Source organism: Vibrio sp. 1069 (assembly GCF_033340555.1).
The window spans coordinates 1-57,671 of the sequence record NZ_JAWOWP010000005.1 but is presented as its reverse complement, the minus strand read 5'-3'; the positions used below and the strand labels follow the sequence as shown (position 1 = coordinate 57,671).

Sequence of the window (57,671 nt, the reverse complement as noted above, 5' to 3'; positions counted from 1 at the left end):
ACCCTTGAACATCAACCCGCCAAAGTCGCCGCGATGGAAGGGCACTATGAGTCTCACCAAGGCGCGCCATTGATCCTCTTCGGTATCCCTAACGATGAAGAAAAACGTATGGAATACGCACTGGAAATCCCCAAACTCGGTAGTTTGATTTTAACTCATGACCTCAACGGTGAAGTGAAGGGGTTAGATGCTTTTCCAGAGGAGGAACACCCTCCTGTATCTATCGTTTTCTGGTCTTTCCGAGTAATGGTCGCGCTTGGTTTTGGCATGCTTGTTATTGGTTTGTGGAGCCTTTGGCTAAGAAAACGTCGCAAACTTTTTGATTCAAGGGCACTTCAACGTATTTGTGTCCTGTTTGCCCCAGCGGGGTTTATTGCAGTTTTAGCAGGCTGGATAACTACCGAAGTCGGTCGACAGCCTTACACCGTATACGGTCTTTTAACCACAGCCAATTCGGCATCGCCTATTGATGCCGCCGCGGTGAGCGTCTCCCTGACGGCGTTCATCGTGGTTTACTTTGTGGTTTTTGGAGCTGGCTTCTTCTATCTCCTACGTTTGATGCGCAAGTCTCCAACTCGATATGAAGAAGGTCTAGATAGCCGACTTCCTGATGGCACGAAAACTGATGCCATCACACATTCTAACCATCTAACCTAGGAGCTAACTCATGGATTACGCATTAATTTGGTACGCTTTGATTGGGCTCGCCGTTCTGATTTATGTCGTGTTAGATGGCTTTGATCTCGGTATTGGTATCCTATTCCTCAGCGCTAATGACGATGAAGAGCGCGACATGATGATGAATAGCATCGCTCCTGTTTGGGATGGGAATGAAACTTGGCTAGTTCTTGGCGGTGGTGGGCTTTTTGCCGTGTTCCCCCTCGCCTACGCGGTCATTATGCCAGCACTCTATGCTCCTCTGATTTTAATGCTGCTCGGGTTAATTCTGCGCGGGGTTTCTTTTGAGTATCGCTTCCGAACACAACGCGGAAAGTTTTTATGGGATAGCGCTTTTTTCATTGGTTCACTCACCGCGGCATTGATGCAAGGCATTATGCTCGGAACCCTGCTCCAAGGTATAGAGGTTAGTGAACGAGCATACGCAGGTGGATGGTTTGATTGGCTTTCGCCATTTAGCGTATTTTGTGGCCTGGCGCTTGTTTGTGCTTATATTCTGCTCGGTTCATGCTGGTTATTAATCAAGCTTCCAGAAGAGCTGATGGGGCGCTATTACGTGGTCGCGCGACGATGGGGACTAGCGATGGTAGCCTGTATATTCATCGCCAGTTTGTGGCTGCCATTGAGCCAAAATATCGTATTTGAACGTTGGTTCTCATTACCAAACTCGCTACTGTTTTTCATTTTACCAATTATTGCAGCGGCACTTATTTGGCAGCTATTCAAAGCATTGCTCGACCACAAAGCCGTCCGAGCCTACGTTCTTGCGATCGGCCTGTTTCTTGTGTCCGCGATGGGTTTCGGTGTCAGTACATTCCCTTACTTGGTCCCATTCGCACTCACTTATCAAGACGTCGCCGCGCCAGATAAGAGTTTGGCATTTTTACTTGCCGGTGCGGTGGTATTACTTCCTCTGATCGTAGCCTACACGGCTTATTCGTACTGGGTTTTCCGCGGCAAGATGAAACGTGGAGAAGGATATCACTGATGAAACTAAAACCCATTTTGTGGTTCATTGGCATTTGGCTGGCAAGCGTGGTCGCCTTGTTTATCATCAGTTCGTTGATACGAACTGCGATATTGTAGGCCCAGAGTCTACTGCACCACATCTGAAGCCATTGAGGTCTATACTCAAGCAAGAGTAAAACAACGGAGTGTTTTTATGACCTTAAAGCGGTTTCTGGTAACTTTGATTCTTTTGACGGTTCCACTGTTTTCACCAAATGCATTGGCCGTAGACAAGCAGATGTCATCCGCCATGAAAAGTAAAATGCGGTCTATTTGCTCCGCAACAGACGAGCAGGGCCATTGGCAACTTGCTGAAGCAACTCCTGACGCCAGACGCTCACTCAACATGGTGCTTTATCAAATGAATGCCGATGATAAATTGAAAGCAATTCATGAGGTGAGAACGAAAATGGTCGGCGGCACCCATTATGCGTTTGAGTTCGAGTTGCAAGATGGTCAAGTCTGGAATGCAATTGTATTGCACAGTGCCCGAGGCGATTACATGATAGAAAGACACGCAAAGAAAGGGGAACTCTGCCCTAAATAGCAATAGACACTACAACTTTACAGCCGACACAATAAAGTCGACTGATTCAGTCGCCTTTATTGTTGGTATGTTTAGGTATCGCTTCAAAAGCTTGGGAAAAGTAATAGCTTTCAACCTGAGGCCTAACTAAATCACAAGCTAACCCAAGGTCATCATTTTTTGTGAAAGGTAAATGTTCTGACACTAATTCCTGGGAATCTTTGTCCACGGTCTGGAAAGATTCAACAATTCTAAGTGGCCAGTAAGCTTTATTCTCAGTAACAAGAAAAAAGTAATATTGGAGCTGCTCTCCATGAGTCACGGCATTGTTAATTTCACTTCTAATTTTAACCACTTCGATTTTGCTACCAACACAAGTGAAGTCATATGCATCAGTAATTTCCGCTTCCTTCGCGCCCGGAGTATATACCATATAATCCGATTCAAACTTATTATCAGTCAGAAAATAACCATCGTCGACACTAGTTAACTGAAAGGAAAATGCAGGGTAATGTACTATCAAACAAGCTCCAAAAGCCCTACTTAAAAATTTCTTTGAAAATACCTTTTTTATACAGTTCGGTAAATATCTCATGTCGTTGTCCATATGAATCTGTATTTTTATTAATAACCCTAGTAATACTATCAGTAACCGTTCTAGATGCTCCCTTATCGGCTTTTAAATATAGTTTATTCTTCAGCCAAAAAATCATAGCAGTCCTGATGGCATATTTAGGTTGAGCAACTAACTGGGGCGAAGAAGAGAAACTCGTATTTTCGTTCCAAATATTTGCGTGTATGCTTTCTGTCGCTAAATAGTTTCCTTTCCCTGTTAACTGTATCATTCCTCTACCGCGATATTTCCATCCATCTCCGGTACTTGCATCACCATTGCCTATTTTCATGGCATAGGCATTATTTGCTATCGCTTCTTGGTTTGCTTTTTGATTGATGGCATTTTTTCTCCCGTGCTTTTCAGCTAACGCCGGCCTATTCCGATAGACTCTGAAAGTGCTTTTCAATCCTTGAACTGAATAATTCAGGTTTTCCTCCATTCTCATTCCAGGACCAACCTCTTTTGCTAATTGAGCGACAAAGTGTGACAGTCTCAGTTCACTATCTAACTTACATTCAGAGATCTTCATAGAAAGTTCTTTGCTTATAATCACTAAATAGTCTTCTGAAACTTTAGTTTCATTCTTCCATACTTTTCTAAGGTGCTGTTTTGTAATCATAGTCCCTCCATCTGATGAAGATTAAAACTGAAAGAACAAAAAATCACCTATAAAATTTGAAGTTGACATTGTATTACGACACTTTAAAACCATTTCTTACATACTAATTACATTATTGTGCGGCAAATAACATACCAGTCAATATTCTAGAAAAGCATTCTTTTCGCTCATATATTTTAACATGGCTTTTTACTGTTAAACCGTCTCGGTTTTCGCCTCTATCTTCTCATTCACTTTATCGCAAATGTACTCTCCAATAGGCATTGCAGATGTCGCTGCTGGAGAGGGGGCGTTGCAAACGTGCAGGCTTCTGGCGCTTTCGGCAAACAAGAAGTCATGAACCAAGGTTCCGTCGGATAACACCGCTTGCGCACGAATACCCGCAGGATATGGTTTGAGATCGTCTACCTTGATGCTTGGGCAGTATTTATTGACCAGCTTGAGATAGCCCGGCTTCCACCACGAGTTCTTAAACTCATCCAATCCGGTTTTTAGATGCTTTTGTGTCACCTTCCAGAAACCGGAGAAGCTCAGCATTTGCATGGTATCTTGCAAGCTGAAGTTAACCTTGTCGTACCCTTCTCGCTTCCAGCCTTGCACCGCATTTGGACCTACGGTCACACTGCCATCAATCATGCGAGTCAGGTGGACGCCCAAGAATGGCAAATCAGGGTCGGGAATTGGATAAATAAGATGATTCACCACTTGGTCGTGTTTGCTATCTAAGCGGTAGTATTCACCACGATAAGGGATGATTTGGAAATCGGTCGGAATAGACATCATCTCCGTCATGCGATCCGCCATCAAGCCGCTGCAAGTAACCAAGAACTTAGCATTGAGCTGCATGGTTTGACCGTCTGAAATACAGGTCAGTTGAACTTCTTCGTCCTTCTCTTCGGCAGCCACCACTTTGGTTCTCAAGCTGATTTGACCGCCGAGCTTTTTGAACTCTTCCGCCATCTGCTCAGTGACCAAACGATAGTCCACAATACTGGTGGTTTTGACATAAATCGCGCCCAATCCCGTGATGTTTGGTTCAGCCAGTTTAAGTTGAACTTCATCGAGTAGCTTTACGTCGATGCCGTTGACATGGCAGCGCTCATAGAGGGCATTCATGCGTTCGACTTCTTGCTCATTGGTCGCAACCAGTAACTTGCCACAGTTCTCCACCGGAATATCGTGCTCAACGCAGAACGAAATGGTTCGCTCTACCCCACGCTTACAAAAATCCGCTTTTAAGCTGCCCGGTGCGTAGTACACCCCGGCATGAATCACGCCGCTATTGTGTCCGGTTTGGTGCTGGGCAAAACCGGACTCTTTCTCAACCAATAAAATGGATTTGTCTGGATGACGTTGCTGTAGTTGCCATGCTGTCGACACACCAACGATACCGCCACCAACAATGATGTAGTCATAGACTGATTTCATACGACCTCTTATAAAACCGATAGTTGAGATTGTTGCAATTTGAACTTGCGACCACTGTAAATGAACACCGCGACAAATACCGCGCAGCTTGCCACACGAACCAACATTGGGATATCGTGCCAAACTAGCAATGTACCCACCACTACCAACAAGAGACGCGTCAGAATGTTTAGAGGACCTTCCAAGTAGCCTTCAATCGCACCAATCAATGCATAGGTACCGATGATGGCAAAGAAGCCTACGGTAATTACCGACGTCACATCCCAACTGACCAAGCCTGTATAGGCAATAAGTAGCGGTACAAGATACAAACCTTTAGCGATTTTCCACGCCATCAGGCCGGTACGCATTGGAGGTGTTTTCGCGATGGTTGCCGCTGCAAATGCGGTCAAACACACTGGAGGCGTTACGTTACTGTCTTGCGATAACCAGAAGATGATGAGGTGAGCAGCCAGCAATGCCAAGCCTACCGCTTCCATACCCAAACTTTGCTCTAGTAGGGTTTCCATAAAGTCCGCAGGTACTAGCGCCACCATTTCTTTCGCGGTTTCCAACGCCATTGGTGCATTAAGCAGTTCCAACTTTTCTGGCGCCGCCAACATGAAGATAGCTTTTGCTTGTTCAGGCAATTGACCCGACACCATCAATTCAAGCAATTGGTTTTCGGCAATTAACTTGTAAAGCGCAGGGGCAGACAGAGTACCCAATACAATATACGCCGCTGTCACAGGTAAACCCATACCTAAAACAAGAGAAGCGAGCGCAATCAGAACGATCATGATGAACAAGTCGCCATTCGCCCAACCGTCGATCATCAGTGAGAAGGTGTTGCCGATGCCAGTTGTACTGATCACGTTGATCACCAAACCGATACCCACCAGCAATACGGCGGTTGTCGCCATGTTCTTTGCACCTTGCGATAGCGCTTCGATGATCGCTTTTGGTCCCATCTTATGATCTTTCGAGAACCAAGAAGCCACCACCACAGAAATGATTGACAAACCTGCAGCGTAAGTCGGTGTAAAACCTTGAACCAACAAAGTGACCAATACCGCCAGTGGGATAAGGTTGTGCCAACCGCTGATCAGCACTTTTAATAGAGATTCATCACTTGTCGTGATTTTTTGAACGCCGCTGCGTTTGGCTTCAATACGCACAAAGAACGCCACGGACAAGAAATAGATAAGAGCAGGAATGAAAGAAACCGCGATGATATCGACATAAGGAATTTGCGTGTAAGACGCCATGATGAAAGCGCCCGCGCCCATCACTGGTGGCATCAGCTGACCACCTGTCGACGCCGCAGCTTCAACGCCCGCCGCGAAGCGCGAAGGGAAACCTGCTTTTTGCATTAAAGGAATACTGATAACACCAGTTGAAACCGTATTTGCCACACTAGATCCAGATACTGAGCCCATCAATCCCGAGCCAATCACTGCGATAAAACCGGGACCACCAATGATTTTGCCAGCCGCAGCACGTGCCACATTGATGATGTAATCACCGACACCAGAGCGAACAAGAAACGCACCGAACAGAATGAACATGAATACGAAAGTCCAACTGATGCGTGAGATAGAGCCAAACATGCCCTCAGAAGAATAGAAGCTGCGGTAGAGCAAGGTTTCCATGCTCAAACCCGGGAAGTGGAAAATACCTGTCGCCCACTTACCCCAAAGCACAACGTAGCTTAAACACACCACAATCAACACTGGAATAAACCAGCCCATGGTGCGTCGAATCAGTTCGATAACAATCAAAATTGCCATGATGGCGAAGACCCAATCGCTGGTCACGAACTTCACACCGCGTTCATATAGCGCATCTTCGGCATAGGGAATGTAGAGCAAACACGCGACCGCGCCCATGGCAATCAACACATCGATGCCGAGTGCAATCTTACTCTGCTTGAGAGAGATATGAGCCGGATACCAAAGCGCACAAATCACCGCAAAGCCAGCAAAGTGGGTCGCGGAAATCCATAACTCTGGTAACGTCGATAAGGTATTAAACCAAATGTGCAAAGCAGACAACACCACGCCAAACACTGTGATTGTGGTGGTTACCCACGGAAAATCAGTGCGCGTGGGCAGCTCAAACTTCTGCAATTCCTTTTCTATTGAGTCGCTCATCTCATACTCCAAGCTCTGGCGGCTTTTTCCATCTTAGAAATCGGTAGGGATAAAATGCCCCGAGCCGAAACTCGGGGCGAAGTTGGCGTTATTTCACCATTAGGTCTGATGGGATTTCGATGCCCATTTCTTTGTAGTAACGCACCGCACCTGGGTGAAGAGGCACTGGCAAGCCAGCGATCGCTTTCTCAATCGCCATTGCTTTTGTTGCTTTGTGGATGCCTTGTAGGAAAGGCAGGTTCTCGTAGATCGCTTTGGTTAGCTGGTAAACGTCTTCTTCCGAGATATCTTCACGAACTGCCAAGAAGTTAGGCTGTGCAATGGTGGTGATCGGCTTATCTAGACCCGGGTACGTGTTCGCTGGGATCTCGTACTTCGTCCATAGGTTGTAATTGCCGTTCGCCTCTTTGATTTGTTCGTCAGTAAACGAAAGAATCGAAATGTCTTTACCCAACGCAGCAAAAGCTTGAGTGACCGCACCAACAGGTACACCCGCAGGCGTGTTCATGCCGTCAATGGTGCCGTTTTGAAGTGCGCTCGCACTGCCGCCGTAACCCATGTAAGCAAGATTGAATTTATCAGGGTCGACCTTCAGACCTTTCATGATTTGGCGACCAGAGTTCTCAGTTCCTGAGTTCTTCTTACCGATAGAGAACTTCTTGCCATCTAGGTTGTTCAGATCAGTCACTGTGCCCGTTTTTGCTAGGTCAGAGCGAACAATAAAGTGCTCAACGTTTTGCCAAAGCATAGAGACTGAGCGCAGTTGTTCTTGGCGACCGCTCTTCTCATAAGGACCTTCACCAGACCAAGCCCACGCACCGTAAAGACCTTGTAGAATCGCGAACTGTGCTTCGTTTTCATTCAGCAGTTTAACGTTTTCACCAGAGCCCGCAGAGCTGATTGCAGAAAGGGAGAAGTGGTGCTTTGGTGCCAACTTCACTTTGCTTAACGTCGCCAACGCTACGCCCACAGGGTAGTAAGTACCACCTGTCGATGCCGTTGCAAGAATATAGCTACGATCTTCTGCCGCAGCGTTAGCAGCAATACCAAAAGAAGTCACAGCGACAGCCAAAGCTTTTACCAGCTTATTCATTTTCATTATTACTCTCCGTGTAGTCGTTTCACGATTGGGGATTTACATCATGTTAAACCTTTATTAACAACACATTCCCTAGAGCAATTGAAATGCCAACTTTTAACCCTTTGTATTTATTGAACTAAGAGCTGAAAGACATCAAAAATGAGCAAAATCATGCTGATTTGATAGCAAAGTAATGAGCAAGATCTTGCTCATTGAAGAGGAGAAGGTTGCACGCCTAGATCGCAAAAGGTTAATAAAATGTGATCAAGACAAAATAAATGCACGATTCACTAATAAGCAATATTTTGCCGATGCAATTTTGGATTGAATTGCAACTAATGAGCGTCTTAACAATAAGAAGAAAAAGCGCATCATTCTAAACTGCTCAATTTATCAGCTGAGGTTTATAGCCTAAACGACTACAAATAGCACAAAAATACAGCAAAGAAAGCCATGTTACAAAAATGAAAAGTCATTTATTCTAATTTTTAATTTAAAAAGCAGCTCGATCCACCAGTTCAGAAATAAACATTGACCGTATCAACTTATTTTCTACTTCGGGGTTGTGCCAATGGCCCTATGTTCGTTAGTGTAACAACACGCCAAGGCAAACGTATTCCTTGGTATTTTTTCGTCTTTAAGGATCACCCATGTCAGCAACTGCGCAATTACAATTCGCTTTAAAACGCCCATCTGGCGTTGCTGCTGCGATCCTCCTGCTCTCTCTGAAACTGATTCAGAGCTGACAGGCTATATCTAAACTTTCTGTCAGCTTGAGAAGAAGCTGACGGGAACACCACATACTCCTCCCATTCCTTTCAGTTTCTTCCAAGCGAAACATAAGAGGAATAACAATGTTAAGCGCACGCAATATCGCCGCTTTGGGCTTCATGACTTTCGCCATGTACTTAGGCGCGGGTAACCTGATCTTCCCTCCATTTTTGGGTTACCAAGCAGGTGAAAACTTTCTGAGCGGGATGTCTGGCTTCCTCTTGACGGGTGTAGGTCTGCCTGCGATGGCACTGGTGATGGTGGCTATCGTAAACGGTTCAGACAAATTAACCGCTGCCCTACCTAAACCTTTGGCGACCAGTTTTTGGGTGATGGTGTTTATCGTGATTGGCCCTGCGTTCGTGATCCCACGTGCGATTACCGTCGCTTACCAATTTAGCTTTGCACCAATGTTTGGTGATGCCGCTTTGGTGCCTTTCACTATTGCCCTCTGTGCTATCACCATTCTATTTGCCCTATATCCGGGTAAGTTGGTCGACAACCTAGGCAAGATCTTAACGCCTGCCTTGATGGGTATCTTGATCATCATGTCTGTGACGGCTTTGATTTCTCCTGCAGGTGAGCTAACTACCGCAACAGGACCATACGTATCTGGCGCATTTGCTGAAGGCTTGACCCAAGGCTACATGACCATGGATGCGCTAGGTTCTATCGGTTTTGGTTGGATTATCTTCCGCGCGATTCGCAGCATGGGTGTGGATAGCCCGAAAGCCACTGCAAAATACACACTAATTGCTGCTTTAATGTACGCGGTTGCCATGGCATTTGTTTACATCTCATTGGCTTACATTGGCTCAACAAGCTCATACTTAGGCTCTGAATTCAGTAACGGTGGCGACATCTTAACGGCATTCACCTTTAGCCACTTCGGCGCATTTGGCTCACTATTACTAGGGGCCGTGATGGTATTGGCGTGTTTGACTACTGCTATCGGCGTAACCACCGCAGGCAGTGAGTTCTACGACAACACTTTCAGCAAAGTGAACTACAAAGGCTGCGTTATCACGACCATGGTATTGGCAGGTTTGATCGCTAACGTAGGTCTAGAGCAACTATTGGCTATCACATTGCCAGCGGTTGTGGCGCTTCACCCAGTCGCGATTGCGTTGATGGTCATGGCACCAGTGCGCAACAAGATGTCACAAATCATGGTGGTAGCGACGGCGTTCACTGCTTTAACGTTTGGTTGTGTTGATGCGCTGCACATCCTAGGTTACATGCCAGATTCCACCGATGAGTGGATGGGTAATTACATGCCTCTGTACAATGACTTTGCTAGCTGGATTATGCCTAGCGTATTTATGATGATTGTTGGTCTGCTGTTTACGACGAAAACCAACCAAACCGAACAATTCGAGCTGGTGAATGAATAGCCGTTTAACATAAGACATCGCTCAATAAGTGAGTTACTATGTAGCTCGCTTATTGATATCAGGCAAAGGAGTTGCCTGAATGAAAGATTGATATGGGTCGCCTATGGATAATCAGTATCTAGACATCAGAACACTGAACTTTATCGTTATTCTGTTCTCTTGCATTTACTCTATTAGTCTGCTTTGTTATCAATACACTCAGGGTAGAGTCAAAGGCCTAAAAACCTTCTCGATATCACTACTGTTTATTGGTTTAGGTCCTTTTTTACTTGGCTTTAGAGGCTCTGCGCCAGACTGGCTGACCATCGTCATAGCCAACACTCTCATATTAGTCGGCTTCTTGCTTACGCTATATAGCGTAAGCATTTTTCGTCAATACCCTTTAAAATTGGCTCACTGTCTCACCTTGTTAACACCTGTTTTTAGTGGTTCATTTTACTATTTCACCTTCCATGACCCTTCTATCAAAAGCCGTATTATTTATCTGAGCACGTATATTTGTATCGTCACCTTCTTTAGTGGTGTCGCCATGCTTAAAGGTACCCAAAAGGACTTAAAGCTCCCTGTTAAAGCAATGGCTTACTCTTTCTTTGGATTTAGTTTTTTTATGGGATTTAGGGCGCTTTGGAGTACTTTTTCAGGTGAGTTACCAAGTTTTATGGTCGCAGGCCTTATCCATCAGCTGACTTTCTTATTTAGCATCTGCCTGATCGTTGCTTTGAGCTTTAGTATGCTGTGGTTAATTAACGGACGCTTGGTGCAATCCATTAATGCTCTCTCTCATTTAGATGCACTCACAGGGCTATATAATCGTCGAGCCATGGAAGAAATCGTTCCAAACTTGGTTAGTAAAGCACATAAAAAAAACCAAGCAATCAGCATTATTATGACTGATGTCGACAAGTTCAAAGCGATTAATGATCACTATGGTCACACGGTTGGCGACTCCGTCATGGCAACGATCTCCACTATTTTTAAAAAGCATCTTCCTGAGTCAGCCTGCATTGTGCGATTTGGTGGTGACGAGTTCATGATTGTTTTGCTCGAAAAAGCACAGCAAGCCAAAATTTTCGCAGAGCAAATTCGCCTTGCGGTCGAAACTGAAACCGCTTTGCAATCATTTAAAACTGAAGTGACCATGAGCTTTGGTATCAGTCAGTTATCTGAGGGGCAATCACTTCAAGAGGCGCTTGCTGAAGCAGACGAAGCGCTATATAGCTCTAAACATACAGGAAGGAACCTCGTTACCTTGTTTGGAGAAGGTAAAGACCTAAATTATAAGTTTGTCCCAGCTCCTGCCAAAAGCGCATAACATGTTTGTTATGCCAGTGATTTCGAATTAGCTAGAAATCGCACTAAGTATAGTCGGAGCGATTCAAGCCAAACTTCTGCATCTTTTGGTTAAGGGTTCGACGTGGTAAATCCAACTCCTGCATCACCTCATTGATGCGTCCATGATGCCTGACTAAAGAATCATGCAGCACTTTACGCTCAAAATTATGTAGCTGAATCGCCAACGGAACGCCTGCTTGTGTCTCTTCGGTTGTAGAAGATGGTCGACTGGAGAGAATTTCCATCACGGAGACGGTTTCATCCAGAGCAAAACGCATTGCTACATTTCTAAGCTCACGCACGTTACCGGGCCAAGCGTAAGCAAGAATGGCTTTTCTATCGGCTTCACTCAGCGGACGACTCTCAGGGTTACTTTTCAGGGCAAAGTGTTCGAACAAGATCAACGCGTCTTCTTCTCGCTCACGTAGCGGAGGCAAATAGATCTGCGCCACATTAAGACGATAGTACAAATCCTGACGAAACTCGTCATGCTCATTGAGATCTTCTTTCGCGGCGGCGATCACTCTTAAATCAACCGAGATCTGTTGGTTACCCCCAACGCGCTCAACCGTATGTTCCTGTAATGAACGCAACACTTTCACCTGCATAGACAGTGGCATACTCTCGATTTCATCAAAGAATAAAGTGCCTTTATCCGCGTATTCCAACTTACCAATGCGCTTTTTACCCGCTCCGGTAAATGCCCCTGCTTCATGTCCAAACAGCTCACTTTCAAACAGGTTCTCAGGAATAGCGCCACAGTTGATTGGCACAAAATGATAGGATCTGCGTTGGCTTTCATTATGCAAACTGGTCGCCACCAGCTCTTTACCACAACCTGTTTCGCCGTAAATGATCACGTTAGTATCAATGCGTGCTAACTTGGCAACTTGTTCTCTAAGCTGTTGCATCACACGGCTTCGGCCAATCAGCACTTCTTCTAAGCCGCTAACGCTAGATAGATACTCTTGGCGATCTTGAGTAGACGTTTGTGCGCGATAACTCTCGACCGCATCGGTCACTCGCTGGGATAGGCGCTCAGGTTGGAAAGGTTTCTCGATAAAATCGAACGCACCGTTTTGCAACGCCCCAACTGCCATATCGACATCACCATGTCCGGTGATCAAAATAACTGGCGTTGGGATGTGATTAGCAATCAGGCTTTCTAGTATCGACAAGCCGTCGGTGTCCGGCAGGCGAACATCACTGACAATCGCATCAAATTCTTGGCTAAGAATGGCCGCTTTCCCCTCTTCTCCTAAACTGAATGCGGTCACGTCGAACCCCGCCAGTTGCAGCCACTGACTGGTAGCCTGACGAACAATGTCATCGTCTTCGATAAGTGCAATTTTAGGGGTGTCGTCAAAAGCCATGAGTTACTACCGTAGGTGGAATAGAAATCGCTCTTTGCTAACGGTAGCAAAAACCACTGAGGAGAAAAGGAGCTAGATCTCACTTCTTGCTTACAAGTCTTTAACATCCAACCAGTTAGGCGCACTCTTTAATGACTCTCGGTGAGAACGCACTAGCTGAACGGAGTCAGTATGCAGCGCAAAAGGAATGGCAAAACGTGGCTTGTGGTCGTAATTGCAACAGTGCTGATGTTGTCTTGTTATAGCGCCAGCAGAGAGGTTGCTCGTCAATGGTTGAGCGTACAAACTCAAACCGAAGCTCAACAAAAACTGCTCGACTATATCGGTGAAGTTCGCCGTGCACTCAAACGCTTCTATCACTTGCCTTACCTTGTCACCAATAATCCGGAAACCATCGCGTTTGTAAAAGGAAACCGGACTTATTACGAGCCATTGCAAACCCAACTGACTCAGCTAGATAAAGCCGCCAATACGGAAGGTTGGCTAATCCTGTCTAACTCTGGCGAAGTATTGGTCTCGAGTTTAATCGAAGAGCGCTTTAGCCTATCTGACCGAAAAGCCATTGTGGAACAAATTCACAATCAAGGCGGCGGTGTTTCCTTGGTGAACAAAACCAAAGGTTCGAGTCCGTTGTATTATCTTGCAGCCCCTATCTACGACGGTCTGGATATAGCAGGCATTGTGGTGGTGCAAATCAACCTCAGCTTATTGACCGAACAGACTATTACTAGCCAAGACATCATTACGTTGCAGAACCGTCAGCAACGCTTTTTCCTATCGAGCAGCTCGCTCTATAACGCAGACTGGTTTAACGAACCAAGCAACGCCGTTCAGTTAGAAACGCAGCGCTTATACGACAACACTAATATCAGTGTGTGGACGCTCAATCAGCAACGCTATTTTGCGCACACCGTTAAATTGGATGATTTGAATTGGTACGTCAGCTACCTCACCCCTTCTAAGCCGATTCAACAAACCATCAACGTGATTGGTTGGAGCGTAGCGGCGCTGCTCTTGTTGGTTGTATTACTCGTCATCATTGGTCTACAACGTCGACAAAAGCACATCAATCAACAACGAATTCAAGCCCTGTTGGAAGAGTCCCAACGCCGCTTGAAACAGATGATCAATAAAACCCACGTTGGTTTGCTATTGATTGATGAACAAGGGCAACTGTTCGATCTCAACCCAATGGCGAAGCGTTTGTTCTGTTTACCAGAGAGCGTCAATCGACACGCTTTTGCTTGGGAATTATTCGACGCAGGCAACCCCAATTCCACCACACTTAAGTTGCTCAAGGACTTGCCTAAGCATAAAGAGCTCGCAGAGATCAGCACGGTCGAAACCATTGCCAGACGCAGCGATGGAAGCGTCTTCCCTGTCCTGTTCTCGCTAACCAGTTTCCCTTGGCATGGCGAGCAGTATTTCCTTGCAACGATCATAGACATCAGTAAGCGGAAAAAAGCCGAGCAATCGCTGCAACAGGTCAACCAAGAACTGGCGCAACGGGTAGAAGAGCGAACTCAAGCGCTAAAAGAAGCGCAAAACCAATTAATTGAATCGAGCAAAATGGCCGCCTTGGGTCGCATGTCGAGCGCGATTACTCATGAGCTCAATCAGCCACTGACAGGCTTGCGTACCCTGCTCACCACGAACGAACTGCTGGCGGAACGCGGCGAAACCGAGATGATGAAAGCCAACAATGTTTTGGTGCAAAAGCTGATTGATCGTATGGCAAGCATGACCAGTCAGCTGAAGACGTTCGCCTACAACAAACCAGAAAGCCTACAAGCAATTTCTCTTACTTCCGCACTCGAAGAGACCCTACGCGTTTATCAAACCCAACTAGACAAAGTGGATGTGCGTGTTCGAGTTGCTCATGACTTACCTAACATCTTGGGTGAAGAACAACGACTGCTTCAGGTACTCGGTAATCTTGTCTCGAATGCGCTAGACGCAATGAACCATACCACCAACCCGCAGCTCAGCTTGATCGTCAATCCAACCGACAATCAGGTCGAACTGATCGTCAGTGATAATGGCTGCGGCGTGTCGAATGAGATGCTTGAATCCATGTTTGAACCCTTCCAAACCTCAAAGAAAATTGGTGAAGGGTTGGGGCTGGGTTTAGCGATTACGGCCAACAATATGCGTGATATGAACGGACAAATTACCGTGCATAAGAATGAACAAAATGGGCTGACTTTCACTCTATTGTTCAAATCAGCCTAGGTTGATATTGATTACAAAATCATCATTAGAACTAAGCATCCCCGCTGTTTGAGAAAAATACGATCTCGATACAAGTATCGAGGTGTCTCCTACACTATTCTCAAGCAATAAATCCACAAACATTTCCTAAATATAAAGAGTGAGAAACATGATTAAGTTTCCTGAACATTTTCTTTGGGGTGGTGCCATTGCTGCAAACCAAGTAGAAGGGGCGTACAACCTTGGGGGTAAAGGGTTATCGACATCAGACATGCTGCCAAACGGTATTTTGAGTCCGCATCAAACCCGTGAAGAGCGTACACCGGGTATCAAAGACGTGGCGATCGACTTCTACAATCGCTACCCAGAAGACATCGCGCTGTTCAAAGAGATGGGCTTTAACTGTCTGCGTCTCTCTTTGGCATGGAGCCGCATCTTCCCGAACGGGGACGAACTAGAACCTAACGAAGAAGGTTTGGCGTTCTACGATAAAATTTTTGACGAACTTGCCGAGCACAACATCCAACCTTTCGTGACATTATCTCACTACGAAATGCCTTACGCACTGGTCGAGAACTACGGTGGTTGGGGCGATCGTCGCGTCATCGAATTCTTCGAACGTTATGCTCGCACCGTGCTGGAACGCTACAAAGACAAAGTGAAGCTGTGGTTAACGTTCAACGAAATCAACATGTCTCTACACGCACCATTTACTGGTGTTGGTTTGCAAGAAGACGCCAGTGAACAAGAGATTTACCAAGCGATTCACCACCAACTAGTCGCCAACGCAAAAGCGGTAAAACTGTGTCAGCAAATCGTACCAAACGGCAAGATTGGTAACATGCTGCTTGGCGCAATCAACTACCCATATACCTGTAACCCTGATGACGTGCTTGCTGCAATGCATGAAAACAACAAGTGGTTGTTCTTCGGTGATGTGCAAACACGTGGTCAGTACCCTGGCTACATGAAGCGTTACTTCCGCGAAAACGGCATTGAAATTCAGATGGAAGCAGGCGACTTAGAAGAAATTGCGTCTGCGAGTGTCGACTTCATCTCATTCAGCTACTACGCAAGTGGCTGTGCAAGTGCAGACCCGAAACAGAAGGAAGTGGGTAACATTGTCGATAGCGTACCAAACCCATATCTTGAGAAGAGCCAATGGGGCTGGTTGATCGATCCAAAAGGCCTGCGCATTCTGCTGAACTTCCTTCACGATCGCTACCAAAAACCACTGTTTGTCGTAGAAAACGGCTTAGGTGCACGTGATGAAATCGATGAAAACGGTGAGATTCAAGATGATTACCGCATCGCTTACTTGAACGACCACCTTGTGCAAGCACACGAAGCGATTCTGGATGGCGTTGAGTTGATGGGCTTTACCAGCTGGGGGCCAATCGATTTGGTCGCGAACTCAACCGCTGAGATGAGCAAACGTTACGGCTTTATCTATGTCGATCGTTATGATGATGGGCAAGGAACGCTAGAACGTAAACGTAAGAAAAGCTTTTTCTGGTATCAAGACGTGATTCGTACTTCAGGCGGTTCATTGAAAAGCTAAGCCTGTTGTCTAGGTACAAAGTGCAACTAGGCATTCGCCTAAACCATCAAGCCCTGCAATTGCAGGGCTTGAATTTTAAGGTGTTTATTCATTTAGAGATTAAACTGCAATCTCTCCACCGTCTTCACGGCGAATAACCACTGTCGCCGCTCGTGGGCGCACAGAAACACCAGCAGGCGTTTCTTCGGCTGCATCTTCACTGTATGGCCAGTTGCCTGGGTGCTGAATATTCACAAACAATGATTTGTAATCAGGGCTGATGGTAAAGCCTGTTACTTCACAACCATTTGGTCCGACAAAGAAGCGTTTCAATTCAGCTTGATTATCCGCACCAATCACAGCTCGATCACCATTCTCATCTGTTAGCTTAGATGGAACAACAGCCAACATTTGATCATTGGTGTAAGACGTGACTTCATCTGCGCCGTTATCAGTCTGAATCCACAAAATACCACGGCCATCAAACGCTAATCCGTCTGGGCTCGCAAACTGGTTTAACTCATTCAAGCCAGAACGGTTGGTATCTGCATCACCATTTGCTGGCGAACCAAACACAAAGATATCCCAAGTAAAGTCAGTTGCTGAAGCACCTTCATCCCAACGGATAACATGACCAAACTTATTATTCAAACGTGGATTCGCAGGATTGGTTTCATCTGTACGGCGCGTATTGTTCGTCAATGTTAAATATACTGAACCCGTGAATGGATCAACCGTACACCACTCTGGTCGATCCATTGGTGTTGCCCCAACTAAATCCGCCGCACCCGCAGTATTGATGATAATTTCAGCCAGTGAATCAAAGTGATCCGCTAACGTACCACCAGCGGTTGTTACGCTATCAAGCGTTAATGGTAACCAAGTACCTGTGCTGTCTTCATTGAAGCGCGCCACATACAGTGTGCCTTCGTCCATGTACTTGTCACCCATCGCCAAGCGGTTATCAGGGTTAGCATCTGCTGGATCCCACGCTGCCGCAGATTCAAATTTGTATAGGTATTCAAAGCGAGAATCGTGACCAGAATAAAATACCACTGGTTTGCCTTCTTCAAGCTTACCGAAAGTACAGCCCTCGTGACGGAAACGACCTAGCGCAGTACGTTTCTTCGCACGTGAGTTTTGCGTGTAAGGGTCAATCTCGACAATGTAACCGTGACCATTGGCTTCATTACGGTAATCATCCATCGCACTTGCTCCTGTTGGAGCCACATTAAAGCGAGAGAACTCATCAAGACGCTCTTCTGCATTACCTGCTAATGTCTCCCACAAGTAGCGTGTGCTTTGGTCATCAACACCAATGCGATCTTGCTCTTCTGTACGAGTCCCGGCGTTAACAAAGTAACCAGGCCAGTTCTCTTCACACGTTAAGTAAGTGCCCCACGGCGTGTAGCCGTTGCCACAGTTGTTTAACGTACCACGCGCTTGGCTGCCATCTGGTGAGAAACGAGTGACAGTTAAAGATGTGTGGGCTACCGGGCCAGACAAATCCATGACTGTCGCACCAGTATAACGACGGTTTAGTGGGTCAGTATCAACCAACTTCCACATGTTGTCTTCCAGTTGAATGCGAACCACTGATACACCGTGCGCGTAAATCTCTTTGCGCACTTCATCTACAATGGTACGTACGCCATTTTCAACCGTCGGACCGTTTGGATGCAGTGCTGATGTGTCGATGTACTCGTGGTTAATACATAGCAAGCCATCTGTAGTGCTATCGTTCAATGGGAAAAAATGCATGCCGTCATGGTGCATGCCTAGCGCATTTAACTGATCGGTACTGGTGTTGGTACCATCATTTTGCCATGCGCTGCCTTGTGCATTAAGTGGTGTTCCCCAAGGTACTAGTACTTGTGCGGTGTAGCCTTGTGGAATTGAAACTGCGTCAGTGAGTGAGCCAGGGATAGATTCAAAGTTAAGAACGGCTTTAGATGCGCCCGAACCACTGCTTACTGTACTCCCTGAGTCAGACGAGTTACAACCAGCCAATCCGAAAGCACCAAACGCTGCCATCGCACTGATACCTAAACCACCTTTCAGAATGCTGCGTCGAGATAGGCTCGCTTCTAATACTTCTTCAAATGGTTTGTTTTCACTTTGGTTATAACGCGTCGCGTCAAAGGTTTCCTTGCTCATTTTTACTTTCCCGATCTTATAGTTTAATTAATAAATAAGTGATTAGTTGAACGGCAAGAAGTTTGGATAAGAAAAATGACAAAAGTGCTTAAAACATATGAAACTTGTGTTTCAACAATACTGCAAACCAACCAACACAGCTAACGAAGCAATTAAATTCTGGTCACATAATCACCAACTGTATCGCTTCATTCTGATTTTACTTGGGCTAAAGTATGATAGAAGGTATAAGGTGTACGAAATCAAATCATCTACGAGAGATAATCATGAAATTAGACAAGATCGATAACAAGAGCCGTCGTATCCGTAAAAAGCTGTTCTTAGGTGAGTTCGCAATCCTAGGTTTCGAGATCAGCTGTGAAACAGACATTAACGACTTCGACCGTTACGATGCATTCGTTGATGACTTTATCGACTACATTGACGAGCTTGGTCTTTGCTTCGGTGGCGGTGGTCTAGAACTGTTTGAAGGCTTCCTATGTTCTACTAACCGTTACGGCAGTGCGACTGAAGAACAGAAAGCGCAAGTTATCAAATGGTTAGAAGCACGCCCAGAAGTGAAAAGCGCGCAAGCGGGCGAACTAGTTGACGCCAACTACCTGTAACTAAAGGGCAACCTGTAATACGCAGAGCTCAATAAATGGTAGAGAAAGCTGGTCTTAAGACTGGCTTTTTTATTTTTGGAAGAATGCGATATTAAAAATAGGGTGCTTGGGAAGTTGCGCGGAGTGATTTTGGCGTTTTTGAGCTGGCAATCAACGGGAAACTGCGTTCCACAGCCAGCTCGTGCCTTTAGGTATAATTAACTATGATTTTTTAGCTGGGGCGTCTTTCGTGTCTTTCCAGTATTGAATACGCACACGATGTAGCTGAGCTCTTCTAGTCTTTTTCATAGTAAAGTCCCTCATCTTATATAAGTAACGCTCCTCATGGAGCTTATTGTCTAAGGTCGTATCCCCTTCAATCTATAAGGGAATCAATCATTTAACCGTGACCAATTTCACAACATAATGATAATTACCGATTTCTTGCAGCCTGTTTTTACTGGCAAACGGCATATTATCTATCTGACACAGTTAACTTACTCACCAGATATGACAGAAAAATGGCAATCAAGTTCCCTACTTATACTGTCATTGAATCTTAATAAGGATTAACAAGGTGGGCATTTCAGATTTACCATACTGTTTATAAAAACCGCAAGATTTTTTATTTCTTTTCAAACAAATCTCTACTCAAGATCAATTCACTTTCATCTTTATCGTCTCCCTTTTAACGCATTGTGATCCAGTTCAATCCACAGAACTCGGAACAAAAAGCGCTCATTAATACATTCACCACCAAACTTGTGCGAGATCTCTTACAAGAGTTGTAAGCAAATAGATTAACCACGTCTAAGAGCAATGCCAGAAAAAACATTAAACATATGATTTAACAGTAATATTTAAATTCACTTAAAATAATAAGTAAAAATAATTTAGAAAAGTTAATTGAGTCAAATCAGCAAAACATCAATACTCAATTTTTCGACAGGATGTTGGCGGGAACAGGAAAAAAAACCTAAAGGATTGGGTATCTTCAGGATGAAGATTTGATAGCTTAGGATGAGTTGTCAGCAAGGATGTAGTTAAGCTCTAGGATAGAGTTCGCCCGTCAGGATGATAGGCAAGAATGGACACCGCTAGGAAGGCGATGAACAAGGAACTCGGTTAAAGGACTTAGCCACAATCAAGGATAGATGCAGGGAGCACCTATTAGTAGCTGGATTGCTGCGAAAAAGAATAAGCCCCGTCTGGGAAACCAGGCGGGGTTTTATTTTGTCTGTAATGTATTGATAAAGATTCATCTTTATCGTTTAAGTCTTCTCTGTTTTCATAAAACACCGTGCTATCATTTTCTTTACGTCTCCCAACAAAGCTCTCAGAAAATCACACACTATGCTTAATCCTGTTTGGTTACATACATTTAAGACATTGATTGAAGTCGGTCATTTTACGCAAACGGCAGAAAAACTTTTTATGACTCAGCCTGGCGTCAGCCAACACATCAAAAAATTAGAGCAAAGTTGTCAGCATGCCTTGATCAAGCGCGAAAACAAAAGCTTCGAATTAACCGAGCAAGGCAGGATTGTCTACGCATATGCGCTCGAGTTAGAAGATAGAGAGAAGAAGCTGCTCGAAGAGCTCAGTTTTGATGATGCGTTTTCAGGCCACTGTAAACTGGCTTGTTCTGGTGCAATGGCGTTAATGTTGTATGGGCCCATTTTGGAGAAGCAAAAACAGCACCCGAGCTTATCGTTACATTTAGAAGCCGCGCCAAATCAATCTATTCTCAACGCCATAACGCAAGGGCACATCGATATTGGTATCGTGACTGATGTTCCCAACAAAGGTCTGTTTCACAGTGAGCGAATTGGTAAAGAGAGGTTGTGCTTGGTTCTGCCAAAGCATTATCAAAATAAGCAGATAACGCCACAACTCTTGCATGACTGTGGTGTCATTAGCCACCCTGATGCCGAGCATTACATGACGCTGTTTTTTGACCAGTGTGAAGAACCACAGCTCCAAGAAATTAAGATGAGCGATTTACCATTATCCGGCTACGTAAATCAATTGAGCCAAATTTTGCTACCTGTCAGCAAAGGACTTGGCTTCACCGTGCTGCCTCAAAGTGCGGTCGACAATTTTCCACTAAAAGACACGTTATACATTGCTCAACTGAAAAACACTGTATGTGAAGAGCTATTTCTGGTTCGTAAGCGCAGTCGTGCTCTACCTCTGCGCTATCAGACCATCAAAGAAGTGTTATTGGATGTGGTCGGTGGTGCGCATCAATGATGTTAGCCACTCTTCGCTGGTAATGCGTTCCTCTTGGCAATCCACCCAATATGGTTTGCCAGATAACCAACTTTTCGACGCAACTTCTTTTATAAACACATCCACGGAATCAACGTCATCTTTGGCGTAATCCCATTTATTGCGCATGTGTTCTGCCGCTTCTTGATTAGTGTACGCCTTGCCGTTGCGGATAAAGGTGCAAGAGGATTGCTCAACTCGTTTTATCAACGTCGAGATATCTTGCTCTACCCCTGCTAGTGCAAAGGTCGGCAGAATGCTTAATGTAAGTAACAACGTCCACTTTGCTTTCATCGCACCTTTATCCTTATCCCTGACCACGTAACTACTAATAGTAACTACTGATAAGTGACTTAACTATTCTGGTGTTTGGCTGTTTAGCTCAGCAATTATTGCCACCACGCCTTAGCAGGCTGAGGCTCCGCAATCGCCAAGCGTTGACCAATCTCAGGGCTCACTAACGTTACACCGCGCTCTTCACTAATGTCTAACGCGCGTTGCATCGGTTCATTCCAATCGTGCATCGACAGATCAAACGTGCTGTTGTGAATCGGCATCATCACTTTACCCTGCACATCAATGTGTGCTTGAACACTTTGCTCAGGGAACATGTGAATGTCTGACCAAAGTTCATTGTATGCACCTGTTTCAATCATGGTGAAGTCAAACGGACCGTACTTTTCGCCAATCTCTTTAAAGCCATTGAAGTAACCAGAGTCACCACTGAAGAACACTTTGTGTTGTTGTGCATTAATAACCCAACTGCCCCACAGTGTCGTATCGCGGTCTGTCAAACCTCGACCAGAGAAATGCTGAGTCGGAGTCAATGTATATTCAATACCGTCGACAGAATGTGACTCCCACCAATCTAGCTCGATCACTTTCTCCTTCGGCACACCCCAATTCACCAGTAATTGGCCAACTTTTAACGGTACCAAGAAAGTGCCCACCTTGTCGCCTAGCACTTTAATAGAAGCTTTATCTAGGTGATCGTAATGGTCATGACTGATCACCACCACATCGATAGTTGGCAAATCTTCTATCGTGATGGGGGTTTGGTGAAAGCGTTTTGGCCCTGCCCATTGTACAGGAGACGCGCGATCACTGAATACAGGGTCGGTCATCACCAGTTTTCCATCGAGCTTCATTAATACGCTTGAGTGACCCAGACGATAGATGACGTCATCTTGCTCTTCTAACAGTTGCCGCGCTGTGATCGCATGCACTGGAATTTCAATCGTTGGTGTTGGGTTAAGGCGCTCAGTCGTAAAATACGCTTTCATGATTTCGAACATGTCGCCCAAACCGCTTTTGTATTCCAACTCTGTATTTGCAAATTTGTCCGGGTATGTTGGCGCTTTTTCAGTATCAACATTAGAACAAGAAATCATGGATGTACCCATCGCGAACGCTCCTACTGTGGCTAGCAAAGTTTTTTTCATAAAAAGTTAACCCGAACAAAAGTAAACTACACGGTGCAGTTTACATTCTAATTATCAAAAGTAAACTACTTAGTGTAAAATAGATCAAGAAATGATCTTCTTAACTTAGCAAGCTTATGAATGTAAAAAGAAAAAGTCGTAGCGAAACCAAAAGAGAAGCCATCTTGTGCGCGGCAAGGCAAGCGTTCCAAGAGTTTGGGGTGCAAAACACCAGCATGGATAAGCTCTCTGCAATCGCACAAGTCTCTAAGCGCACGGTCTATAATCACTTCCCTTCTAAGGAAGCGATCGTGACGGAGTTGCTGACTGAGCTTTGGCGTTCGTCAATGATGGAAAGCGATATTAAACGCTTGGCCACTCTGCCACTCAAAGATCAATTGATTGAATTACTCTACAGCGAGATCATTGTGGTGACGGAACCAAACTATATTGAGCTGGCAAAAGTGGCATTTGGGCACTTCTTATTTAAGCCGGAAGATCTCAAAGAACAAGCAGAACAAATGTCGAAACAGGAAACCGCCCTGTACCGCTGGCTTACTGAGAAATCGAACAGTGGCGCTTTGCAAATTGATGATGTACATATAGCAAGCACTCAATTGCACAACTTACTTAAAGGCAGTGCATTCTGGCCGCAGTTAATGGGAATTCGCCCCTCTTTGTCGAATGAAGAATCTAGGCTGTTAGCTACCCAAACGGCGGAACTTTTTTTAAGTCACTATCAAAACAGCTAAAAACAGCTAAAAACAGCGGTCAAATTGGCCGCTTTTTTAAGCGATAATTCGTGACAAAGCGATGAAATTTTTGCTCAATTTTATTTATCTCACCCTTGACAGTCTCATACCGCAAGGCGTGAGCGTTTGATAAAATATTTTTGTCGTGTCGACGATGCTTTTTCGTTTTCATCTCACAAAAAAACGCCCTAAGGTGCGCACCTCTGACGACGTGGTTGTTCAACCACAATTCTAAATCGTTGAAGTAAGTAGGTTATGTCATAACATGATCACCTGCCTACTGCATTCTATGCTCTATACTTATATTTTAATTTGGTACTGACTTACTAAGGAATTGCCATGCGTATTGCTATTCTCTCTCGTAATGAGAATTTATATTCAACCATGCGCCTAAAACAGGCGGGTGAAGAACGTGGGCATCAAATCGATGTGGTCGACACGCTTCACTGTTATATGGACATTACGAGCAACAACCCTAAGATCCGCTACAAGGGTGAAGAATTACCGCAATACGATGCTGTTATTCCGCGTATTGGGGCATCTATTACGTTTTACGGCACTGCTGTTGTACGTCAGTTTGAAATGATGGGTACATTTTGTGTCAACGAATCTGTCGCGATCAGCCGCTCTCGTGACAAATTGCGCTCATTACAACTGCTATCACGTAAAGGCATCGGTTTGCCACGCACTGGCTTTGCTCACCATCCTGACAACATTCAGGACGTGATCAAAAACGTTGGTGGCGCACCTCTAGTGATTAAATTGCTAGAAGGCACTCAAGGCATTGGTGTTGTACTTGCTGAAACAAATAAAGCGGCAGAAAGCGTGATTGAAGCTTTCATGGGTTTGAAAGCTAACATCATGGTGCAAGAATTTATCGAAGAAGCAAAAGGCGCGGACATCCGTTGTTTTGTTGTCGGAAATAAGGTGATTGCCGCAATGAAGCGCCAAGCAAAAGAAGGCGAGTTCCGTTCTAACCTTCACCGTGGTGGCTCTGCACAACTCGTGCGTTTGAGCAAAGAAGAGCGTGCGACCGCTGTAAATGCAGCGAAAGTGATGGGCTTGAACCTTTGTGGTGTGGATATCCTTCAATCTAAAAATGGCCCAGTGGTAATGGAAGTGAACTCTTCCCCTGGTCTAGAAGGCATCGAACTAGCAACGGGTAAAAACATTGCAGGTATGATCTTCGATTTTATCGAGAAAAACGCTAAGCCAAATTCAAACCGTACTCGCGGTAAAGGTTGATTTTTGTTTAACGCACAAGAGAGCCAAAAAACGGCTCTCTTGTTACTCGTCGCTAGGATGACACTATGAATCAGAAAATGATCATTGGGAATGCCGAAGCTATTTGCTTGCCAGAGTTAGGGATTACTCACCTTGAAGCGCGTATTGATACAGGCGCTCAAACCTCTTCATTACATGTAGACAATATTGATTGCTTTGAAAAAGATGGTCAGTCTTATGTTGCATTCGATCTGCACCCAGATGTATACCATTTAGAACAAGTGGTTCGCTGCACAGCGAAACTAAAAGCAAACCGTAAGGTTAAATCTTCTAACGGTACTTTTGAGCACCGCTGCGTGATCACGACGATGCTGCGTATGGGCGACCAACAATGGCCAATCGACATTACGTTGACTAACCGTGAAAAAATGACTTACATGATGTTGTTAGGTCGTCAAGGCATGGCAGACAAAGTGCTCGTTGATCCTAGCCAATCTCACTTATTGGCATCTTAACCCCGTAGTTTCAGATGAGTGATCGAACGTTTTTGTTGAGCATCACTCGTCTGGCTTTATCTTCGCCTACTTCCTACGAAATAACGCAAACAACAATCCCTTCGCTTTAACTTTTGTCACTCGCCAGTGCGTCATTGGCTTAGTCGGCGCTGTATTCAAAATGTGCTGATACGCTTTTTCATCCAAAGTCACCTCTCCCCCATGTGCCAGAAGCAAACATTGCGGATTCATCTCAAACACACGCTTTAATGATTGCCGATATTGATTCGGATGAAATATGGGAAACGGCGCAATCAGATGCTTTTTCACCTGCACCATTAAATCCGCCACATACAGCACATCTTGTTCAGAATGATAAACCGACAGATCTCGGTCGGTATGCCCAAGCGTTTCTAGCACCTGCCAATCATCAAATCCAGGAATAAACTCTCCATCAATAAGTTCAATATCTGGCTTTAACTTACGGGAATACCACAGGTTTTGCTTTGGTTTACGCATCCGATTCGCCATCCAGCGTGCTAACATCAAATCGGTCAAATGCATTAGCCAACCGTCTACACCGCTATACCACTGGCTCTCTCGCTTTGCGGCCAATAGCTTACATCCTGTTAAATCACGTAGTTTGTGCGCACCACCAGCATGGTCTGGATGCATGTGGGTCACAACAACCAACTTTAGGTCAGAAAAAGGACGATGGAGTTGATGTTCAATAAAGTCTTTAAGATGAGGGATGTCTGCTCGACTGGCACCATCAAGCAACAATAATTTATCGGGATATTCGGCGAGATACATGGTCTGAATGTACCCCTGAATTCTGTGCAGCTGCAAAATATGTCCTTATTTTAGTGAGATGCTTCATGACCGAATCCTTACTGGTCAGACCAACTATAACAGCAGAATGGACGCTTCGGTAAACAAATATTCACACGTAGCGACGACAACAAATCATAATCGAGATGATAGATTTTAATCATTAGACTCAAGGGCCCTTTTATCCGTTAATGCGCGCACACGGAGTTCGTGTCAGGGTATGAGGTAAATACCTCATGATTTGCTTTTTTGTACTTTTCCTTCTAATTAATTAAGGAGTTAAGTACATTTTTGTGAGAATCGAGTTGGAAAAAGCAACTAAATTAGACCGCATCCGCGCGGACTACAACGTTCACTACTGGAGCCAAGGTTTCTACGGCATTGATGACCAAGGCGAAGTATATGTATCACCACGTAGTGATCGTGCACATCAAATCCCTTTCAGCGCTATTGTAAATGAGCTAGAAGCGAAGCAGTTAAATCTGCCTGTATTAGTACGCTTCCCGCAAATCGTGCACCAACGTGTGCATGGTATTTGCCACGCATTCAACCAAGCAATTGAAGAATACCAATATCCAAACAAATACTTGTTGGTGTACCCAATTAAAGTAAACCAACAACGTGAAGTGGTGGATGAAATTCTAGCGAGCCAAGCTCAACTAGAAACCAAGCAGCTTGGTCTTGAAGCGGGTAGCAAGCCAGAATTGTTGGCGGTACTTGCATTGGCTCAACAAGGTAGCTCCGTGATCGTGTGTAATGGCTACAAAGACCGTGAGTATGTGCGTCTTGCACTGATCGGTGAAAAGCTGGGTCACAAGGTATTCATCGTACTAGAGAAGCTTTCTGAGCTGGATCTGGTACTAGAAGAAGCGAAAAGTTTGGGTGTAAAACCGCGCCTTGGTTTACGCATTCGCCTCGCCTCTCAAGGCGCAGGGAAATGGCAAGCAAGTGGCGGTGAAAAATCGAAGTTTGGTTTATCAGCATCGCAAGTGCTTAGCGTTATTGAACGTCTTAAACGCGAAGGCAACCTAGACGCGATGCAACTGGTTCACTTCCACCTTGGTTCACAGATGGCAAACATCCGTGATGTACGCAATGGTGTGAACGAGTCTGCACGTTTCTACTGCGAACTACGCGCACTCGGTGCAAACATCGAGTACTTCGATGTGGGCGGCGGCTTGGCAGTGGATTATGACGGCACACGCAGCCAATCATCGAATTCGATGAACTACGGCCTTGCAGAATACGCACGTAATATCGTGAACACAGTGGGCGATGTGTGTCTGCAATACGAACAACCAATGCCAGTGATCATTTCGGAATCGGGTCGCTCGCTAACAGCGCACCACGCTGTATTGATTTCTAACGTAATTGGTACCGAGTCGTACCTACCGGAAGAAGTACATGAGCTTGATGATGACGCTCCGCTTTTGCTACAAAACATGTGGCGAAACTGGGAAAACTTACAAGATGGTACAGACGCTCGTGCGTTAATTGAGATTTACAATGATACCCAAAGTGATTTGGCAGAAGTGCACTCTCAATTTGCTACAGGCGTGCTTAACTTGGAACAACGTGCGTGGGCAGAACAATTGTCACTACGCATTTACTTCGAATTAAGCCGAAAGATGAGCACTAAGAATCGCTTCCACCGTCCGATTCTGGACGAGTTGAGCGAACGTCTTGCAGATAAGTTCTTCGTGAACTTCTCTCTCTTCCAATCTCTACCAGATGCTTGGGGTATTGATCAGGTGTTCCCTGTTCTGCCACTTTCTGGTCTTGGCGAGGCGGAAGAGCGTCGTGCAGTGATGTTGGACATCACATGTGACTCTGATGGCGCGATCGATCACTACGTTGATGGTCAAGGCATCGAGAGCACGCTACCTGTACCAGCTTGGAGCAAAGACAAACCGTACCTAATGGGCTTTTTCCTAGTAGGCGCATACCAAGAAATCCTTGGTGACATGCACAACCTATTTGGTGATACCCACAGTGCTGTAGTCAATGTTGATGAACGTGGTCAATTTGAGATCAGTTACATCAACGAAGGTGATAGTGTAGAAGACATGATGCGCTACGTTCATATCGACGTGGATGCGATTCGTGACAATTATAAACAATTGGTTTCACAGCGAGTTGAAGCCAATGAACAAGCACAAATCCTAGCAGAACTAGAACAAGGTCTAGCAGGATACACCTATTTAGAGGACTTCTGATATGAATGATTTGTTTACTAAAACTGATTATTCGCTTTACTCCAACTCTATGTCGTTTTTACGTCTGCCGTACATTCGTAACCCGGTATCGGCAGACGCAGACGTTGTGGTGTTGGGAGTCCCTCTGGACATGGCAACATCTGGTCGTCCAGGTGCGCGTATGGGTCCAGATGCAATTCGCCGTGCCTCAGTCAACTTGGCATGGGAAGGTAAGAAGTTCCCTTGGAGCTTCAACGTATTGGATAAACTGAAAGTGATCGACGCAGGTGATCTCGTGTTCGATTGCGGTGATGCGGAAGATTTTACTTACCGCCTTGAAGCGGCAACCAGTGAAATTCTAAAAAGTGGTAAAACCATGTTGGGATTGGGCGGTGACCACTTCATTACGCTACCTATCCTGCGTGCCTATGCGAAGCATCATGGCCAAATGGCGTTGATTCACTTTGATGCTCATACGGACACCTATGCAAATGGCAGTTCATACGACCACGGTACGATGTTCTACCATGCGCCGAAAGAAGGTTTGATCTCAGCAAAGAACTCAATACAAATCGGCATTCGTACGGAGTACAAACAGCAAGATCACGGCTTCAATGTGATTAATGCGATGCAAGCGAATGACATGTCGGTGAACGAGATCCTAGAAGAAATTCGTCGCACCGTCGCAGACAAGCCAGTATATGTCACTTTTGACATCGACTGCTTAGACCCGGCCTTCGCACCGGGAACTGGTACACCAGTTTGTGGTGGCTTGAACTCAGACAAAGCGCTGAAAATTATTCGTGGTTTAGCCGGCATGAATATCGTGGGTATGGATGTTGTCGAAGTATCGCCTCCATACGACCACAGTGATGTTACCGCACTAGCGGGAGCAACCATCGCACTAGAAATGCTTTACGCATACGCATCTGAGCGCGAATAGACATAATCATTTCTAAGGGAGCTTCGGCTCCCTTTTCTTTCTGATGCCTTCCTCTACCTTTTATTCACTCGTTTCATCTTGAACTCAGATCAACCGAGCAGACGCTTTATTTTTGCACTTTAACCATTAAAACCAGTTACCTATAAGGCTCATTCTATTCACGAAAAGTAAAAGATTTAACTTAATTAGACAAAGAAATGCATCTCTTTTTGAAAACAAAATCGGATTAGTTTTTCTAATTGAAATCATAGATTTTTATCTTGCTCAACTTCACACTTTTCGATTGCTAATTATACAAGCAAGCACTATTATCTCGCGCAAATACCCCCGCAACACAAGAATTCAGTTGGCACTCTATAAAAGAGCGCTAAGGGTTTTTACGTCTTAAATTTTTTGGAGAGATACGCAAATGTCTGCTTCGTTTCCATTAGCGAAACTTACCTTTTTAATCGCTATATTGACTGCCGTGGGTCAAATGACCCAGACAATGTACGTGCCTTCAATCGGTCATATGGCGGGCGAGTTTTTGGTATCTGCGTCATCACTTCAAGCTGTGATGGCTTGTTACCTAATCCCATATGGCTTGTCGCAATTTGCGTATGGCACACTATCGGACCGCTTGGGACGCAAACCGATCATCATCGTCGGGCTGCTTATCTACATCGTGGGTACACTGGTAGCATTATTTGCACATCAATTTGAATGGTTCTTGATTGGTAGCTTTATCCAAGGCTTAGGTATTGGCTGCGGCGGTGCGATGTCACGCACTCTGACTCGCGATTGCTTTGAAGGCTCTGATCTACACAGAGCAAACAGCTTAATTAGCATGTGTGTGATTTTCTCACCATTAATGGCACCAGTATTAGGCGGCTACCTAACAGAAGCTTTCGGATGGCGGTCGAGCTACTTGTTCTTAGCGCTATTTGCTATCGCGGTTGTGATCACCATGATGACAAGCATGATGGAGACGCTACCAAAAGAGAAACGCAAATTCGAACCAGTAGCCAAAAGCTACAAACACGTTTTGTCTGACCGCCGCTTTCAAGGCTTTTTGATTTGCCTGGTTGCAACATTCGCTGGTGTGGGTGTATTCGAAGCGGCGGCTGGGGTGTTGTTAGGTGGGGTATTAGAATTACCAGCAACAACGGTAAGTTTGCTGTTTATATTGCCGATCCCAGGTTACTTGGTGGGCGCAGGCTTATCTAGCTATATAGCAAGACGTCGCTCTGAGCGTCGTGCTTTAAACGTAGGCTTGGTCTCTATTTTTGTGGGCTCTGCTATTGTGCTCATCCCAGGCTTGTTTGGTTTGACCACGGCGTTAACGCTGGTTGGAGGCGCAACCGTGTACTTTTTGGGTGCGGGTATTCTCTTCCCAGCAGCAACAACTGGAGCGATTGCGCCATTCCCATACCATGCAGGAACAGCAGGCGCGACATTAGGTGGCATGCAAAACTTGGGGGCAGGTGTCGCAACTTTGCTCGCGTCACTATTTCCAGCGCATAACCAGATGCCTTTGGGCATTTTGATGATGGCAATGTCGGTAATTGCAATGCTTGGGTTAATGTGGGTGAATCGAGCACACAATCACTCAAACGAAGTACCGCAAGTTATCTGATCATTATCAGCTTACTTTCAAAATCCAAAAGGGACACACTCAACAAGTGTGTCCCTTTTTTCATATCACACTATATCGATTTCCCGATGAGAATGATTTAACTTTCGAATTGATATTTGTTAAAAATAACAGCTGCTTACACAATGTGTTTTCAGCGCCCTTCAAATTGAGTATCCAACTCGGAAATATTGAGGATTCTCACTTTTTCGGTATACCCCATAACAAAGAATGGACAACTGAAAACCACTAACAAAATGAAAGCCCAGCCCTCAGGATGAGGCCACTTGGGTGTACAATAAGGATAAAATCAGATGCGTTTCACTTTAACTACGTTGGCCGTCTCGGTCGCGCTTGTCGCCGGATGCAGCAATCAAGGAATCCCCAGCATGACTCAATACTCCCAAACACAGATCGTTGCTCAACAAACTCAAGCTCCGGTTGCGAAAAAAGTCCCTCACGCGATGACTATTCATGGCGATACCCGCGTTGATAACTACTACTGGATGCGTGACGACGAACGTAAAGACCCTGAAATTTTACAGCACCTAGAGACAGAAAATCAGTACGCAGAAACCGTTCTAAAGCACACTGAAACACTTCAAGATACGCTATTTGAAGAAATTAAAGGGCGCATCGCAAAAGACGACCACTCAGTACCGGTTCGTAAAGGCAACTACTTCTACTCCAGTGAAGTGACCGGAGATAACGAGTACGAAGTCCATTTGCGAGCTAAAGACTTTGCAGGCAAAGACAAACAAATCATTTTAGATGTCAATGAACTAGCAAAAGAACATGAATTTTTCAGTATCGGCGGCCTATACGTTAGTCCGAATGAAAACTTATTGGCGTATGGCGAAGATACATTAAGCCGCCGCGTGTACACCCTTAAGATCAAAGACCTGACAACAGGCAATTACCTACAAGATGAAATCGAAGGGGCCTCAAGCGCTGTCGCATGGCAGAACGATAACAACGCCTTTTACTACATCAAAAAAGATCCACAGACCTTATTGGGCTACCAAGTTTATCGTCATGTATTGGGCACACCACAAAGCAGCGATGAGCTGATTTTTGAGGAAACCGACAGCGCCTATTACACCTCACTAAGCAAAAGCAAAGATGGCGAAGATATTTATATCTGGCATTCGAGTACAGAAACCAGTGGGGTCTCTATCATTGATGCGAACAACCCTAAAGCAAAGGCGAAACCGTTCTATCCTCGTGAAGATGGCATTGAATACAGTATTTCTAAGCTAGGCGATTGGTATTACATTTATACTAACTATCAAGCCGTCAACTTCCGTTTGATGAAAGTTCATCAAAATGACATGCATGACCGCTCTAAATGGCAAGATGTGATTGCCGCAGACGACAACACTCAACTTGTCGACTTCGAGTTATTCGATGATCACATCGTCTATGAGCAGCGCTCTAACGGCCTAGCAAGCGTCACTGTACGTCAGCTTTCAACAGGAAAAGAATTCCCCCTCACATTTAATGACGATGCGTTTGCTGCCTATTTGACAGGTAACCTAGAGCTGGATAACGAGAAAGTTCGTATTTATTACAGCAGTTTAACCACTCCAGGAACCTACTACGATTTCGATCTAAAAACGGGCGGGTCAGAAATCATGAAGCAAACACCTGTACTTGGTGATTTTAATCCTGACAATTACCAATCAGAACGCATCATGGTCACAGCCCGTGACGGTAAAGAAGTACCCGTTTCTTTGGTGTATCGTAAAGACTTATTTAAGAAAGATGGTACGAATCCACTCTACCAATATGGTTATGGATCTTATGGCGCAACCATTGAGCCAACTTTCCGCTCGACACGTTTGAGTCTATTGGATCGCGGCTTTGTTTACGCCATTGCTCATATTCGTGGATCTGAAATGCTTGGCCGCCCTTGGTATGAAGACGGTAAAAAACTAACCAAGCAAAACACATTCAACGACTTTATTGATGTGACTAAAGGTTTGGTTGAACAAGGCTACGGCGCGAAAGATAAAGTCTTCGCTGTTGGTGGCTCTGCAGGAGGTCTCTTAATGGGGGCTATCATCAACCAAGCACCAGAACTGTACCGCGGTATCGGTGCACATGTTCCGTTTGTGGACGTGGTAACCACCATGCTCGATGAATCGATTCCATTGACCACCAATGAGTATGATGAATGGGGTAACCCAAATAACAAAACATACTATGACTATATGTTGAGTTACTCGCCTTACGACAACATCAAGGCGCAAAACTACCCGAACATGTTGGTAACGACTGGCTTGCACGACTCTCAAGTACAGTACTTTGAACCAATGAAGTGGGTCGCCAAACTTCGTGAAATGAAGACAGACGATAACGTCTTGTTGTTCAAAACCGATATGGAAGCCGGACACGGCGGCGCATCTGGTCGATTTAAGCGCTTAAAAGAAGATGCGCTAGAGTATGCCTTCTTCCTCGATTTACTCGATAAAAAATAAGCGTATTAATAGAACTGTATCTCTAACAACAAAAAATGCCCGCAAGTTGCGGGCATTTTTTATAGACGCACTCTCTAAACAAAGAGTGGGGTTACCTAAGCACAGAATGACTAGCGTCTCTTATAGCCAAAGGAAAGCAGAAAGAAAAACGCCTACTCACAACGAGTAGGCGTTAACACAATAAATGTGTTTAGGCAGTAGAAACTGGCCTATTTATTAGAAGTAGTAACGAGCACCTAGAGTCCAGTAGTCGTTCTCTTCATTGTTGTAGTCGTTACCTAGGTCAAACTGGTAACCAGCGAAAGTAACGAATGCAGGAGTTACTGCGTACTCTGCTTGTAGCGCAGTTTCGCTTGAAACTGTCTTGTTGTCTTTGTCGTCTTCTACACCTTCGTAGTTAACGCTGAACGTCCAATTGTTGACTCCGTACGCTAGTAGGCCCTCAATCTGAGTAGTTTCTTCACGCATCTCGTAGAAGTATTCGTTCATGCCGTATACAACAGCTGCGTACAGACCAGAGCCATACTCACCGTAATTTACAGAAACAAGGTGTGATTCAGCAGTTTTAGTACCTAGACCAGAATTCTCAACATCACCGCCGCTGTATACGTAGCCTAGACCAAAGCCCGCAACAGAGCCGCTCAGTGCGATTTGACCACGTTGGTCATACTTGCTGCCTTTAGAAACGTATTCTGGAAGACCTGTGTTAGGGTTTTGTTGTAATGATAGGCCTCTATCATCATTTTCACCTTGCCAACCAAGACCTAGGTTGAAAGCAAAACCTTCGCCAAACTCAAAGCTTTTACGGTAGCTGATCATTTTTTCAGCACGACCAGTACCTAGATTGTTGTGATTGTCGTACAAAAAGTCGTTCGCGAACGCGATTGGTAGATCCGCAACGCCAGCGACATCGTAGTACGGAGACCACTGTGTACCTCCCACTAAACGGCCAAACTGCTGGTGGGTCGCGCCGATGTAGCCCAAACGAGTTGAAAACGACTGGCTACCACCATTTAGGTAGTTAAGTGCCCATTCGCCTTTAGCGTCGATAGTGATACCGTTGCCAATGTCTTTCTTGCCCGCAACATTGATACGTGGAGACACTTGGTGAACTTTTACTTCTTCTTCGAAATACTCACCCACGCCAACTGAAACGTGACCGCCGATCGATAAAGATGTACCATCGCTGTTGTAAACTTCTGCTGCGAAGGCCTGTGAACCACATGCTAGTGCCGCCACTGCAACGGCTAGAGTTTTCATTTTCATTGTTAACATCCGTATAGTTGTTTGTACCGGTTCGCTTAGAAACAGATTAAATCCGAATCAATCGCAACGAACACATAACAAAGTAGTAATGAAATAGAAATGAAACAAACACTTTCTTATGCAACCAGTGGTATCAGTGCTCACATTTTGAACTCAATCACAAAAAAATAGGGAACTTTTCATTCCCCATCATAAAATCTGTGGCTTTTTACGTGTCACATCTCCCAACGTGCGAGTGGCTTCTCAGTTTTGATACCGTTACTGCCCCAGCGGTCAATAACATCAATTTGCAGTATGCGGCTCGGTTTAATAAGCGATGTCAAGGTTTTCGACGGTCGTTTATCCGTCACTAACCATAGCGTTTTATCTTGTTCAAGCTGAGCTTTTAAAGATAATTTGTCTTCTTCTGTCCACTCAAGTTCCGGCTTAAATTCGCGCCCAACCACAAACAATTGGTTGCCAGAGGCAAAGTCCTCTAATGACTCACTCATCAGCACCACTGAATCGATGCCTTTATCGAAGATCTCAGCCTGTTGTTGGTTGATCAGTTCACGCACATTTAGCATAAGAGCCTGTTGATTCGTTTGAATCGCCTTTTGGTGTTCAGGATATACACGTTGTAGATCCTCTCCAACAATGCCCGCCATTCGGATTAAGTTTGTAGGGTTCAGCCATGCGTACTTCGATGTTGACCCGTTTTCCAATGTCAGAACTGCAACTCCTTGAGCTCTAGGAGAAATGGCCTGCGATGCATCGATTTCAATCAAGTGAATGTTGCCCTGTCGAGCGTAAACATAAGTCGGGTCTTGTTTCCAAATCGCACCAAGAGTAATAGCAACCGTCGCGGCTTGACCCGCTTGCTTAACTTGCTCTGTACCTTTATTTGCGAACCAGTTCTCAAGACGCTCAACGCCGTAACGCTTTGGAGGCAGATACTGAGTCTCTATCCCTGTACCTTTCATGAGTTGCTCAGACAACATGTACGTGACGGGAGTGCTGGTTAAAATGTCTTTGGCGCTTGCCAACGATGGAAGTGTTGTCGCTATAACCAAACCAAAAGTTATCGCTAATTTTTTTATCTTCATGTTCATTACTTTATAAAAAGGGTTACGCTTTTTGGATAATTCGGTAAACCGTTGCTGTTAGGAAAAATGCCGCAGAAACAATGATGATGGATGCGCCTGATGGCACTGGTAGCTCAAGCTCCATCGGCAGTATGGTTCCTATTAAACACGCAATGGTTGCCAATAAAGAAGAAAGGAGAACAAAACTGCCCATGCGTTTAGTCAATAACCTAGCCGTTGCACCAGGAATCAGTAGCAATGCACCAACCAATACCGCGCCAATAATCTTTACCGCGGCGATGGTGACCAAGGTGATCATCATGACAAACAAGTAATCATAAAAGCTGGTATTAAAGCCGCGTACACGTGCAATATCCGGGCTGATACAAGTTAGCAAAATGCGGTTAAACGTTGGAATAAGAAGCAGTAATATGATCAAACAACTGATCGCTAAAATAAGGATATCGTTGTCCGTCACAGTCAAGATCGAGCCAAACAACACGTTCTCCAACATGTGAATGTTGATCTTGCGAGCAACGTACATTAACAGCGCAGCACCAACCGCTAACGCTAGTGCAAGAAAAACCCCAACCAGTGTGTCGTAAGGTACATTCGTACGATTACGAACAAAGTGAAGCAACAGCGCAAAAATCATACAAAAGCTAAACAATCCGATGATCGGATTCTCTGGCGGCTCACCGAGCAACACACCAATCGCGATTCCGGTAAGCGCAGCGTGCCCAACCGCTTCAGAGAAAAAAGCCAGTCGCTTGGCGATGACTAATGTCCCAAGACCACCAAGTAATGGTCCTAATATCAGCGCTGCTACAATTGCGTTCACCATGAAAGCATAAGAAAAGCTATCGCTTAACCATCCAGCTTCAACGCCGCTAACCGCTAACTCTCGCAACCAATCCATTATGCAGCCTCCACTTTTGCTGTGTAGTGCTTGAATAATGTTTCTATACGATCAGGACTTAGCACATCTGAATGGTGCCCTGACGCCACAATTTGACGATTTACGACATGGACCTGCGCATCTAAACGGCGCACTGCGGTCACGTCATGGTGTACTGCCAGTACCGTTTTGCCTTCTCCAACGACTTCATGAATCAAACCTTCAAGATATCGAACACCTTGCTCATCCATGCCAGTTGTAGGTTCGTCTAAAACCAATAAATTGGGCTCATCCAGTAAAGCTTGCGCAAACAAAACACGCTGTTGCTCACCGCCAGAGAGTTGCCCCATACGACGGTCGCTACGCGTTGCCATACCCACGCGATCCAGCTGGGTCAGGGCATGTTGAGTTTGTTTCGTTTTACGTCGCCAAAATAGAGGGATACGAGTTTGGTTAAGCAGTACAAAATCCATCACGGTTAACGGGAGGCTTGCTTCAAACATCGCTTTTTGTGGCACATACCCTATCTTCCCCGATGCAGCTGATGGTTCTGGCCAATTGAGTGCAATGTTTCCCGAAAATGGCGTAAGTCCAAGTACCGAACGAAGCAAAGAAGTTTTCCCACCACCATTCGGTCCCATAATCACGTGACATTTCGCGTTCTCGAATTCGGCGCTGATGTTCTGCAAAATGATATTGTCGGCGTATTTTAGGCCCACGTTACTTAAGGAAACGGAAGGTCCAGTCATTACGCCTTTTCCCCTGCTCGCTTACTCGCCACAAATTTCATGGCTTCGATTAGTGTTTCCACATTATCTCGCATCTCAACCTCGACTTTATCAGCCTCATACTCACCGTGAGTCATGTGAGAAAAGCGATAAAGCTGCACCCCGGTCGCCTCTTCGATGGTATCAACAAAGCGATTCGGCATATTGAGCTCATAAAACAGAACATCAATGCCCGATTCACGAATTTTCTCTATCGTTTCCTGTAGCTGACTTGCACTTGGTTCTACACCATGAGCAGGCTCAATGACAGCGGCAACGTCAACACCAAACTCCTGAAGGATATATCCGTAAGCATTGTGGGTTGTCGCCACCTTCATACCAGCCGTGTCCAACTCACCAAGAGACAACATTGCATCACGCTTCATCAGGCGAAATGTTTTCGCGTATTTACGAGCATTTTGGCGATAGAACGTAGCATTGTCTGGGTCCAATTGGCTTAGCTCACTCGCGATGGTGTAAACCTTTTGAATGGTTGTTGATAGACCGACAAAGGTGTGAGGGTTCACTGCTCCTTGACCAACAGACTGCCCCATAGCGGGCAATAAAGGCACTTCTTTGTTCGCTTCTATAACCACGAGATCATCACGCTGAGAAGCCTTGATCACTTTCAGTGCAAAATCGTCATGACCAATACCATTGATCACTATTACGTCCATTTCATTTAAGCGCTTAAGATCATTAGGTTGTGGCAAATAGTTGTGAGGATTAAAACCAGCATCAACCAAAGGAACGATGTCCGCCTTCTCACCAACAACGGCTTTAACATAGCTGTAATAAGGTTGAAGCGTAATACCAATACTGAGTTTATCGGCAGCAAAGCCAGTAGAAGACACCGTCAATAACGCGGTGGCTGTAAGAATACGACGTAAAAGAGAGCGTTTGATCATAGTACTTATCAATTATGTTGTCTTAATGGGCGTGAGAATGAGAGGAAGAGTCTGACAGAACGATTTGTTTCCACCCGAAATCGTGGCGTTTAGCTAGATCGCTTAGTCCCTCCACATTTAACGAACGGCTAGAATCATTAAACCAAATATCAGCTTGAGAACTGCGGCTATCCAACAGCATGGAAGCAGAGCCTTGGGCACTGGTCTTCACGCCAATGTAGACACCGTCATCAATTCGTTGCCACTGATGAGAACCTTTACGCTTCCAGTTTTGGTCTTTCACGAACGGAGCAATCCAAAGCACCTCCATATCAGAGATCTCAGGCCAAGTTCCGGTATCTAACTGCAAATCACGAATCTCTTCATGAGCGAGCTTAAGTTCAGCGATCAACCCCAACTCATTTTGATGTAAATCCGTGATTAACACTTGATGAGACTGCATGTCTGGCTTTTCAGTCGCGACCTGATGGTAGGGCATAAGTATGGCTGCTGAACTGAGAATTGCTGCGATTGTCAGTGCGACCCACTTTCCTTCTCGGTTACCATCATCAGGGCGAACTTTCTGTACACTCATTTCTCTTTCAGCTCAACGATATCCACTTCCACCGGGCTTTCATGTCCGGCATCAAATACCAAATAGAAATCTGTTTCAGGGTGAGTAAATTCTGCGATGGAACGCTTATCTGTTTTTTCTTTGGCGATCAGATTGTCGTCGTAATCGTACATTTCGACATCGTAGTCGACCGCTGTGGATCCATCCGAGTAGCCCGCTTCACAAATCACTTTATCTTGCGCCAAGTGACAGCTCATCAGAGGAAAATGTGCAGCAGCGTGAAAGGACGCAAATCCAGAAAAAAGCAAAACCGCTTTTAGAAGAGAAGTGTTATTCATGATAATTCCAAAATGGCCCAGCAATTGCTGAGCCTAATTCGATTAGTTAAGTTGAGTTTCAAACGTAAGATGAACATTGGCACTCGCTTTATCCGCCAATGGATTATCTTTTAATTCACCTTTGTAGTTCGCTTTCATTAAGTAGCGCCCAGCGACTTCTGGCGTGAAGATCACTTTGCCATCTTTATCGCTCACCACATCGATTTGTTCTTGATGGTTTCGGTACATGGTACCTTCACGTGTAATCTCAGCAGTAACGCCCTCTTGTGGCTCTCCGTTAAAGAAAAACTGGAAAGTCACAGGCTCACCTTCAATGATGTCCGATGGATGCGTGATCGGTTTCATCTCCAGCATTTTGCCTTCAATCTCCAACGCTTTGTCCGTTGGCATACCAACCGTAATGTAGCTTTCTGCTCGGGTGTAACTTAGTTGAGTAACCACATCACGCGCTTGCTCAGGAAGCACGTCACCACGCTCAGCTTTGTTTGCTCGCGCCCATTTCACCGTATCACGACGGCCCGCTTTGTATTGTGTGTAGTAGCTCGGCTGATTATTAATCGCGACTTTGTGCGTGCCTTCTTCTGTAAAAAAGAAATCAAACATAGAGCGACGCTTGCCACGAACAACAAAGTTAGGACGCTCAGAGCGGCCATCCGGCATCACCACAAATGCCTGATCACTACCCGCAGGCTTATCAAAAACAAACGTTCCGTGAGAGGCAGTAACATCAAATGTCAGCCAGTCACCGCCTTCTTTAGAAACCGTAAAGTGAGAGGGCAGAACCCAACGTGGATGTGCTTGTGCGGTGGTGGTTACAGCCAATCCCATTGCCATTACACTCGCCAATGCCACTGCTTTCATTTTGGTTTTCATTGTTGTGTCCTTTAATCACTTAACTTGATAATTGACGGTGATGACACCCGTCTCTTGTGTTGGTTTAAGCTCATAGCGCACGTCACTGTCCGCTAGCGTTATTTTTTGACGTAAGTAGTTTCGCCCACCGTGTTCACGAACGACCTCGACGTACAACGTGTAATTTCCTTGTTCCAAACGCTCCCCTGCGTCATTGGTTCCATCCCAGACAAAGCGGTATTGACCAGCAGGACGTGTTGCAGAAGTCACCGCATCAACAAGTTCACGATCATAACGACCCGCTTTTCTCCACCAGCTGCGTAGATCTTTTAACCATTCGTCTTTCCCTACCCATAACTGGATGGTTTTAACCGGTTTACGCTGATCGTTTTCAACCCAAACCGCCACATAAGGGCGTGCATACATTGAGGTATCTATCTTTGGAAGTTCGAGTTCGAAGTCGACCTTCGCGTTATCTGGTAGAGGCGCCGCGGAAAGAGAGAAAGGAGCAAAAGCCGCGATCAAAGCGGCTTTACAAAAGTGATTACGGCGGAAAAATCTTCCTGTGTTCAACATAAGTGTTCTCTAAAAAAGCTGTTATGGAACAGCAACAAAATAAATTACGAGCGACAGTAACGTACCAAAGCTCATCCATTGCATAGACGTTCTGAGCGTCTTCTTCTTAGGCAGTAACAAGCACACGCCTGTAAGAACAAAAAACACCATCAAAAGCGCAGTGACGTCGATAAACCACTTCCAAATCCCACCACTGTTGCGCCCTTTATGTAGATCGTTCAGCAGCGCAACAATACCGTAGTGCGTCGTTTCAACATCTGCCGCACCAGTAGTCATATCAATAAAGACCGTAGCGTTATAACCTGGGCCTTTAAAATCCATAGACAGCTCTCCGAGTAACAACTCACCTTGCTCAACTTCGGTATACACATCTAGTGCGGAGGGAGTGCCGCGAAGCTCGGTTTCTTTAGTCAAGAAAGCCACCAGTTCTTCACGATTAGGTTGAAAGGTATCTGAATGTGAGAATAGAACTGAGTGCGGAACCGTCAGAGTATGTTGTTGAATGATAGGTTCACTGCGTTCAAACAATTCGGGGCGATTGAGGGTAATACCAGTTACTGCAAAAAACAGCGTAACTAAGAGAAGAGCCATCGAAATATAGATATGTAGGCGGCGAGCCCAAGTTTGAACACCTTTGCTTTTAAGCAACATAGAAACAATCATCACCAATAAATGTGGGGCATAATTTAGGTGATAATCATTCGTATTGGCATTTAATTTACATTGTTTACTTTTTCAATTCAGCTTGGCTTGCGCATGTTTTAGCTATTTGGGCCAATGCGAGTTACAGGTTGCCTACCTTTTAGATAATAATCATCTCAATTAAAATAACTAAAAGTTAAACCACTTCCTCAATTCGCAAAAATGACATAGATCTCATATAAACGTAGGTTACTATGTTCTTTTTAACCTAATTACTTTCGGTGTAAAACATGAATAAATGTCCTGCGATCATCGGTATTGTATTTGATGAAAAGAGTTTGAAAGCTATCGATAGAATAAATGAATTACATGAATTAGAGAGATCGGCCAAAGTATTTATTAGCTTGGGTAACCTTTGGAGTATTTTTGGAGGAAACTCCCTGAAGGGGACAGCGAGTAGTGGCCTATCTAAAGCAATTACTGCTATTCCCGCCAAACCAGGATGGGAAACCGCTAAAAATGTTAGCATTGGATTAGGAAGAGGAATTTCTTCTGATGCAAGCCAAACTGCTTGGAGTATATCACAAGCTAATTGGGAGTATTACTTCAAATCATATAGTGCCTTAGATCAGATCAAGCTGAGAGAAATCGAAAAAATCGCCACTTTCCAAGCACTTGATCATGTACACGATAGCAAGCAATATAGATTTTGGAAAGCGATCTCAGATGGATGTAAAATATGAACAAGAACGCTGTAATAATACTCTTATCATTTTTCTCAAGTGTCGCTTTAGCAAATGCAAAATTTGAAGACAGTTTATTTAAAAATGTAAGCCAATCTATTGATAATTATGGTGCTAAGATAAAGCAGTGTGAGTCTATGGCAAAACAGAATACGCCTGACAAAAAAACCCTAGAGTATTCAAAGAACCATATAGAAGCATTAACTCCTGTTCTGCCGTTTTTAAGCGAAAAAGCTTTTGAAGCTTGTGTCTTAAAAGAGAAACAAGAACTAGCATATTACTTATTAATAGCAAAAAATAACGCTTCAAGAACCTCAACATTAAAGCTTGTAGAATCGACTGAAAGCCTTACTTTTCATATCGAACCTACATCTATAGAAAAGTTTGAAACACTGAGCAAAGTACATCAAGAATATATAGAGAAAAGCCCCTTTTTCTCCCGACCATTTGATGCGTTAGCCTTTTATGAAAAACTCATGCAGTAAATAGCCTTTATGACTTTAGACAAAAAAAATACCCGAGACTGAGCTCGGGTATTTAATAAAAATGTTCGCTATGAGTCCTGCGTCGATTCTACTTTGCGTAGCTGAGATAGATACTTAACCCAACTTTTTGCCTGATTCGATGGCTTAATCTCATTCGCTCTTTTGGCATTAGCGAGCGCATCGTCAAACCGCTTAAGTTTGTAGTAAGCGCGAGTTTTGATAAGTGCAACATCCGCTTTACGACCTCTGACCTTATCGAGCGCGGCAATGGCATCTTTATAATGGCCTTCTTGCACCAACAGTTGAGAATAGTTCCAGTAATACTGCCTATCTAGCTGAGCTGCAATACGCCAGCTATCAATAGACTCTTCCCACTCTTTTGCCATTTGCCAATACGTTGCTTGCTGGGCTTTTAGCTTACTATTCGAGTTTACATCCTCTAGCTCGTTCATCACCAACGCAGCTCTCTCAGGAATACCTCGTTTCGCGTACAATTGTGCCAGCAGCTTTAAGTCATCTTGGCTAAGTTGTAACCCTTTCAGTTTTGCCAACGCCAAAGAGTCTAGGGCACGTTTGTTGTCATCAACCCGTAGGTATAGAGCAACAAGCTGACGCCACCATTCAATTCGTTCAGGTTCAATCACGATTAAGCGTTTGATGGTCGAGATTGCCGGCTTCCACTTTTTCAGTTCTAGCTCAGCAGAAAGCTTTATCGACAACGCGCCAAGCTTGTCTGGCTGACCAAACTTCTCATAACGAGCCATTGCTGAAAGCACTTTTTGCCACTGACTCAGTTGATAATGAGATTGGGAAATACGCAGCCATAGTTCATGCGCTTTTTGACCTTTAGGAATGTTTTTGCTCAAGGCATAGTAATGAGGTAAAGCCTTAGAAAAACGTTGCTCGTTCAGCAGTATATCAGCCAACATTTTTCGGGTTTGCCATGCTTGCTCATCTTGTAGCAAACCACTATTGACTGCCAACTCAAGTTGCTTAATCGCCGCTTGAGTTTGCTCGTTCTGCCAGTAAAAAATACCCAACATTCGAGCGACATAAGCTTGGTCATATCCACGAGAAAGCTCCATAGCTTCAAGAGATGAAATCGCTTCTTTTAGTTTCTCCTCTTGAGCCAAGTTGTGTGCTCGTTGAACTCTCGCTGCGGTGTATTGGCTTAACTCACTGGCAATGGTTGAGAGTGCACTCAGGCTTAATACCGTACCGATTAAGAATTTTTTCATCATTTGGCTAACTTGAACTCCACTTTAGCGGTTTGTCCGAACTGCTCAATTGACACACCATCCTCAACTTTTGGCTGATACTTCCATTTTTTAAGCGCACGGATTGCTTCCCTTTCAAACATGCGCTCGGGCTCAGCCTCGATCACTTCAATATCTTTTGGTCGTCCAGTTGCATCGATCGTGAAACGCATAATGACATAACCTTCCACTCTACGTTTCAGCGCCTTACTTGGATAGCGAGGATCAACACGATACAACGGCAGTGCTTGCTGGTTGCCCATTGTTCCCTTCAAGTTTGGGGCGCTAATCGCGATGCCTTCAAGGGCTGTGTTTAAACCTAAAGCACTGACTGGCGTCATCTGACTCATTGGTTCCATTTGAGTGTCAGCTTGAGACAGATCCATTGGCTCCGGCGCTTGAGGTGGTTCTGGTTGCTCCGGTACTGAACGTTGACGACGCTGCACGTCTGCTTCATTCTCTACCATCACCATATCAAAACGAACGGCTTCTGAAGCTTCTGGTGCACGCTGGTTGCCTTTATCAACCATCCACGCCATAAAGCTAAACAAGCTCACAGAAATTAACAGTGATGCTGGTAGTGCAAGTAACAGCCTGCCCATTAAGGTTTCTCCGCCGCCAATGCAATGTTCTTCACACCCGCCGCCTTTGCAGCGTCCATCACTTTCACGACAGTGCCATTGTAAGCATGCTCGTCAGCTTGGATAACTAACGAGGCATCAGGCTGATCAAGTAACAGGTGCTCAATAGAGGCCTCAACACGCTCAATATCAACCACTCGTTTGTCGATGTACACATCATTCGCTGCCGTTACTGCAATAAAAATACCCGCGTCTTTTTGGCTTACTACATTAGAAGCCTGAGGGCGATTCACTTCTACACCGGATTCACGTACAAACGAACTGGTCACAATGAAGAAGATCAACATGATGAAGACGATATCAAGCATCGAGGTTAAATCGACTTGAGCTTCATCTTGTTGGTTAGGTCTGCGTCCGAGTCTCACTTTTGACTCCTTAAAGATTGTTCTAACTGGATAGCTTTTCGTTCACACACTTTGCTAAGGCGAGCATGAATAAACATGCCCGCAAGCGCTGCTACCATACCTGCCATGGTTGGCAGCGTAGCAAGTGAGATACCAGAAGCCATCAATTTCGGATTGCTGCTGCCTTGCGATGCCATTACGTCAAACACCGTAATCATGCCTGTCACCGTCCCTAACAACCCTAGCATTGGGCAAACCGCCACAAGTAGCTTAATAGTCGATAGGTTTTGGCGCAGTTCGATTTGCGCTTTTGCAATCCATCCTTCACGGATTTGATGCGCGTACCAAGAGTGGTGCTCTGATCTTGCTTGCCACTGCTCACAAAGCTGTTTTTTTACCCCAGGGAAAACCGTTGTGAGATAAATAACTCGCTCCATAACCAACAGCCAGCACACCGCCACGACGGCGGCCAACCACCATAGGATTTGACCACCTTGCTGCATAAAGCTCATCAAGGTTGTGGCCCAATCCTCACTGATCAAACCCAATGTGCTGAGTAGGATCTGCTCCATTACGCTGCGTTCTCCGCTAAGGTGTTAGAATGGCTTTTGTTACTCGGCATATCACGCTCAGCTTGTTCTGCAACTAAACCGATGCCTTGTTTTTCTAAGATACTGCGAATATTTTCTGCTTGAGAGCTCAATACGTTGTGCGCTAATAGCAAAGGCATGGCTGAAACAAGGCCAAGTACGGTAGTCACAAGTGCCATCGAAATGCCACCCGCCATTACTTTCGGATCACCATTACCAAATTGAGTGATGACTTGGAAGGTTTCGATCATACCCGTTACCGTGCCTAGTAGGCCAAGCATAGGAGCTAGAGCAGCAAGAAGCTTAAGCATCGACAACCCTTTTTCTAGGTGGGTTTGCTCATCAACAACGGCTTCCAAAAGACGTAGTTCTAACGCTTCTACGCTGCGATGCTTGTCTTTCTGGTATACCGCAAGCACGCGACCCAAAGGGTTGTTTCCTGGCTGCGCTGGGGTTTTCAGTTGCTTCATGATTTTCTGACGCGAAATCATCAGTGATGCACCACGTACGAGCGCAATCAATAGGCCGATAGCCAATAAGCCAAGGATGATTTTGCCGACAACGCCACCCGCATTTAGGCGATCAGCCAAAGTCGGTGAGTTTGCAAGCTGTTCAAGAAGAATGCCACGTGACGGATCAATGACAAGTGCATCAATGTCACCAGAGGAAATAGTATTCGCTGTTGGACCGTTCTCAGGCTGACGAAGATAGTTTACCGCGTCTCCGCGTTGACCATTCCACTTAACGTAGCCAGTCTCATCCAGCAGCGCCATAGAACCAAGACGAACACCATTAACCGTTTGTTCACGACCTTCGCCATTTAGCAGTGTGAAAGAGACGTTTGCCATTTCACCGCTTGCTTTGATTTGCTCTTCCATGCTGCGCCACATCGCCTGAAGTTGGGTCAACGTTGGCAGTGATTTAGCCGCAACAATAGCATCGATATCTTTCTGATATGAGTTTGCATCTACACCGGTTACTGAGCTTTTTAGCTCAGACTCTAGCTCTTTTGCGTTCTGGCGAACGACGCCAAATAACTCACCTAGGCTCCCGGTTTCTAGACGCAACTTTTCTTCTAGCTGTGCCAGTTCTGCTTCATTTTCACCGAAGGTAACACTTAATGAGTCCGCTTCTGCTTGAAGAGCAGCCCGCTCTGCCACCAATTTATTCTTTATAGCCTGTAGCTCTTGCTCTGTTTGCTTAAAACCTGATTCACGCGCGACATTGTGCGATTGCTGTTGACGATTTTCTTGCTGCGCCTTTTGTAACAACGCATCACTAGCAACAGTTGTATGAGGCATTAATGCGGCTGTCGAGATTAGTGCAACCGATAACCATTTTTTCATCATTTATTTGCCCTCCGCAGCGGTTAACGACACTGGCAGAGTTAACATACTCGGCGCGATCTGTTTATTCGCCATAGCGAACGCTTTATCTAGCTCTGATTTTTGCTCAGAACCCACTTGTTGCCATGCTTGTTGTTGCTGTGACCAGCTCCAGAATGTCTCACCAGATAAGCTACGTGCTACCAAAGACAAACGCCCTAAATAGAGAATGTCCGCCTCCACAGCTTCATTGTCACCCAGGTTAATCTTGCCTTGGTAAACGCCAAGCTTGGTGCCGTAATCCATTTCAATTTGGTACGCTTCTAAAATACGACGAAACTTCTCTGCATCCGCAACGTCTGCACGCGTCATCATGGAATCCAGCTTTGCAATTCGTTCCTCACGTTGCGCTTTGCGTATAGGTTTGTCGTTAGCAACGAGCGCTTTTAAGCCTTCAAGCATGTGATACATCAAAGGCACGACACCTTGACGAGTTTGAGCAATCTGCTCAATTTGCTCGTTCAAGCTATCAACTTCTTGATTTTGGCTCTCAACAAGGCTTGCAAGATGATCGCGATAAATCTTCAAGTTACCGACTTCCTCTTGCAGCTGCTCAATTTCAGCTTCTAGAGTAAGTGATTTTTCTGCGCTTGCATCAATACGTTTTTGGCTTACCGCCGACGACTGGTTTGTTTTACTCTGCACAGCTTGTGCATCGTTTAAGTTCGCCGCGTGAGCGGGAATCAAAACCGATGATATCAACAGAGCGATACTTGATTTCATTAGATTCATACGAGTTATATTTCTGTGTTCCAAAAACGACCAAAGGGGAAGACTACCCTTCCCCTTTAATAATCAAATTGTTATCAGTACTTGAACTGGATTGTTGCCATGTAGTTGCGGCTTTCTCCAACCACAACCCCACTCGCACCTTTTTGCTCGCCATTCGTGCTACCACCACCTGCGAAGTAGTCGGTATCGAATAAATTCTCGACATTGAATCGAGCAATGATATCCAAGTTTTCATCGTACTTATGTTTGTATGACACGCCCATATCAACGCGAGCGTAGCCATCTTTCTTGAAGGTGTTCTTTGCATCACCGTAGCGATCACCTTCATAAATCAAACCAAGGTTTAAGTTAGTGTTGTCTTGAACCTTGTAGCTAGACCATAGACTTGCCGAGAACTCTGGCACGTCTACAGGGCGGTTACCTTCATATCTTTCTGCCTTCTTAAGCTCTGCATCCAAATACATTGCAGAAGCGGTTAGCGACAACTCTGGGGTCACAAAACCTTGAGCCATTAACTCAGCGCCTTTGTGAACTTGCTCACCACCTTGCGTTTTCTTGTGTAGGAGATTGCCGCCCGCGTCTTTGCCGCTTTCAACATCCAGCGAGATGTTCTCTAACGTGATATCAAACACAGCACCAGATACAAATAAACGCTGATCAAACAGTTCCCACTTCGTACCGATTTCATAAGAGATACCACGCTCAGCGTCGAGTTTCTCACCTTCATTGATGTAGGTACGACTACCGTTGCTGACTTCACCTTGAGGCATGAAGCTTTCAGAATACTGAACGTAAACCGAGCCATTCGTCGATGGGTGGAAAATGACACCAAATTTTGGAGAAACCTGGTTTTCGGTCAGTTCATCATCACGCTTTTCGTCATAACGAACACCTGCAAGCACTTGCCAGTAATCATTAATCGTCATCATATTTTGCGCGTAGATACCCCAAGTATCGTACTCAGCAGTTGGTGATTTCTTCGAACTACGATAGCTAGGCTTAGGCACCGTTTCTCCTGGCGCAATACTCGCCTCATTATGAAATGCCATAAAGCGATCATAACTGTAATCTAAGTAGTTAGCGCCCACTAACAACGTGTTTTCCGTACCGAACAAAGTAAAGTCCGTCGTCACATCTATATATGCAGTATCAAATACCCAATTATCGGAGCGATCGTTGCCTCGATGCTTAATCGTATTTAACTCTTCATACTGATCAAACTTAGGGTAAGACTCTACATCAAAACGCTTAAAGTCTTGGCGGTTGTAACCTGCTTTTACGTTCACGTTATCCGTGACTTGCGCATTAATATCGACACCGTAGTTTTCTACTTCGTTATCAATTTCAGACCACTGCGCATCCCAAATGTACTTATCACCGCGAACCGCTTTGCCATCAACAATGTATGCGCCAGAGTCCACGCTACCATCGTCTTTCGTGCGATCGTAATGAGCCGATACCATAAAGTTGTCTGTGATATCGTACTCAACCACTAGGCCCGCAACCGTACGATCCGTTTCTGGCTCGGTGCCATCACCGTACCTGCGCCAAGAGCCGTAGCTTTCTTTGGCAAAAATTGCGCGCGCTCGCAGTGTCTCTGCATCATTTAGCGCGCCACTCACATCAAGCACAGTGCGTGAGTGATCATTCGAACCTAGATCTTGACTCAAACTTGCTTGTGTTTGAGTTGTTGGTTTTTTCGAAACCATGTTTACCAAACCACCCGGCTCAGATTTACCGTATAGCAGACCTGATGGACCTTTAAGCACTTCAACACGCTCTAAAAGCTCAATTGGCTGACGGTAGTGTGACCAGTGTTGACGACCATCACGAAGAAAACCGTCTGAACTGCTAAGTTCAAAACCACGTAGAGAGAAACGTTCGCGGTTACGGCTTGTACCACCCGCGCTAACACTTGCATCGTTACGTAGCACTTCACCAAGTGTACTTGCACGCTGCTCATCAATTACCGTTTCATCGATAACCGCTACTTGTCCCGGCGTTTCCAGCTGCGTCATTTCCATGCGCATTGCTGTACTGTTTGTATCTGCCTTGTAGCCGAACTCTCGACCTTCTACAACTACATGTTCGTCTGTTTGAACTTCCGCCACTGCAGGTGTTGCTAACACTGCACCGATCACTAACGCCAAATGGCTCTTAGTAAACATATCCTTTCACTCCGATTATTATTTTTCGGGTCACATACTTGTTGAATGCGATTCCCTCTTAATTATTTCGCGGGTGAATATAAGTGATAAGTATTACCATTTGCATTAAATTTACATTCTTTGCATTTGCAAACTTTTGTAAAGTACTCTCTGATGATGCGCCATGATAATGTGACATTAATCACAAAAATTACGACTTAATCATACTTATTGCTTGAACACTAAAGTAACCCTCAAACCGCCTTGCTCACGGTTTTTCGCCGTGACTGCTCCACCCATAATACGCATGGATTCTTTGACAATCGCAAGACCTAAACCGTAGCCACCAAGCTTTTTATCTCTAGAAGCATCTAAGCGTGTAAACGGATCAAAAATATCGACCAGCTTGTTCTCTGGAATACCAGGCCCATCATCAGATACTGACATGGTGGTGAACTGCTGCCCTTCTTTGACATAATTTTCCAGAGAAACTTCTATCTGAGATGCTGGTCCTGAATATTTAATGGCATTACCAATAAGATTGTTCAAACAACGAATGACCAGCGTTTCTTCACAAATGGCTTTAGCACATACAGCTTCTGAGCGGAAAGACAACGTCTGTTCTGACTTCAAATCTATTTTGCAACGTTCTACTTGCGGGGAGAGCAAAACTTCTAAATCACAGCGTTTCGTGGCTTTGTCGAAGCGCGCATTTTCCAAGCGACTGAACTCCAATATATCGCTGATCAAATGGTTTAGCTCTTTTGCTTCATCTTCTAGCCTTGCCACTAGGCTTTGCTCACTTTCTCCAACACGCTTTCGCAAAAGATGCAGAACCAAGTTCTGCCTCGCTAACGGCGTTCTCAATTCGTGAGAGACATCTCTTATAAGCAGTCGCTGCTTTTCAGCGAGAGAATGAATCTGTTGCGTCATGTGATCGAAATCTTGCGCTAACTCGTTAAACTCACGCGTGCTCGACTTCAGCTCTTTCACGACACTGACATTAAAATCGCCATTAGATAGCTTTTTGCTTGCTTCTCTCAATCGATCCAATGGTTGCTGTAAGTTACGTGCCATTAGCAGCGAAAAGAGCGCCAAAATAACCACTGCAATCACGACTTTGAGAATAGAGAAATACAGAATGAAGTCATTTGCAGGGTGCAGTCGATGTGGCAATTGAATCACTAAAGTATTGCCATGAACTAAAGGAATATTGATGATGGGGCGATTCACTTTCCCCTCAAGTTGATCATCAATGCTTCTCTTAAATTGAAGTTTGAACTCGAAGTGCGGATGCATCAGACGGTGCGTAACTGGTTGCTGATGTTCATTCAACACAAATAAATAAAAGTTTTGCGCATTTGCCCAGTCAGCAAGTTCGTCCATGTCTCCGTGCTCAATCAATACATTGGCTTGATGTGCAAGGTCTAGCATTTCTTCTCGCACACTATCGGGCACTTTCAACATGGCTTTCACCAGAGCTTGTTCCGCTAAGGATTGCACGACCAAAATACTAATGACAATTGCGGTCATGCAACTAAATAACTTGAACGCTAAGCTATCTTTACGTTTTGCAATAAAAGGTGGACATCGGAGCTTCATTAACGGTTTACAGCCTCTAAATAACTGTAACCTTTGCCACGGAAGGTTTTGATATGTTGCTTGGAAAGCCCCGCTTCAACTAACTTGCGACGTATGTTACTGATGTGCATATCAAGGTTGCGATCAAAAGGACTCAGCTCTTTCTTTAACACTTCAGTTTGAAGCTCTGCTTTTGAAATCACGACTCCTTGGTTTTTTACCAAGTAGCTCAATAGTTCAGCTTCCGTACTTGTGAGGGGTAAGCTATTAAGCTGGTCGCTGATCGTTTGAACGGTACTACACATCGTCTGACGTTGACGTTCCAAGCCAACACGACGAAGAATCGCTTTGATGCGCATTAGAAGCTCAGCGACATTAAAGGGCTTTCCGATATACTGATCGGCCCCCGCTTGGTAACCATCAAGCATCGAGTTTTCATCGTTGAGAGCGGTAAGCATTAGAATAGGTGTCGCGAAGCGCTGACAGATCCTACGAGCAACTTGCATGCCGTTAAGGTTTGGTAACATGACATCAAGCAATACAAGATCTACAGGCGTTTTTTCCATATATTGCAGCGCACTTTCACCGCAATGCACAGAAGATACGATGTAGCCCTCCTCTTGCAAAACCGCTTCTAACAGCTCACACAAAGGAACGTCATCATCGACTATCAAAACTCGTGACATTACCACTCACCATTCAAATAAAAATGGTTCGCATTTTATTACTCATTTACCAATTAAACAACTACACACTCTAAGGCTTTAAGTCCACAGGACTCAGTCCAAGAAGCAGCAACGTACTATTAGAGTTTAATGTTCACTTGTACTAAAGGTTCCTAACAATATGCACCTAGATATATCTTCATAGAAAAAACGAGTACAATCAGGCAACCGCAAAGCAAAAGATAAAGCGAATGGAAACGTTATTAATTGGTCACCGTGGCGTGGCAGGTTCATACCCTGAGAATACAAAAATAAGCATTCAGGCAGCCATTGACCTGGGGTTGAAGTGGGTGGAAGTGGATATACAGCCTACCAAAGATAATGTTTTAGTGGTTTGCCATGATCATACCGTCAATCGATGCAGCAATGGACAAGGGCGTGTTGATGAGCTCACCCTGGAAGACTTAAAAGCATTAGATTTCGGTAGTTGGTTTAGCACAGACTTTTCAGGCGAGAAGATCGTGACACTAGATGAACTGCTCACTTTAGCTACTGAGAATAAGCTTAACTTGAATATCGAAGTTAAAGTAGACAACCATCCAGCGGAAGAAGTGGCGCAGACTCTCGCCAATGCGTTAACAAAAAGTCCAATGCCGCAAGAGAATGTACTCCTATCGAGCTTTAGTCATGACGTCATTAGAGCGATGCACAAATACTGCAGTGGCTACCGATTGGGTGTGTTAAGTGAATTCTTTACGAGAAAAGATAAACGCCTTTTGGAAGAAGTTAGTGCCTATAGCTGCAACCTAAATATTAACTGGGTTCGTACTCGCCAGATAAACAAACTCCAACAAGCCGGTTACAAAGTGATGTGCTATACGGTGAACAATCCAAATAAACTGAAATACCTGCCTCAGTTAGACGGTATTTTTAGTGATCATCCACAGCGCTTTATGCCATAGCCTATAAGAGCCAGAACATTAAAGGGGACCTTTTGTTACCACTCAATCTGAATTGGTGTCCCCATCTCGACAAGCTGGATAAATTCGTCCATCTCCTCGTTGGTAATCGCAATACACCCATTAGTCCAATCAAAACTTTGGATGTAAATCGGCAACTGACTCTCACCGTTTTTTAAGCCATGAATTTTGATGTTCCCTCCAGGGGACACACCTCGGCGCTTCGCTTCCAACGTATCAATCGCATCAGGGTAACTGATATGCACAGAACGATAAAAAGCAGAGTCCTCTATAACATAATCTAGAGTGTATTCGCCCTCTGGTGTGCGATTGTCTCCCTCTTCTTGTTTATGTCCTTGAGGGTTCGCTCCTAAAGCAATTCGGTATTCTTTTAGCACTGCTCCTTGTTCCATCAAATACATTCGACGCTTAGACTTGTCGACTTTAACGAAGTCAACAGCTGCGTGAGTGCCAGAAGCAAACACACAACACAAGAACATAGAGCACCATTTTACTGACATTGTCGTAACGCCTAAGCTAATAAAGTGAACAAGAAAAGAGCGATAATGCTAGTCAGTTAATGCTCGTAAAGCAAACAGTATCTAATGCGGAACCATAAGATAGACTCGCTGAAAGGCGTACTTCTTATCGTTATTTGATACAACAAAAGTCAAAGAGAAGATTTCTCTATTCATTGCGGCTAAGTTGCATTACTTTATAAGCATATTTATTTATAAAGTCCGCACTTTTTGAGAGGGAACCATGATTAACATTGCTTTTTTTAGTGCAAAATCCTACGACGAAGCCTCTTTTAATAAAATTAAAAATAACCGCGATTTTGAATTTCACTATCACGACTTCCGACTAACCGAAAAAACAGCCAAGATGGCGCACGGCAGTGATGTCGTATGTGCGTTTGTTAATGATGATCTTTCAGCTCCTGTCCTTAAACAGCTTTCTCTGGGCGGGACCAAGCTTATTGCTATGCGCTGCGCGGGATATGATAAAGTTGATCAACAAGCAGCCAAAGAACTAGGCTTACAAGTGGTTCGAGTTCCTGCTTACTCACCAGAAGCAGTGGCAGAGCACACGGTTGGTTTAATGATGTGCCTAAACCGCCGTCTTCACAAGGCCTACCAACGCACACGTGACGCCAACTTCTCGCTAGAGGGTCTTGTTGGCTTTAACTTTTTCGGAAAAACCGTTGGTGTTATTGGTACGGGTAAGATTGGTATCGCGACGATGCGTATCTTCAAAGGGCTTGGCATGGAACTGCTTTGCTACGACCCCTACGAAAACCCATTAGCGCTAGAAATGGGAGCCCGTTACTGTTCGCTTGAAGAAATCTACGCTAATGCGGATATTATCTCTCTCCATTGTCCAATGAGTGAAGAAAACTATCACTTATTGAACGAAAAAGCCTTCGCGCAAATGAAAGATGGTGTAATGATCATTAACACCAGTCGAGGCGAGTTGCTAGATTCACTAGCGGCGATAGAAGCGTTGAAACAAGGTAAGATTGGTGCGCTTGGCCTAGACGTGTATGACAATGAAAAAGACTTATTCTTCCAAGATAAATCTAACGATGTCATTGTCGATGATGTTTTCCGCCGTTTATCGGCTTGTCATAACGTGCTGTTTACTGGCCACCAAGCATTCTTGACTCACGAAGCACTTAATAACATTGCCTCTGTGACGCTTGATAACGTCGAAGCCTTTTTCTCTGGTAACGTATCGGGCAATGAACTGATTAACTAAAGCCAGACAATCGAGAAGTATAGTAGAGCGTGTGATCTCAGCTATGCTATACTCCTCGACTATTTAAAATTTGAGCCAAATTACCATGAGCATAAAAACTGATATTCAAAAGCTGCACAACCGTTTAGATACATGCCAACGTAAACTTGATGCGGCACGTTCTCGTGGTGATCACGAAATGATTACAAAGTTCACGGATGAAGTAGAACAGCTTACCAAAAAGCTTAACCAGTTAAAGCACAAGCAAAACTATGAGCTGAACAAAGAACGTAAAAGCTTACTTGATATGCCTTTCTCTCGTGAAATCACCAAAGCAGAACAAGCGGACATCGGCAAACTGAAAAAACGCGTACGCGGCTTAGTAATCGTTCACCCATTAACAAAAGTTGGTAAAGAACTTCGCCTTGATGTGATGACAGGCTTTGCGCCAAAAGAGTTTTAAAACTCGCATTAACATTTATGGAGCCCAAGCATTTGCTTGGGCTTTTTATTTTGTACTGCTTCATTAGATTTCATCGAAATATCAATCCATAAGCTATTAAAAAGGCCAGCGACAAAAGCCACTGACCTATTTCGACCAATATCGTCCGCATTATATCTCAACGTTACGACAGTTGCTGCAACTTGTGCTCCACAACGGGATCATTCGGAACCAACTGCTGAGCGACTTCCAAAAGTTGTACTGCATCTTGCGGGTTGTCATACTCATGCTTAAGTGCAATATCAACAAGTGGCTGAATATCGATTTGTGCTTGATGCTCCTTCACATGTTCTTTCTTTTCTTCAATTAGTACATTATGAGCGGTACTCAGTAAGTTTAAACGATGCTGTGAGCTCGCATTCGCCTTGTTAAGGCACTGATAGTAATCTTCTTTTAAGCGCAGCGTTTTGGTCTGATGACGAAACTGCGCTATATCTATCTTCTGATAACGTATAAAGTCTACGGCCACTTGCTTATAAAAACCGAATTTATTCAAATACGTCGCGTGGGTACCATGTCCCATCCCGAAGACTCTTAAGTGAGTGAGCTCTGGGTAGCGTTTGGCGTGAAGGCGGTCGATTTCATTAGTTGGATCATAAATGATGTAGCCTTTTGCATCGCCAAGGTCAAGGTCGTGATACTTTCCTTCCCAATCAAATTGTTGGGCTAATTCAGTACTTGGCCTATCATCCCATGGCACCAAAACTTTGTTTTTTGTGCTGACCGGGTGAAACATCAATACTTGATCCAACTTTAATAGATTGGAAAAGGCACCAATAGCAAAACCACCGCGGCTAAGTCCATAGCCTAAACGACATTCAAAGGGCTCAAGTAAAGTCGACAGTTGCTCTAGAAAGAAAATTAAATTACGGCTACGAAACCAGTTACTTTTCCCAAGATGCTGAAATGAAATAATATTTACTTTTTGTTTCTGGGCTAAGCGATAGCCCCAAGGCGCAAAGTCTGAGTGTAAGTCCTGTACTTGTAGATTCGTACCAGCAGGGGAAAAGGTGAACAACAACGGTTTATTGCGGTCGACAAACTCATACTTAACAAATACATCATCAAGTAAGTCCTCCCCGGACATCGGTAGCCTGGTTTGCTGTTCTTCACGAGAAAGAGCCAGCCATTCATCCAACCAGTACAGTAACTTCATTAATCCTCCATCTAAATTGCGCCTAGCAATTGTGTTAAAAATCTAGTTTTAGTGTGTGATCATCTCCCCCTGGTTACAGGGGACTCTGATATCAGTCCTCTTTTAAAACAAAGCGTGAATTTGCTTATTAAATTGGTCAATATCTAAGGTTTGATGGCGAACAAACTCCTGCGCCACCAGATTAAAAAATTCTAATTTATCTAATTGTGTGGATTGAGTGCCGTGTCCCATACCGACGACTTTTAAATGGGTAAGCTCTGGATAACGTTTAGCATGAAGACGATCAATGCGATTGGATGGGTCATAAATAATATAACCTTTGGCATTGCCCAAATCTCGATCATGGTAGCCGCTTTCCCAAGCAAACTGCTGAGCAAGCTCAGTACTCGGCCGATCATCCCAAGGCACTAACGCTTTATTTTTAGTGCTAACAGGATAAAACAACAAAAGATGTTCTAGTTTCAGCAAGTTAGCGAACGCGCCAATTGCAAAGCCACCTCGACTTTGCCCATAACCCAAACGACATTTGAAGGGATGAAGCAACTCAGATAGCTGCTCCAGAAAGAAAATCAAATTCCGACTACGGAACCAATTACTTTGTCCTAAATGTTGAAAGGCAATAATGTTTACTTGTTGTTGTATTCCGAGCTCGTAGCCCCAAGGAGAAAAATCCGGAGTTAAATCTTGTACCTGCACATCAGTACCGGAAGGAGAAAATGTAAACAACAATGGCTTGTTAAGATCGACGAGTTCATACTTCACAAACACATCATCAAGTAAATCGTAGCCAGAGATAGGTAAAGCCATCTCTTGTTCTTGTTGAGTAAGAGCTTGCCATTCATCTAACCAGTAAAGTAGCTTCATTTTTTCTCCAAGTGCATCCGCAGTATTTAGACTGGAACTCTATCAAAATGCGTTTAAGCATCCCACGTTGAGACTTAAGAAAGCTCTATTTGAAGCCCAAATGAGACGTATGGAAATGTCTTCGATTGAAGGTATTACTGCGTAAACTAAACCCAAAGTAGGTACGCAAAAACTTGGAGAAAGAGCTAGAGAAAAATCAATTAGAAGTTTCGATAACAGCGGTTAAAAAACAGCAGATACAAAAAAACCGCTGTAAGAACAGCGGTTTTTTTTAAAAGTGGCGGAGAGATAGGGATTTGAACCCTAGATACGCTATTAACGTATGCCGGTTTTCAAGACCGGTGCTT

Annotated in this window: 53 protein-coding genes (1 of these 53 running past the window's edge); 21 read left to right on the top strand and 32 right to left on the bottom strand. The window is 44.7% G+C overall.

What is annotated here, in order from left to right; translation table 11 throughout:
- The 3 genes from R7040_RS10185 to R7040_RS10175 all read left to right on the top strand — a co-directional run.
- Nucleotides 1-657: the 3' portion of a cytochrome ubiquinol oxidase subunit I gene (locus R7040_RS10185; protein WP_017635517.1), read on the top strand. Its footprint begins 732 nt before the window's first position; only the last 657 of its 1,389 coding nucleotides appear in the window; its start codon lies beyond the left edge, outside the window; its stop codon occupies nucleotides 655-657.
- A 10-nt stretch (nucleotides 658-667) separates the two neighbouring features.
- Nucleotides 668-1,666, top strand: coding sequence for a cytochrome d ubiquinol oxidase subunit II (gene cydB / locus R7040_RS10180; protein WP_064354487.1), 999 nt, complete (start codon nucleotides 668-670; stop codon nucleotides 1,664-1,666).
- Between the two features lie 174 nt (nucleotides 1,667-1,840).
- The gene (locus tag R7040_RS10175) at nucleotides 1,841-2,233 is read left to right on the top strand and encodes a hypothetical protein (RefSeq protein ID WP_053307134.1); all 393 of its coding nucleotides are present in this window, start codon (nucleotides 1,841-1,843) and stop codon (nucleotides 2,231-2,233) included.
- A 46-nt stretch (nucleotides 2,234-2,279) separates the two neighbouring features.
- Here the strand turns inward: R7040_RS10175 and R7040_RS10170 are convergent, their stop codons facing one another.
- From R7040_RS10170 to R7040_RS10150, 5 genes are all read right to left on the bottom strand, one after another.
- Nucleotides 2,280-2,735 (bottom strand): hypothetical protein, encoded by a 456-nt coding sequence (locus R7040_RS10170; RefSeq protein WP_064354486.1) that lies wholly within the window; start codon nucleotides 2,733-2,735, stop codon nucleotides 2,280-2,282.
- 16 nt (nucleotides 2,736-2,751) lie between these two features.
- On the bottom strand, nucleotides 2,752-3,447 hold the full coding sequence (locus tag R7040_RS10165) for a glycoside hydrolase family 19 protein (RefSeq protein WP_005374179.1): 696 nt from the start codon (nucleotides 3,445-3,447) through the stop codon (nucleotides 2,752-2,754).
- 195 nt (nucleotides 3,448-3,642) lie between these two features.
- Nucleotides 3,643-4,875 carry an L-2-hydroxyglutarate oxidase gene (gene lhgO, locus R7040_RS10160; RefSeq protein ID WP_318081310.1) on the bottom strand — a complete coding sequence of 411 codons (1,233 nt, stop codon included), beginning with the start codon at nucleotides 4,873-4,875 and terminating at the stop codon, nucleotides 3,643-3,645.
- A gap of 8 nt (nucleotides 4,876-4,883) precedes the next feature.
- The gene (locus tag R7040_RS10155) at nucleotides 4,884-7,007 is read right to left on the bottom strand and encodes a TRAP transporter permease (protein WP_009705104.1); all 2,124 of its coding nucleotides are present in this window, start codon (nucleotides 7,005-7,007) and stop codon (nucleotides 4,884-4,886) included.
- 88 nt (nucleotides 7,008-7,095) lie between these two features.
- On the bottom strand, nucleotides 7,096-8,106 hold the full coding sequence (locus tag R7040_RS10150; RefSeq protein ID WP_053307129.1) for a TAXI family TRAP transporter solute-binding subunit: 1,011 nt from the start codon (nucleotides 8,104-8,106) through the stop codon (nucleotides 7,096-7,098).
- 836 nt (nucleotides 8,107-8,942) lie between these two features.
- Here R7040_RS10150 and brnQ point away from each other — a divergent pair.
- On the top strand, nucleotides 8,943-10,253 hold the full coding sequence (gene brnQ, locus R7040_RS10145; RefSeq protein WP_318096857.1) for a branched-chain amino acid transport system II carrier protein: 1,311 nt from the start codon (nucleotides 8,943-8,945) through the stop codon (nucleotides 10,251-10,253).
- A 103-nt stretch (nucleotides 10,254-10,356) separates the two neighbouring features.
- Complete coding sequence (locus R7040_RS10140; protein ID WP_064354483.1) at nucleotides 10,357-11,565, top strand: GGDEF domain-containing protein; 1,209 nt, start codon at nucleotides 10,357-10,359, stop codon at nucleotides 11,563-11,565.
- Nucleotides 11,566-11,608: 43 nt separating this feature from the next.
- On the opposite strand, the gene R7040_RS10135 is transcribed toward R7040_RS10140, so the two are convergent.
- Nucleotides 11,609-12,958: a sigma-54-dependent transcriptional regulator gene (locus R7040_RS10135; protein ID WP_064354482.1), complete on the bottom strand. Its 1,350-nt coding sequence runs from the start codon at nucleotides 12,956-12,958 to the stop codon at nucleotides 11,609-11,611.
- A gap of 171 nt (nucleotides 12,959-13,129) precedes the next feature.
- On the opposite strand from R7040_RS10135, the gene R7040_RS10130 reads away from it, so the two are divergent.
- Nucleotides 13,130-15,190 carry a sensor histidine kinase gene (locus tag R7040_RS10130; protein ID WP_064354481.1) on the top strand — a complete coding sequence of 687 codons (2,061 nt, stop codon included), beginning with the start codon at nucleotides 13,130-13,132 and terminating at the stop codon, nucleotides 15,188-15,190.
- Nucleotides 15,191-15,338: 148 nt separating this feature from the next.
- Entirely contained in the window at nucleotides 15,339-16,730 is a 1,392-nt protein-coding gene (locus R7040_RS10125) for a glycoside hydrolase family 1 protein (protein ID WP_064354480.1), read from the top strand.
- A 99-nt stretch (nucleotides 16,731-16,829) separates the two neighbouring features.
- Here the strand turns inward: R7040_RS10125 and R7040_RS10120 are convergent, their stop codons facing one another.
- The gene (locus tag R7040_RS10120) at nucleotides 16,830-18,866 is read right to left on the bottom strand and encodes a PhoX family phosphatase (RefSeq protein ID WP_318081308.1); all 2,037 of its coding nucleotides are present in this window, start codon (nucleotides 18,864-18,866) and stop codon (nucleotides 16,830-16,832) included.
- A 266-nt stretch (nucleotides 18,867-19,132) separates the two neighbouring features.
- Here R7040_RS10120 and R7040_RS10115 point away from each other — a divergent pair, with 266 nt between their 5' ends.
- A complete protein-coding gene (locus tag R7040_RS10115; RefSeq protein WP_054701928.1) occupies nucleotides 19,133-19,471 on the top strand; it encodes a YggL family protein in 339 nt (112 codons plus the stop codon).
- Between the two features lie 1,332 nt (nucleotides 19,472-20,803).
- Nucleotides 20,804-21,703, top strand: a complete 900-nt coding sequence (locus R7040_RS10110; RefSeq protein WP_054574492.1) for a LysR family transcriptional regulator — start codon at nucleotides 20,804-20,806, stop codon at nucleotides 21,701-21,703.
- Here R7040_RS10110 and R7040_RS10105 read toward each other — a convergent pair.
- Together R7040_RS10105 and R7040_RS10100 are read right to left on the bottom strand one after the other, a co-directional pair.
- Nucleotides 21,671-22,015 (bottom strand): DUF5329 family protein, encoded by a 345-nt coding sequence (locus tag R7040_RS10105; RefSeq protein WP_017635527.1) that lies wholly within the window; start codon nucleotides 22,013-22,015, stop codon nucleotides 21,671-21,673. The two genes, R7040_RS10110 and R7040_RS10105, sit on opposite strands and share 33 nt — an antisense overlap.
- Before the next feature lie 95 nt (nucleotides 22,016-22,110).
- The gene (locus tag R7040_RS10100; RefSeq protein WP_031780877.1) at nucleotides 22,111-23,124 is read right to left on the bottom strand and encodes an MBL fold metallo-hydrolase; all 1,014 of its coding nucleotides are present in this window, start codon (nucleotides 23,122-23,124) and stop codon (nucleotides 22,111-22,113) included.
- A gap of 155 nt (nucleotides 23,125-23,279) precedes the next feature.
- Here R7040_RS10100 and R7040_RS10095 point away from each other — a divergent pair, with 155 nt between their 5' ends.
- The 3 genes from R7040_RS10095 to R7040_RS10085 all read left to right on the top strand — a co-directional run bounded on the left by R7040_RS10095 (nucleotide 23,280) and on the right by R7040_RS10085 (nucleotide 25,633).
- A complete protein-coding gene (locus tag R7040_RS10095; RefSeq protein WP_025768062.1) occupies nucleotides 23,280-23,894 on the top strand; it encodes a TetR/AcrR family transcriptional regulator in 615 nt (204 codons plus the stop codon).
- A gap of 339 nt (nucleotides 23,895-24,233) precedes the next feature.
- Nucleotides 24,234-25,139, top strand: a complete 906-nt coding sequence (gene rimK, locus R7040_RS10090; RefSeq protein ID WP_258469544.1) for a 30S ribosomal protein S6--L-glutamate ligase — start codon at nucleotides 24,234-24,236, stop codon at nucleotides 25,137-25,139.
- 65 nt (nucleotides 25,140-25,204) lie between these two features.
- Entirely contained in the window at nucleotides 25,205-25,633 is a 429-nt protein-coding gene (locus R7040_RS10085) for an ATP-dependent zinc protease (protein WP_005384193.1), read from the top strand.
- A gap of 66 nt (nucleotides 25,634-25,699) precedes the next feature.
- Here the strand turns inward: R7040_RS10085 and R7040_RS10080 are convergent, their stop codons facing one another.
- Complete coding sequence (locus R7040_RS10080) at nucleotides 25,700-26,425, bottom strand: MBL fold metallo-hydrolase (protein WP_064354549.1); 726 nt, start codon at nucleotides 26,423-26,425, stop codon at nucleotides 25,700-25,702.
- A 323-nt stretch (nucleotides 26,426-26,748) separates the two neighbouring features.
- Between R7040_RS10080 and speA the strand changes: the two genes are divergently transcribed.
- The 4 genes from speA to R7040_RS10060 all read left to right on the top strand — a co-directional run bounded on the left by speA (nucleotide 26,749) and on the right by R7040_RS10060 (nucleotide 33,673).
- Nucleotides 26,749-28,659, top strand: coding sequence for an arginine decarboxylase (speA, locus tag R7040_RS10075; protein ID WP_064369690.1), 1,911 nt, complete (start codon nucleotides 26,749-26,751; stop codon nucleotides 28,657-28,659).
- 1 nt (nucleotide 28,660) lies between these two features.
- Nucleotides 28,661-29,581 carry an agmatinase gene (gene speB / locus R7040_RS10070; RefSeq protein WP_005374233.1) on the top strand — a complete coding sequence of 307 codons (921 nt, stop codon included), beginning with the start codon at nucleotides 28,661-28,663 and terminating at the stop codon, nucleotides 29,579-29,581.
- Nucleotides 29,582-29,990: 409 nt separating this feature from the next.
- Nucleotides 29,991-31,196: a multidrug efflux MFS transporter EmrD gene (gene emrD / locus R7040_RS10065; protein ID WP_017635532.1), complete on the top strand. Its 1,206-nt coding sequence runs from the start codon at nucleotides 29,991-29,993 to the stop codon at nucleotides 31,194-31,196.
- A 311-nt stretch (nucleotides 31,197-31,507) separates the two neighbouring features.
- Nucleotides 31,508-33,673 (top strand): S9 family peptidase, encoded by a 2,166-nt coding sequence (locus tag R7040_RS10060; protein ID WP_161441131.1) that lies wholly within the window; start codon nucleotides 31,508-31,510, stop codon nucleotides 33,671-33,673.
- A gap of 216 nt (nucleotides 33,674-33,889) precedes the next feature.
- Here the strand turns inward: R7040_RS10060 and R7040_RS10055 are convergent, their stop codons facing one another.
- From R7040_RS10055 to R7040_RS10010, 10 genes are all read right to left on the bottom strand, one after another.
- A complete protein-coding gene (locus R7040_RS10055; RefSeq protein ID WP_005374238.1) occupies nucleotides 33,890-34,939 on the bottom strand; it encodes a porin in 1,050 nt (349 codons plus the stop codon).
- A gap of 215 nt (nucleotides 34,940-35,154) precedes the next feature.
- On the bottom strand, nucleotides 35,155-36,024 hold the full coding sequence (locus R7040_RS10050) for a metal ABC transporter solute-binding protein, Zn/Mn family (protein WP_064354477.1): 870 nt from the start codon (nucleotides 36,022-36,024) through the stop codon (nucleotides 35,155-35,157).
- Between the two features lie 22 nt (nucleotides 36,025-36,046).
- On the bottom strand, nucleotides 36,047-36,922 hold the full coding sequence (locus tag R7040_RS10045) for a metal ABC transporter permease (protein WP_005374244.1): 876 nt from the start codon (nucleotides 36,920-36,922) through the stop codon (nucleotides 36,047-36,049).
- Complete coding sequence (locus R7040_RS10040) at nucleotides 36,922-37,650, bottom strand: metal ABC transporter ATP-binding protein (RefSeq protein ID WP_064354476.1); 729 nt, start codon at nucleotides 37,648-37,650, stop codon at nucleotides 36,922-36,924. The genes R7040_RS10045 and R7040_RS10040 overlap by 1 nt, the downstream gene beginning before the upstream one ends.
- Complete coding sequence (locus R7040_RS10035) at nucleotides 37,650-38,576, bottom strand: metal ABC transporter solute-binding protein, Zn/Mn family (RefSeq protein ID WP_005374249.1); 927 nt, start codon at nucleotides 38,574-38,576, stop codon at nucleotides 37,650-37,652. Before R7040_RS10035 ends, R7040_RS10040 begins: the two co-directional genes overlap by 1 nt.
- 22 nt (nucleotides 38,577-38,598) lie before the next feature.
- Complete coding sequence (locus R7040_RS10030) at nucleotides 38,599-39,150, bottom strand: DUF6162 family protein (RefSeq protein WP_005374250.1); 552 nt, start codon at nucleotides 39,148-39,150, stop codon at nucleotides 38,599-38,601.
- Nucleotides 39,147-39,467 (bottom strand): hypothetical protein, encoded by a 321-nt coding sequence (locus R7040_RS10025; protein WP_005374251.1) that lies wholly within the window; start codon nucleotides 39,465-39,467, stop codon nucleotides 39,147-39,149. The genes R7040_RS10030 and R7040_RS10025 overlap by 4 nt, the downstream gene beginning before the upstream one ends.
- A 42-nt stretch (nucleotides 39,468-39,509) precedes the next feature.
- A complete protein-coding gene (locus tag R7040_RS10020) occupies nucleotides 39,510-40,340 on the bottom strand; it encodes a DUF4198 domain-containing protein (RefSeq protein WP_005374252.1) in 831 nt (276 codons plus the stop codon).
- A gap of 15 nt (nucleotides 40,341-40,355) precedes the next feature.
- Entirely contained in the window at nucleotides 40,356-40,895 is a 540-nt protein-coding gene (locus tag R7040_RS10015) for a DUF2271 domain-containing protein (RefSeq protein WP_033906231.1), read from the bottom strand.
- A gap of 21 nt (nucleotides 40,896-40,916) precedes the next feature.
- A complete protein-coding gene (locus tag R7040_RS10010; RefSeq protein ID WP_021035904.1) occupies nucleotides 40,917-41,546 on the bottom strand; it encodes a PepSY-associated TM helix domain-containing protein in 630 nt (209 codons plus the stop codon).
- A 281-nt stretch (nucleotides 41,547-41,827) separates the two neighbouring features.
- Between R7040_RS10010 and R7040_RS10005 the strand changes: the two genes are divergently transcribed.
- Together R7040_RS10005 and R7040_RS10000 are read left to right on the top strand one after the other, a co-directional pair.
- The gene (locus R7040_RS10005) at nucleotides 41,828-42,280 is read left to right on the top strand and encodes a hypothetical protein (RefSeq protein WP_033906230.1); all 453 of its coding nucleotides are present in this window, start codon (nucleotides 41,828-41,830) and stop codon (nucleotides 42,278-42,280) included.
- Entirely contained in the window at nucleotides 42,277-42,765 is a 489-nt protein-coding gene (locus tag R7040_RS10000) for a hypothetical protein (protein ID WP_064354474.1), read from the top strand. Before R7040_RS10005 ends, R7040_RS10000 begins: the two co-directional genes overlap by 4 nt.
- Before the next feature lie 68 nt (nucleotides 42,766-42,833).
- Here R7040_RS10000 and R7040_RS09995 read toward each other — a convergent pair whose 3' ends face one another.
- From R7040_RS09995 to R7040_RS09955, 9 genes are all read right to left on the bottom strand, one after another.
- Entirely contained in the window at nucleotides 42,834-44,006 is a 1,173-nt protein-coding gene (locus R7040_RS09995; protein ID WP_033906228.1) for a tetratricopeptide repeat protein, read from the bottom strand.
- On the bottom strand, nucleotides 44,003-44,623 hold the full coding sequence (locus tag R7040_RS09990; protein WP_005374256.1) for an energy transducer TonB: 621 nt from the start codon (nucleotides 44,621-44,623) through the stop codon (nucleotides 44,003-44,005). Before R7040_RS09990 ends, R7040_RS09995 begins: the two co-directional genes overlap by 4 nt.
- Nucleotides 44,623-45,027, bottom strand: a complete 405-nt coding sequence (locus R7040_RS09985) for an ExbD/TolR family protein (RefSeq protein ID WP_005374257.1) — start codon at nucleotides 45,025-45,027, stop codon at nucleotides 44,623-44,625. The genes R7040_RS09990 and R7040_RS09985 overlap by 1 nt, the downstream gene beginning before the upstream one ends.
- Complete coding sequence (locus tag R7040_RS09980; protein WP_017635540.1) at nucleotides 45,024-45,578, bottom strand: MotA/TolQ/ExbB proton channel family protein; 555 nt, start codon at nucleotides 45,576-45,578, stop codon at nucleotides 45,024-45,026. Before R7040_RS09980 ends, R7040_RS09985 begins: the two co-directional genes overlap by 4 nt.
- Complete coding sequence (locus R7040_RS09975; RefSeq protein WP_170896872.1) at nucleotides 45,578-46,945, bottom strand: MotA/TolQ/ExbB proton channel family protein; 1,368 nt, start codon at nucleotides 46,943-46,945, stop codon at nucleotides 45,578-45,580. The genes R7040_RS09980 and R7040_RS09975 overlap by 1 nt, the downstream gene beginning before the upstream one ends.
- Nucleotides 46,946-47,713: a DUF3450 domain-containing protein gene (locus R7040_RS09970; protein WP_054574483.1), complete on the bottom strand. Its 768-nt coding sequence runs from the start codon at nucleotides 47,711-47,713 to the stop codon at nucleotides 46,946-46,948.
- Nucleotides 47,714-47,787: 74 nt separating this feature from the next.
- Nucleotides 47,788-49,881, bottom strand: a complete 2,094-nt coding sequence (locus tag R7040_RS09965; protein WP_136976328.1) for a TonB-dependent siderophore receptor — start codon at nucleotides 49,879-49,881, stop codon at nucleotides 47,788-47,790.
- A 207-nt stretch (nucleotides 49,882-50,088) separates the two neighbouring features.
- The gene (locus R7040_RS09960) at nucleotides 50,089-51,462 is read right to left on the bottom strand and encodes a sensor histidine kinase (RefSeq protein ID WP_017819704.1); all 1,374 of its coding nucleotides are present in this window, start codon (nucleotides 51,460-51,462) and stop codon (nucleotides 50,089-50,091) included.
- Nucleotides 51,462-52,127, bottom strand: a complete 666-nt coding sequence (locus R7040_RS09955; protein WP_005386018.1) for a response regulator transcription factor — start codon at nucleotides 52,125-52,127, stop codon at nucleotides 51,462-51,464. Before R7040_RS09955 ends, R7040_RS09960 begins: the two co-directional genes overlap by 1 nt.
- A 230-nt stretch (nucleotides 52,128-52,357) precedes the next feature.
- Between R7040_RS09955 and R7040_RS09950 the strand changes: the two genes are divergently transcribed.
- The gene (locus R7040_RS09950; protein WP_017819703.1) at nucleotides 52,358-53,068 is read left to right on the top strand and encodes a glycerophosphodiester phosphodiesterase family protein; all 711 of its coding nucleotides are present in this window, start codon (nucleotides 52,358-52,360) and stop codon (nucleotides 53,066-53,068) included.
- A gap of 35 nt (nucleotides 53,069-53,103) precedes the next feature.
- On the opposite strand, the gene R7040_RS09945 is transcribed toward R7040_RS09950, so the two are convergent.
- Nucleotides 53,104-53,586, bottom strand: a complete 483-nt coding sequence (locus R7040_RS09945; RefSeq protein WP_213961616.1) for a murein L,D-transpeptidase family protein — start codon at nucleotides 53,584-53,586, stop codon at nucleotides 53,104-53,106.
- A 241-nt stretch (nucleotides 53,587-53,827) separates the two neighbouring features.
- On the opposite strand from R7040_RS09945, the gene R7040_RS09940 reads away from it, so the two are divergent.
- Together R7040_RS09940 and R7040_RS09935 are read left to right on the top strand one after the other, a co-directional pair.
- Nucleotides 53,828-54,823, top strand: a complete 996-nt coding sequence (locus tag R7040_RS09940; RefSeq protein WP_054579202.1) for a 2-hydroxyacid dehydrogenase — start codon at nucleotides 53,828-53,830, stop codon at nucleotides 54,821-54,823.
- 85 nt (nucleotides 54,824-54,908) lie between these two features.
- Entirely contained in the window at nucleotides 54,909-55,265 is a 357-nt protein-coding gene (locus R7040_RS09935) for a YibL family ribosome-associated protein (protein ID WP_005374274.1), read from the top strand.
- 163 nt (nucleotides 55,266-55,428) lie between these two features.
- Here R7040_RS09935 and R7040_RS09930 read toward each other — a convergent pair whose 3' ends face one another.
- Nucleotides 55,429-56,460, bottom strand: a complete 1,032-nt coding sequence (locus tag R7040_RS09930) for a hypothetical protein (RefSeq protein ID WP_005374275.1) — start codon at nucleotides 56,458-56,460, stop codon at nucleotides 55,429-55,431.
- Nucleotides 56,461-56,562: 102 nt separating this feature from the next.
- The gene (locus R7040_RS09925) at nucleotides 56,563-57,324 is read right to left on the bottom strand and encodes a hypothetical protein (RefSeq protein ID WP_064354473.1); all 762 of its coding nucleotides are present in this window, start codon (nucleotides 57,322-57,324) and stop codon (nucleotides 56,563-56,565) included.
- Nucleotides 57,325-57,671: the final 347 nt, after the last annotated feature.

Coding starts and splice junctions, on each gene's coding strand:
- R7040_RS10100 (WP_031780877.1), bottom strand. CDS start 23,124: ATGGGTACATCCATGATTTCTTGTTCTAATGTTGATACTGAAAAAGCG.
- R7040_RS10150 (WP_053307129.1), bottom strand. CDS start 8,106: ATGAAAATGAATAAGCTGGTAAAAGCTTTGGCTGTCGCTGTGACTTCT.
- R7040_RS10110 (WP_054574492.1), top strand. CDS start 20,804: ATGCTTAATCCTGTTTGGTTACATACATTTAAGACATTGATTGAAGTC.
- R7040_RS09925 (WP_064354473.1), bottom strand. CDS start 57,324: ATGAAGCTACTTTACTGGTTAGATGAATGGCAAGCTCTTACTCAACAA.
- emrD (WP_017635532.1), top strand. CDS start 29,991: ATGTCTGCTTCGTTTCCATTAGCGAAACTTACCTTTTTAATCGCTATA.
- R7040_RS10035 (WP_005374249.1), bottom strand. CDS start 38,576: ATGATCAAACGCTCTCTTTTACGTCGTATTCTTACAGCCACCGCGTTA.
- R7040_RS09995 (WP_033906228.1), bottom strand. CDS start 44,006: ATGATGAAAAAATTCTTAATCGGTACGGTATTAAGCCTGAGTGCACTC.
- lhgO (WP_318081310.1), bottom strand. CDS start 4,875: ATGAAATCAGTCTATGACTACATCATTGTTGGTGGCGGTATCGTTGGT.
- R7040_RS10085 (WP_005384193.1), top strand. CDS start 25,205: ATGAATCAGAAAATGATCATTGGGAATGCCGAAGCTATTTGCTTGCCA.
- R7040_RS09930 (WP_005374275.1), bottom strand. CDS start 56,460: ATGAAGTTACTGTACTGGTTGGATGAATGGCTGGCTCTTTCTCGTGAA.
- R7040_RS10010 (WP_021035904.1), bottom strand. CDS start 41,546: ATGTTGCTTAAAAGCAAAGGTGTTCAAACTTGGGCTCGCCGCCTACAT.
- R7040_RS10105 (WP_017635527.1), bottom strand. CDS start 22,015: ATGAAAGCAAAGTGGACGTTGTTACTTACATTAAGCATTCTGCCGACC.
- R7040_RS10130 (WP_064354481.1), top strand. CDS start 13,130: ATGCAGCGCAAAAGGAATGGCAAAACGTGGCTTGTGGTCGTAATTGCA.
- R7040_RS10025 (WP_005374251.1), bottom strand. CDS start 39,467: ATGAATAACACTTCTCTTCTAAAAGCGGTTTTGCTTTTTTCTGGATTT.
- R7040_RS09955 (WP_005386018.1), bottom strand. CDS start 52,127: ATGTCACGAGTTTTGATAGTCGATGATGACGTTCCTTTGTGTGAGCTG.
- R7040_RS10020 (WP_005374252.1), bottom strand. CDS start 40,340: ATGAAAACCAAAATGAAAGCAGTGGCATTGGCGAGTGTAATGGCAATG.
- cydB (WP_064354487.1), top strand. CDS start 668: ATGGATTACGCATTAATTTGGTACGCTTTGATTGGGCTCGCCGTTCTG.
- R7040_RS10040 (WP_064354476.1), bottom strand. CDS start 37,650: ATGACTGGACCTTCCGTTTCCTTAAGTAACGTGGGCCTAAAATACGCC.
- R7040_RS10030 (WP_005374250.1), bottom strand. CDS start 39,150: ATGAGTGTACAGAAAGTTCGCCCTGATGATGGTAACCGAGAAGGAAAG.
- R7040_RS10060 (WP_161441131.1), top strand. CDS start 31,508: ATGCGTTTCACTTTAACTACGTTGGCCGTCTCGGTCGCGCTTGTCGCC.
- R7040_RS10000 (WP_064354474.1), top strand. CDS start 42,277: ATGAACAAGAACGCTGTAATAATACTCTTATCATTTTTCTCAAGTGTC.
- R7040_RS10175 (WP_053307134.1), top strand. CDS start 1,841: ATGACCTTAAAGCGGTTTCTGGTAACTTTGATTCTTTTGACGGTTCCA.
- R7040_RS09940 (WP_054579202.1), top strand. CDS start 53,828: ATGATTAACATTGCTTTTTTTAGTGCAAAATCCTACGACGAAGCCTCT.
- R7040_RS10050 (WP_064354477.1), bottom strand. CDS start 36,024: ATGAAGATAAAAAAATTAGCGATAACTTTTGGTTTGGTTATAGCGACA.
- speB (WP_005374233.1), top strand. CDS start 28,661: ATGAATGATTTGTTTACTAAAACTGATTATTCGCTTTACTCCAACTCT.
- R7040_RS09975 (WP_170896872.1), bottom strand. CDS start 46,945: ATGATGAAAAAATGGTTATCGGTTGCACTAATCTCGACAGCCGCATTA.
- R7040_RS09965 (WP_136976328.1), bottom strand. CDS start 49,881: ATGTTTACTAAGAGCCATTTGGCGTTAGTGATCGGTGCAGTGTTAGCA.
- R7040_RS10120 (WP_318081308.1), bottom strand. CDS start 18,866: ATGAGCAAGGAAACCTTTGACGCGACGCGTTATAACCAAAGTGAAAAC.
- R7040_RS10005 (WP_033906230.1), top strand. CDS start 41,828: ATGAATAAATGTCCTGCGATCATCGGTATTGTATTTGATGAAAAGAGT.
- R7040_RS10045 (WP_005374244.1), bottom strand. CDS start 36,922: ATGGATTGGTTGCGAGAGTTAGCGGTTAGCGGCGTTGAAGCTGGATGG.
- R7040_RS10055 (WP_005374238.1), bottom strand. CDS start 34,939: ATGAAAATGAAAACTCTAGCCGTTGCAGTGGCGGCACTAGCATGTGGT.
- R7040_RS09945 (WP_213961616.1), bottom strand. CDS start 53,586: ATGTCAGTAAAATGGTGCTCTATGTTCTTGTGTTGTGTGTTTGCTTCT.
- R7040_RS10095 (WP_025768062.1), top strand. CDS start 23,280: ATGAATGTAAAAAGAAAAAGTCGTAGCGAAACCAAAAGAGAAGCCATC.
- R7040_RS10140 (WP_064354483.1), top strand. CDS start 10,357: ATGGATAATCAGTATCTAGACATCAGAACACTGAACTTTATCGTTATT.
- R7040_RS09970 (WP_054574483.1), bottom strand. CDS start 47,713: ATGAATCTAATGAAATCAAGTATCGCTCTGTTGATATCATCGGTTTTG.
- R7040_RS09980 (WP_017635540.1), bottom strand. CDS start 45,578: ATGGAGCAGATCCTACTCAGCACATTGGGTTTGATCAGTGAGGATTGG.
- R7040_RS10115 (WP_054701928.1), top strand. CDS start 19,133: ATGAAATTAGACAAGATCGATAACAAGAGCCGTCGTATCCGTAAAAAG.
- R7040_RS09960 (WP_017819704.1), bottom strand. CDS start 51,462: ATGAAGCTCCGATGTCCACCTTTTATTGCAAAACGTAAAGATAGCTTA.
- R7040_RS10155 (WP_009705104.1), bottom strand. CDS start 7,007: ATGAGCGACTCAATAGAAAAGGAATTGCAGAAGTTTGAGCTGCCCACG.
- R7040_RS09935 (WP_005374274.1), top strand. CDS start 54,909: ATGAGCATAAAAACTGATATTCAAAAGCTGCACAACCGTTTAGATACA.
- rimK (WP_258469544.1), top strand. CDS start 24,234: ATGCGTATTGCTATTCTCTCTCGTAATGAGAATTTATATTCAACCATG.
- brnQ (WP_318096857.1), top strand. CDS start 8,943: ATGTTAAGCGCACGCAATATCGCCGCTTTGGGCTTCATGACTTTCGCC.
- R7040_RS09990 (WP_005374256.1), bottom strand. CDS start 44,623: ATGGGCAGGCTGTTACTTGCACTACCAGCATCACTGTTAATTTCTGTG.
- R7040_RS09950 (WP_017819703.1), top strand. CDS start 52,358: ATGGAAACGTTATTAATTGGTCACCGTGGCGTGGCAGGTTCATACCCT.
- R7040_RS10125 (WP_064354480.1), top strand. CDS start 15,339: ATGATTAAGTTTCCTGAACATTTTCTTTGGGGTGGTGCCATTGCTGCA.
- R7040_RS10015 (WP_033906231.1), bottom strand. CDS start 40,895: ATGTTGAACACAGGAAGATTTTTCCGCCGTAATCACTTTTGTAAAGCC.
- R7040_RS10080 (WP_064354549.1), bottom strand. CDS start 26,425: ATGTATCTCGCCGAATATCCCGATAAATTATTGTTGCTTGATGGTGCC.
- R7040_RS10165 (WP_005374179.1), bottom strand. CDS start 3,447: ATGATTACAAAACAGCACCTTAGAAAAGTATGGAAGAATGAAACTAAA.
- R7040_RS10135 (WP_064354482.1), bottom strand. CDS start 12,958: ATGGCTTTTGACGACACCCCTAAAATTGCACTTATCGAAGACGATGAC.